At 61.0% G+C, this 42,312-nt stretch carries 37 protein-coding genes and 1 pseudogene; 17 read left to right on the plus strand and 21 right to left on the minus strand.

What is annotated here, in order from left to right:
* From YU9_RS0131520 to gmd, 4 genes are all read right to left on the minus strand, one after another.
* Nucleotides 1-221, minus strand: a 221-nt coding sequence (locus YU9_RS0131520) for a transposase (RefSeq protein ID WP_027576369.1), incomplete at its 3' end; no start/stop codon positions are given.
* A 588-nt stretch (nt 222-809) separates the two neighbouring features.
* Nucleotides 810-1,367, minus strand: coding sequence for an HAD family hydrolase (locus YU9_RS0131530; protein WP_036018598.1), 558 nt, complete (start codon nt 1,365-1,367; stop codon nt 810-812).
* Between the two features lie 1,081 nt (nt 1,368-2,448).
* A complete protein-coding gene (locus YU9_RS0131540; RefSeq protein WP_027576372.1) occupies nt 2,449-3,405 on the minus strand; it encodes a GDP-L-fucose synthase in 957 nt (318 codons plus the stop codon).
* Nucleotides 3,386-4,456, minus strand: coding sequence for a GDP-mannose 4,6-dehydratase (gene gmd / locus YU9_RS0131545; protein WP_027576373.1), 1,071 nt, complete (start codon nt 4,454-4,456; stop codon nt 3,386-3,388). The genes YU9_RS0131540 and gmd overlap by 20 nt, the downstream gene beginning before the upstream one ends.
* A gap of 211 nt (nt 4,457-4,667) precedes the next feature.
* Between gmd and YU9_RS50330 the strand changes: the two genes are divergently transcribed.
* The 3 genes from YU9_RS50330 to YU9_RS43035 all read left to right on the plus strand — a co-directional run bounded on the left by YU9_RS50330 (nt 4,668) and on the right by YU9_RS43035 (nt 6,394).
* Nucleotides 4,668-4,811: a hypothetical protein gene (locus YU9_RS50330; RefSeq protein ID WP_245266598.1), complete on the plus strand. Its 144-nt coding sequence runs from the start codon at nt 4,668-4,670 to the stop codon at nt 4,809-4,811.
* Between the two features lie 66 nt (nt 4,812-4,877).
* Nucleotides 4,878-5,195: an HAD hydrolase-like protein gene (locus tag YU9_RS50335; RefSeq protein WP_245266599.1), complete on the plus strand. Its 318-nt coding sequence runs from the start codon at nt 4,878-4,880 to the stop codon at nt 5,193-5,195.
* Nucleotides 5,192-6,394, plus strand: a complete 1,203-nt coding sequence (locus tag YU9_RS43035) for a glycosyltransferase family 4 protein (protein ID WP_036018603.1) — start codon at nt 5,192-5,194, stop codon at nt 6,392-6,394. Before YU9_RS50335 ends, YU9_RS43035 begins: the two co-directional genes overlap by 4 nt.
* On the opposite strand, the gene YU9_RS0131560 is transcribed toward YU9_RS43035, so the two are convergent.
* Genes YU9_RS0131560 through YU9_RS0131570 form a run of 3 tightly spaced genes read right to left on the minus strand, consistent with a single transcriptional unit; the run spans nt 6,391 to nt 9,029 of the window.
* Nucleotides 6,391-7,488, minus strand: coding sequence for a DegT/DnrJ/EryC1/StrS aminotransferase family protein (locus tag YU9_RS0131560; protein ID WP_027576374.1), 1,098 nt, complete (start codon nt 7,486-7,488; stop codon nt 6,391-6,393). The genes YU9_RS43035 and YU9_RS0131560 overlap by 4 nt on opposite strands.
* Nucleotides 7,489-7,500: 12 nt before the next feature.
* Nucleotides 7,501-7,971, minus strand: coding sequence for an acyltransferase (locus tag YU9_RS0131565; protein ID WP_027576375.1), 471 nt, complete (start codon nt 7,969-7,971; stop codon nt 7,501-7,503).
* Complete coding sequence (locus YU9_RS0131570; RefSeq protein WP_027576376.1) at nt 7,968-9,029, minus strand: Gfo/Idh/MocA family protein; 1,062 nt, start codon at nt 9,027-9,029, stop codon at nt 7,968-7,970. The genes YU9_RS0131565 and YU9_RS0131570 overlap by 4 nt, the downstream gene beginning before the upstream one ends.
* A gap of 306 nt (nt 9,030-9,335) precedes the next feature.
* Here YU9_RS0131570 and YU9_RS43040 point away from each other — a divergent pair, with 306 nt between their 5' ends.
* The 7 genes from YU9_RS43040 (at nt 9,336) to YU9_RS0131605 (ending at nt 16,848) form a co-directional block, all read left to right on the plus strand.
* Entirely contained in the window at nt 9,336-10,706 is a 1,371-nt protein-coding gene (locus YU9_RS43040; RefSeq protein ID WP_051380580.1) for a hypothetical protein, read from the plus strand.
* The gene (locus YU9_RS43045) at nt 10,681-12,012 is read left to right on the plus strand and encodes a hypothetical protein (protein WP_051380581.1); all 1,332 of its coding nucleotides are present in this window, start codon (nt 10,681-10,683) and stop codon (nt 12,010-12,012) included. The genes YU9_RS43040 and YU9_RS43045 overlap by 26 nt, the downstream gene beginning before the upstream one ends.
* 13 nt (nt 12,013-12,025) lie before the next feature.
* Nucleotides 12,026-13,201 (plus strand): glycosyltransferase, encoded by a 1,176-nt coding sequence (locus YU9_RS0131585; protein ID WP_027576377.1) that lies wholly within the window; start codon nt 12,026-12,028, stop codon nt 13,199-13,201.
* Nucleotides 13,202-13,317: 116 nt separating this feature from the next.
* Nucleotides 13,318-13,764, plus strand: coding sequence for a hypothetical protein (locus tag YU9_RS0131590; protein WP_027576378.1), 447 nt, complete (start codon nt 13,318-13,320; stop codon nt 13,762-13,764).
* On the plus strand, nt 13,761-14,879 hold the full coding sequence (locus YU9_RS0131595) for a DegT/DnrJ/EryC1/StrS aminotransferase family protein (RefSeq protein WP_027576379.1): 1,119 nt from the start codon (nt 13,761-13,763) through the stop codon (nt 14,877-14,879). Before YU9_RS0131590 ends, YU9_RS0131595 begins: the two co-directional genes overlap by 4 nt.
* On the plus strand, nt 14,876-15,643 hold the full coding sequence (locus tag YU9_RS0131600; protein ID WP_027576380.1) for a class I SAM-dependent methyltransferase: 768 nt from the start codon (nt 14,876-14,878) through the stop codon (nt 15,641-15,643). Before YU9_RS0131595 ends, YU9_RS0131600 begins: the two co-directional genes overlap by 4 nt.
* On the plus strand, nt 15,640-16,848 hold the full coding sequence (locus YU9_RS0131605; protein WP_027576381.1) for a glycosyltransferase family 1 protein: 1,209 nt from the start codon (nt 15,640-15,642) through the stop codon (nt 16,846-16,848). Before YU9_RS0131600 ends, YU9_RS0131605 begins: the two co-directional genes overlap by 4 nt.
* A gap of 6 nt (nt 16,849-16,854) precedes the next feature.
* Here YU9_RS0131605 and YU9_RS0131610 read toward each other — a convergent pair whose 3' ends face one another.
* The gene (locus tag YU9_RS0131610) at nt 16,855-18,318 is read right to left on the minus strand and encodes a hypothetical protein (protein WP_156952245.1); all 1,464 of its coding nucleotides are present in this window, start codon (nt 18,316-18,318) and stop codon (nt 16,855-16,857) included.
* A gap of 403 nt (nt 18,319-18,721) precedes the next feature.
* Here YU9_RS0131610 and YU9_RS0131615 point away from each other — a divergent pair, with 403 nt between their 5' ends.
* Nucleotides 18,722-19,921, plus strand: a complete 1,200-nt coding sequence (locus tag YU9_RS0131615) for a hypothetical protein (protein ID WP_156952246.1) — start codon at nt 18,722-18,724, stop codon at nt 19,919-19,921.
* A 57-nt stretch (nt 19,922-19,978) separates the two neighbouring features.
* Here the strand turns inward: YU9_RS0131615 and YU9_RS0131620 are convergent, their stop codons facing one another.
* The 5 genes from YU9_RS0131620 to YU9_RS0131640 all read right to left on the minus strand — a co-directional run bounded on the left by YU9_RS0131620 (nt 19,979) and on the right by YU9_RS0131640 (nt 24,362).
* On the minus strand, nt 19,979-20,428 hold the full coding sequence (locus YU9_RS0131620; protein WP_051380582.1) for a VOC family protein: 450 nt from the start codon (nt 20,426-20,428) through the stop codon (nt 19,979-19,981).
* Nucleotides 20,428-21,369 carry a bifunctional 2-polyprenyl-6-hydroxyphenol methylase/3-demethylubiquinol 3-O-methyltransferase UbiG gene (locus YU9_RS0131625; protein ID WP_027576385.1) on the minus strand — a complete coding sequence of 314 codons (942 nt, stop codon included), beginning with the start codon at nt 21,367-21,369 and terminating at the stop codon, nt 20,428-20,430. Before YU9_RS0131625 ends, YU9_RS0131620 begins: the two co-directional genes overlap by 1 nt.
* Nucleotides 21,366-23,240, minus strand: a complete 1,875-nt coding sequence (locus tag YU9_RS43050; protein WP_198028330.1) for an HAD family hydrolase — start codon at nt 23,238-23,240, stop codon at nt 21,366-21,368. Before YU9_RS43050 ends, YU9_RS0131625 begins: the two co-directional genes overlap by 4 nt.
* Before the next feature lie 59 nt (nt 23,241-23,299).
* Complete coding sequence (locus YU9_RS0131635) at nt 23,300-23,536, minus strand: acyl carrier protein (RefSeq protein WP_027576386.1); 237 nt, start codon at nt 23,534-23,536, stop codon at nt 23,300-23,302.
* A 94-nt stretch (nt 23,537-23,630) separates the two neighbouring features.
* A complete protein-coding gene (locus YU9_RS0131640) occupies nt 23,631-24,362 on the minus strand; it encodes an AAC(3) family N-acetyltransferase (protein ID WP_198028331.1) in 732 nt (243 codons plus the stop codon).
* A 425-nt stretch (nt 24,363-24,787) separates the two neighbouring features.
* On the opposite strand from YU9_RS0131640, the gene YU9_RS0131650 reads away from it, so the two are divergent.
* Nucleotides 24,788-25,747 carry a glycosyltransferase family 2 protein gene (locus YU9_RS0131650; RefSeq protein WP_051380584.1) on the plus strand — a complete coding sequence of 320 codons (960 nt, stop codon included), beginning with the start codon at nt 24,788-24,790 and terminating at the stop codon, nt 25,745-25,747.
* Between the two features lie 4 nt (nt 25,748-25,751).
* Here YU9_RS0131650 and YU9_RS0131655 read toward each other — a convergent pair whose 3' ends face one another.
* Genes YU9_RS0131655 through YU9_RS0131665 form a run of 3 tightly spaced genes read right to left on the minus strand, consistent with a single transcriptional unit; the run spans nt 25,752 to nt 28,397 of the window.
* On the minus strand, nt 25,752-26,675 hold the full coding sequence (locus YU9_RS0131655) for a transketolase family protein (protein WP_027576389.1): 924 nt from the start codon (nt 26,673-26,675) through the stop codon (nt 25,752-25,754).
* Nucleotides 26,672-27,502 carry a transketolase gene (locus YU9_RS0131660; protein WP_027576390.1) on the minus strand — a complete coding sequence of 277 codons (831 nt, stop codon included), beginning with the start codon at nt 27,500-27,502 and terminating at the stop codon, nt 26,672-26,674. Before YU9_RS0131660 ends, YU9_RS0131655 begins: the two co-directional genes overlap by 4 nt.
* On the minus strand, nt 27,468-28,397 hold the full coding sequence (locus YU9_RS0131665) for an NAD(P)-dependent oxidoreductase (protein ID WP_027576391.1): 930 nt from the start codon (nt 28,395-28,397) through the stop codon (nt 27,468-27,470). The genes YU9_RS0131660 and YU9_RS0131665 overlap by 35 nt, the downstream gene beginning before the upstream one ends.
* 175 nt (nt 28,398-28,572) lie before the next feature.
* On the opposite strand from YU9_RS0131665, the gene YU9_RS0131670 reads away from it, so the two are divergent.
* Both YU9_RS0131670 and YU9_RS0131675 read left to right on the plus strand, forming a co-directional pair.
* On the plus strand, nt 28,573-29,526 hold the full coding sequence (locus YU9_RS0131670) for a sulfotransferase (RefSeq protein WP_027576392.1): 954 nt from the start codon (nt 28,573-28,575) through the stop codon (nt 29,524-29,526).
* Nucleotides 29,516-30,406, plus strand: a complete 891-nt coding sequence (locus tag YU9_RS0131675; protein ID WP_027576393.1) for a phosphotransferase family protein — start codon at nt 29,516-29,518, stop codon at nt 30,404-30,406. The genes YU9_RS0131670 and YU9_RS0131675 overlap by 11 nt, the downstream gene beginning before the upstream one ends.
* On the opposite strand, the gene rfbG is transcribed toward YU9_RS0131675, so the two are convergent.
* Nucleotides 30,407-31,474, minus strand: a complete 1,068-nt coding sequence (gene rfbG / locus YU9_RS0131680) for a CDP-glucose 4,6-dehydratase (RefSeq protein ID WP_027576394.1) — start codon at nt 31,472-31,474, stop codon at nt 30,407-30,409. It lies immediately after the preceding gene.
* The gene (rfbF, locus tag YU9_RS0131685) at nt 31,471-32,241 is read right to left on the minus strand and encodes a glucose-1-phosphate cytidylyltransferase (RefSeq protein WP_027576395.1); all 771 of its coding nucleotides are present in this window, start codon (nt 32,239-32,241) and stop codon (nt 31,471-31,473) included. Before rfbF ends, rfbG begins: the two co-directional genes overlap by 4 nt.
* A gap of 222 nt (nt 32,242-32,463) precedes the next feature.
* Between rfbF and YU9_RS0131690 the strand changes: the two genes are divergently transcribed.
* Nucleotides 32,464-34,029: a hypothetical protein gene (locus tag YU9_RS0131690; RefSeq protein ID WP_027576396.1), complete on the plus strand. Its 1,566-nt coding sequence runs from the start codon at nt 32,464-32,466 to the stop codon at nt 34,027-34,029.
* 117 nt (nt 34,030-34,146) lie between these two features.
* Here YU9_RS0131690 and YU9_RS0131695 read toward each other — a convergent pair whose 3' ends face one another.
* Nucleotides 34,147-35,856, minus strand: coding sequence for a hypothetical protein (locus YU9_RS0131695; RefSeq protein WP_156952249.1), 1,710 nt, complete (start codon nt 35,854-35,856; stop codon nt 34,147-34,149).
* Nucleotides 35,857-35,968: 112 nt separating this feature from the next.
* Between YU9_RS0131695 and YU9_RS0131700 the strand changes: the two genes are divergently transcribed.
* Complete coding sequence (locus YU9_RS0131700; protein WP_027576398.1) at nt 35,969-37,009, plus strand: acyltransferase; 1,041 nt, start codon at nt 35,969-35,971, stop codon at nt 37,007-37,009.
* 122 nt (nt 37,010-37,131) lie between these two features.
* On the opposite strand, the gene YU9_RS0131705 is transcribed toward YU9_RS0131700, so the two are convergent.
* Nucleotides 37,132-39,690 carry a M10 family metallopeptidase C-terminal domain-containing protein gene (locus YU9_RS0131705; RefSeq protein WP_084299137.1) on the minus strand — a complete coding sequence of 853 codons (2,559 nt, stop codon included), beginning with the start codon at nt 39,688-39,690 and terminating at the stop codon, nt 37,132-37,134.
* A 414-nt stretch (nt 39,691-40,104) separates the two neighbouring features.
* Here YU9_RS0131705 and YU9_RS43055 point away from each other — a divergent pair, with 414 nt between their 5' ends.
* A complete protein-coding gene (locus YU9_RS43055; protein ID WP_051380585.1) occupies nt 40,105-41,577 on the plus strand; it encodes a DUF6056 family protein in 1,473 nt (490 codons plus the stop codon).
* A 344-nt stretch (nt 41,578-41,921) separates the two neighbouring features.
* On the opposite strand, the pseudogene YU9_RS0131715 reads toward YU9_RS43055, so the two are convergent.
* Nucleotides 41,922-42,146, minus strand: a pseudogene (locus YU9_RS0131715) (transposase); the annotation flags it as partial.
* Nucleotides 42,147-42,312 lie beyond the last annotated feature (166 nt).

A 42,312-nucleotide genomic window follows, 5' to 3' on the forward strand; every position in this document is an offset into this window, starting at 1 on the left:
ACCTCACGGCGCAACCGCTCGATCTCCTGCTGCTCCGGCTTCATCTGCCCGTGGCCGGGAAAGGCCTGCACCGGATCGGAGCCGAACTCTTTCACCCATTTGCGCAGAACGTTCTCATGAACATCCAGGTCGCGCCCGGCCTGCGCCACCGACACCCCACGCTCCCTAACCAGCTTGACCGCCTCGATCTTGAACTCGCGACTGAACTTCCGTCTCTTCATCGCCCACCTCCGGCTTCATGAAACACCTAATCTCGGTGTCCATCAAACCGGCAGCAGCTCAGATATACCGTCCGATGATGTTCTCCGGCTTGTGCCCGCACTGTTGACTTCCTGCTTCGATGCCACCCCGCTTGAGATCCTCATCCGTTGTTCCGCTTAATCGTTTTAAGCCCTCACGCTGCCGCGACAGGGCGACCTTCTCATAAGGGTCGACAGAAGTCTCATTTGCTTTGGTTCAGCGCTCTCGATCACGGCCAAAATCAGACCTAGCCTCAGAGCTCGAAGACGATCCTGTCGATTCCTGGCTTGAGCCAGATTCTGAACCGCGATCTCCACACCCGCGCCTTTGAACTCCTCGCAAAAACTGCATCCAACCCGGCAAAACTGAGCCATCGGAATCGTCCCAACGAGATGGACCATGCCGATAAGCGTTGTGCCTCGATATTGCTTTCCCAGCGCTTGCTTACGGGCCGGTACTTTTCTCTGCGTTTGCACGATTGGCTTCGATTTGTCGCTTTGACGCCAACTTCCCTCCTTGATCTCGCTAGCTAGCAATCGACCGAACTTCTGATCGCGAAATCGACAGCATCAACCCTCCGTTCCCGCCCCTCCGTGATGAGACAGTGGTTGCGGAGGATCATGGGACCAAGCCGTTAATAGCGGAGCGATAAAGGTATGGAGGTTAGACCCATCAAACAGATAGGCTGCGATGCCCGCCGCCTGCGCCGCAGCAAGGTCGCTCTGCTTGTCCCCGATCATGAAGCTAGCATCGATATCTACCGAGTAGCGCTCAAGCAGAGCTCTAATCATCCCCGGCTGCGGCTTACGACAGTTGCAGAGGACGCGGTATCGCTCAATCAGTCCATCGGGATGATGTGGGCAAAACTCGAAAGCATCGATATGAGCACCAATAATAGCAAGCGCACGCGACATCCATTCGTGCAAATTGCGAACATGCCGCTCCTCGTAAAAGCCCCGCGCAATTCCTGATTGGTTCGTTACGACAAACGCAAAATACCCGGCGTCATTGACTGCTTTTACGGCCTGTTGGGCTCCTTCCACCCACCGGATCTTGTCCGGATCAAAAGCATAGCCATCGTCCTCGTTGAGGACGCCATCGCGATCAAAAAAAACTGCCGGACGCATCAAGCTCACTGGCCCACGCTAGAAGGGATGCCGCCGATCTTCCGACAATCACTGCTTCTTTTCAACATGTCGCGCGGTTGGACAGGATCGTTCTCTGCCCCGCGCGTTTTGCAACCAGTTCTTGCTGTTCATGCGCAAATTTTCTTCGTTTTGTCGCTTTGATGCTGGCCGACCTCCTCTCGTCCTCGCCCTAAGCGCGAGAGAACAAGAGCCATTCCTGCCGCTAAAGACGAGCAACAATGTTGCTGCAGAAAGGACTGGCTCAGCTAAGGCCGAGAAACTCATGCCGGAGGATGCCAAGGAAGCCACAGGGCACGGGATCAAGGCCAACGCTCCAAATCCGGCGCGGTCAGCTTCGAAGCTCAGGTGACGGAGGAGCCCCATGCATCAATCCAGTGAGCGCATCGGGGCCATCGCTACCGCCCTCGCCCGGGCCGAACTGACGAACCCCGAGAAGAGACCTTGATGAAGAGACCTTGATCGCCGTGATCCGGTCGCCCATTCCCGCGGGAGGTTACCTTCGCGACTCGGCCTCGCTCCTGGAGAAAGACCGCGCTGGCAGCTCACCAAGGAACGTAGAGGGCGACGAATAATGCCGTTGCAACTAGAACGATTAACCAGAGCAAGCTCTTGACGGACACGAAGATACCATCTGCCCTGGTCTGAAACTCCTTCGGAAACCATTGGGATTGCACTCGAAGATCCCCTTTCAACCACCCCACCGCGTTGGCCACTCGCCTTGGCCGCCTAGCCATTCCGACGATCGCGCTGGCCTCAAGAGCAAGCCTATATTGTTCCGCGACCTCCAAAAGAGCATCCCTTTCAACCTCTGTCGAGGCGGCCTGCGCTTGTTCCAAGCAGATCATCCGCAATCGTCGGAACTCCTTAAGTTGCCTCTTCATGTGCGCCTACTTCTCTGCGGATAGACCGCATGCGCGTTAGTACGACCTCTGCGCGAGCTGATGAATTCAACTCAACTGAGAGCCTGCTAGAGGTACGAAGTTAAGTCAGTTAGGTAGCGATCTTTGTTCGAACGCTCCATTTGTCGCTGAGTTCCATCTGCACCTCACCTCGATGAAAATCATAAGCCGGCGGAGTACCCCAACGACTGATAGTCCTGATAGACTTGCCTTAAGCCTTGTTCTAGCGAGATCTGGGCACGCCAGCCGAGCTCGGCCAGCCGGGTGACGTCGAGCAGCTTTCGGGGCGTGCCATCCGGCCGCGAGGTGTCAAAACTAATCTCGCCATGATAGCCCACAACCGCCCCGACGATGCGCGCGAATTCGGCGATCGTGACGTCCTCCCCGGTGCCGATGTTCACCAGCTCCGCATCGGAATAGAACTTCATCAGGTGCACGCAGGCATCGGCCATGTCGTCGACATGGAGGAACTCGCGCCGCGGCGTGCCGGTACCCCAGACCACCACCCTCTTCGCGCCTGCGAGCTTCGCCTCGTGGAAGCGACGGATCAAGGCGGCGACCACGTGGCTGTACTCGGGATGATAATTGTCGCCGGGGCCGTAGAGGTTGGTCGGCATCACGCTAATGAAGTCGCTGCCATACTGGCTGCGATAGGCCTCCGTCATCTTGATGCCGGCGATCTTGGCGATCGCATAGGGTTCGTTGGTCGGCTCCAGCGGGCCTGTCAGCACCGAATCCTCGCGCAGGGGCTGCGGCGCCAGCTTCGGATAGATGCAGGAGGAGCCGAGGAACATAAGCTTCTCTGCGTGGTTCACATGCGCCGCATGGATCACGTTCGCCGCGATCGCAATATTGTCGTAGATGAACTCGGCGCGCAGCACGTTATTGGCAACGATGCCGCCGACCTTGGCGGCGGCGAGGAATACGACCTGCGGCCGCACCCGCGCGAACCAGTCGAACACGGCGGCCTGGTTGCGGAGGTCGACTTCGCGCCGATCCACCGTGACGATCTTGACGTCCTCGCGCGCCAGCCGGCGCACCAGCGCGCTGCCGACCATGCCGCGATGGCCGGCGACGTAAACGCTCTTGCCGGTCAGGTTAAACGCTGCGCTTGCCATGGGCCGCGTCCCGTTTCGCCTCGGCGAGATCGCTCGCCAGCATCTCCTCGACGAGTTGGGCAAAGGTCCGCTTCGGCTTCCAGCCGAGCTTCTCGCGCGCCTTGCTGGCATCGCCGACGAGGAGATCGACCTCGGTTGGCCGGAAATAGGTCGGATCGATCTTCACCACGGTCTTGCCGCTCTTCGCGTCGACGCCGGTCTCATCAACGCCCTTGCCGCGCCATTCGATGCGGCGGCCGACCTGCGCGAAGGCAAGCTCGACCATCTCGCGCACTGATCGGGTCTCGCCGGTAGCGAGCACGAAATCGTCCGGCTTGTCGGCCTGGAGGATCATGTGCATGCCCTCGACATAGTCTTTCGCGTGGCCCCAGTCGCGCTTGGCCTCGAGATTGCCGAGATAGAGCGTGTCTTCCAGACCCGCCTCGATCCGGGCGACGCCGCGGGTAATTTTGCGGGTCACGAAAGTCTCGCCCCGAATCGGGCTTTCATGATTGAATAGGATGCCGTTGGATGCGAACATGCCATAGGCTTCGCGGTAGTTCACCGTGATCCAGTAGCCGTAGAGCTTGGCGACGCCGTAAGGAGAACGCGGATAGAACGGCGTCGTCTCCTTCTGCGGGATCTCCTGCACGAGGCCGTAGAGCTCGGAGGTCGAGGCCTGGTAGAACCGCGTCTCCTTCTCCATGCCGAGGATGCGGACCGCTTCCAGAAGACGGAGCACGCCAACAGCGTCGGCGTTGGCGGTGTATTCCGGGCTCTCGAAGCTGACTGCAACGTGGCTCTGGGCGGCGAGATTGTAGATCTCGGTCGGCCGGATCTGCTGCACCAGGCGGATCAAATTGGTCGAATCCGTCATGTCGCCATAGTGCATCAGGAACGGAACTTCGCCGACATGCGGGTCCTGGTAGAGATGGTCGACACGCGCGGTGTTGAACGAGGACGAGCGCCGTTTGATCCCGTGCACGACGTAGCCGAGCGACAGCAGATATTCGGCGAGATAGGCGCCGTCCTGGCCGGTCACGCCGGTGATGAGAGCGATGCGTTTGGTCATGGCTAGCCTAAAAATGGATGGGCGCACATTCAGCGCTCAGCAAGCGCATACCCGCGCGCATTCTTGGACATATCGCCACTCTCGGGTCAACCCCAGGCGTGCCCCCGTGGCGATAGATTGGACTTGGAACACAATCGTGATACTGAGCACACTTAAGCGATGGGATTGCATTGGCGGTTTACCCCCCAGGAAACGTGATTGTCGAGCCGGAATGTCCCGAGCCCCAGACAGCACAGCGATCGACCGGGTGCTGCGCCCCGCCGTTTTCTTCGATCGCGACGGCGTTGTGAACGTCGATAGCGAAAATCTGTTCGAGATCGACAAGTTCGGATCGACGGCGCGATTGAAGCAATGATGACCGCCCTTCGTGATCACCAACCTCGGGAGTGGCCAGGGGGTGTGTACTAGGAGACCAATATCCATGCCCTGCACGATTGGACTGGTGGGGCAGCTCGCGACGCATGGTGCGCGGATCGATGCGTTCGAATATGGTACGTTTCATCCGGATGGACGGGTCGAACGTTACCGACGCGCCAGCGAGCGGCGCAAGCCGCAGCCCGGCATGATCATCGACTTCCTCGGGAAGTTTCCCGTGGACGCAAGTAGGAGCTTCCTGGTGGATGACCAGCCGTCCGACATCCAGGCGGCCCGTGCGGCCGGCCTGCCGGGCCATGTCTTTCCGGGCCGGCAATCTGCGGGATTTTATCCTGCCGCTCCTGGCGAACGGATAGCCTCGTGACGACGACTCCGAGCTTCATTCTCGCGACGGAATTCTATCCACCGGACCCGAGCACGACGGCGACCTATCTCGGCGCGATCGCCGGCGCGATCGCCCTCGACATGACGACAATCGTCCTGTCGGGAACGCCCGGCTCGGCTAAGTCGGAAGCGGCTGAAGGTACACCGGCCGTCATCGAGATCGCAAACTGGAAGCCGCCCAAGCACGCGCTCAGCCGGCGCCTCATCGCCAGCACGGCGCTGGCAATGCGGATGTTCTGGGCGATCTACCGGCGGGCCCGCCGGCATGACGTCGTGATGTCGGTGACAAGCCCGTTCACCCTGCCCTATGCCATCACGCTTGCGGCAAGGCTGCGCGGCGCCAGGACCGCGCTCCTCATCTACGACCTCTATCCGGAGGCGCTCGAGGTGGCCGGGATCGCCAAGCCGACTTCGCTCATTGCGCGGGCCCTGCGCCGTGCCAATGCGTGGCTGTTCAGAGCGCTGAGCGCAATCTTCGTCATCGGCCGCGATGTGGCTCCTCTGCTGTTGCGCTACCCTGGGGTCGGCGCCGAGAAGATTCATTTCGTGCCCAACTGGACGCTGCTCCCGATCGGCTTCCGCGAGCCGGACCTCGGCAATCCCTTGCGGAATTCCGACCCGGCGCAATTCGTGGTCGGCCTGTGCGGCAATCTCGGCTTCACCCACGCGCCCCGGACCGTGTTCGAGGCCGCGCGATTGTTGCGCCAGGACGACCACATCCACTTCGTACTGTCCGGATGGGGGGTCGGCTGGGCTGAGCTGAAGTCCCTTCAGGCCTCGGAAAATCTAGAGAACGTAACCCTGCTGGATCCCGTGCCAGAGGACCAGCTCGCAGAATTCCTCGCGGCAGCCGATGCATGGATCATTCCCTATCGGCGCAATGTCGCCGGCGTCTCGATTCCGAGCCGTCTCTACAATTTTCTTGCGGTCGGACGGGCCGTCATCGTTGGAACGGACGCGAATTCCGAGGCGGGACTTGCAGTCACCGAGGAGGACATCGGCTGGGTCGTGCCCCCCGAGGATGCCGTAACGCTCGCGCAGGCGGTCTCCGAGGCTGCGGCGGATCGCGATGCGACGCTTCGGCGGGGCCGGCAGGCAGCAACCGCCGCACTGAAATACAGCGAGCAGGCCTCGACGCTGCGTTACCGGGAAATCGTGCGACAGTTGAGTGCCGATTAGAAGTTCCGAATCAGCCGAATGACTTCGTCCTGCTGCTCGCGGGTCATTTCCGCAAACATCGGCAGCGACAAGATCTTGTTCTGGTCGTCGAACGCCCTCGGGAATTGTTCGGGACTATGCGCCAGCCGCGCATAGGCGGGCAGCAGCGGCAGCGCCGTCGGGTAGTTGATCGCGGTCTGAACCCCGTTCGCCCCCAGATACGCTGCGAGCGCGTCGCGCTTCTTATGCTTGATCGTGTAGAGATGATAGACGTGGGTGCGACCGGGCGCGACGCGGGGCACCTCCACACCATCGAGCTGGTTAAGACCGGCATCATAGACAGCAGCCGCATCCTGGCGCGCCTTCGTCCAAGCCTTCAAATGCTTGAGCTTGGCGGACAGGATCGCGGCCTGCATGCCGTCCAGACGACTGTTGATGCCCTCGATCATGTGCTTGTGCTTCACCAACCCGCCGTGACGGGCCAGCATGGTCATGTGCTCGGCCAGCGCAGCGCCGTCGGTCACGACCGCGCCGGCATCGCCGAAGGCCCCCAGATTTTTGCCCGGATAGAACGAATAGGTCGCGGCCTCGCCGAAGGTCCCGACGGGCCGACCTTTATATTGCGAAAGATGCGCTTGGGCGCAGTCCTCGATGACCCAGAGGCCGTGCTTGCGCGCGATCGCCATGATCGCGTCCATGTCTGCCGGCTGGCCGTACAGATGCACCGGAATGATGCCGACAGTGCGCGGAGTGATCGCGGCTTCCACCGCCGCCGGATCGATCGTGAAAGTTTCGCCGTCGGTGTCGCAGAACACGACCTGGGCGCCCGCATGTGTGATCATCGCGGACGTCGATATCCAGGAATGCGCGGTGGTGATGACCTCGTCACCCGGCTTGACCTTGAGCGCCGCCATCGCAAGGTAGAGCGCATCGGTGCCATTCGCACAGGACACGCAGTGCTTGACGCCCGCCGCGGCCGCAAACTCCCGTTCAAAGGCATCGACATAAGGTCCACGGATGAAGGCGCTGTCGCGAATGACCGCGGCGATCGCGCCGTCGATCTCGTCCTTGATCGACTGATACTGGAGCCCGAGATTCGCATAAGGCACCGGCATGATGGTTTTTCCTTAGTTCTTTCTCTTGAAGAGGCGGGCGGGATTCCCGGCATAGACGCCGGGCCAAGCGATGTCTTTCGTGACCACCGAGCCCGCTCCGATTACGACGTCGTCGACGATGGACACCGGCATGATGGTTGCGTTCGAGCCGATCGACACTCGGTCGCCAATCGTCGTTGCCCGCCACAATTCGCGGCGCCCGCGCGCCGGCCCGCCGGTCGAAAACGTGTCGTTGATGAACATAACGCCGTGCCCTATAAAGCAATCTTCCCCGATCGAGACCAACTCGCAGATGAACGCATGTGACTGCACGCGGGTTCGCGCACCGATGACAACACCGGCCTGTATCTCGGTGAACGGTCCGATAAAGCAGTCATCCGCGATCTCGCATTCATAGAGATTGCAAGGCTCGACCATCTTTACGCGTTGACCGAACTTGACGTCGCGCACGCCGACCCGGTGAACTTGCGGCTTGCCGCTCACGAGGGCACTCCGAGCTTGCTCCGCCGCGGCTCGAAGCGAAGTGCAACTTCCTGCCCAGTCTCGATCGACTCGTACAGAGCCGAAATCAGTTCGAGGCTCTTGCGGCCTTGCAGACCGTCGACCAGCGCGGCGCGCTGATTCAACAAGCAATCGACGACGTGCTGGTAATAGGCCTGGTGGCCGAATCCATAGACGTTGGGCGGATTGACCGAGAATTTCTCGACAACGACCTGATCGCTCGGCAGCGCGTCGACAAAATTCCAGTGCCTAATCTGATTGACCGCGAAGCCCGCGATCTCGACCGTGCCCTTCTCACCCAGGATTGAGAGCGAGCCTTCGAGATCCTTTGGCCGAACCGCCGTGGTCGCTTCGATGATGCCGAGCGCGCCGTTGCGGAATTTCAGCGTCGCGACCGCGGTGTCTTCGGTCTCGATTTTCACGAGCGCGGTAGTGGCCCGGGCATGTACGCTCACCACGTCGCCGAAGAACCACTCCAGCATGTCGATGTGATGACTGGCCTGATTCGTCAGCACGCCGCCATCATAGGCCCACGTGCCACGCCATGCGTCCTGATCGTAATAGGCCTGGTCGCGGCACCAACGCACCCGCACGGTGCCGAGGATCAGCCGCCCAAATCGGCCAGCGTCCAACGCCTCACGCGTCTTCACCACTGGAACATTGAAGCGGTTCTGTTTCACGACAAACAGTTTTACGCCAGCCTCGTCGCAGGCACGGATCATGTCGTCGGCATCCTGGAGCCGAAGCGCCATCGGCTTCTCGACCACGACGTGCTTGCCCGCGCGCGCGCAGGCGATGGTGTGCTCCGGGTGCATGCCGCTCGGCGTCAGGACCGCGACGGCGTCGACGTCGGAACGCGCGAGAAATTCGTTCACATCGTCAAAAGCTGGAACTGAAAACTTCGCTGCGACGGCTTCCGCACGTGCCTTGATCTTGTCGCAGACCGCAACGAGGCGCGCGCCCTCGATTTGACCATTGCCCAACAGCTCCGAGTGACGTTTTGAGATACGTCCGCAACCGAGCAGGCCAAATCTGATCATTCAGGTCATCCTCACGATCGGCACTGCCGCACGAAAAATTCGTCCTGACCGCGCTCCGAAGTCAAAGCCTATATTCGAAAATTCCGTTATTAATCAAGCCAATAATGCTCCTCTTCTGAATTTGTCCGCCGCTGTGCAAACGAGTTCCGGAAGCCTTGGGCCGCCATCGCCGGCTAGGGGGCGCAGGTGCCAAGTGCCTAACCGCGCTTCGATAATCAGAGTGGGAACACCGGGTTGGCGCCCGACCACATATTGGCCTTGCCCTCTGTGGATACGCCGCACCTTCCATGATACGGAGCGCGCGACATGGACCAAGCCTCACCAATGAAAAGCGCCGATGTTTCAGTGCCGCCGCTGTCGGATTTCCGATCCCGGCTGACCATCCTCATCGTGTGCCATATAGCGGCTTGCTGGGTCTCCCTGATTTTCGTGGGTGAGTACTATCGGCGCCTGTTGCCCCTGGCCGAGAACAGCCTTCCTCACGCGCTGACTGCAGCAGCCATTGCAACGCCGTTTGCCCTGCTGTCCGTTCTGTTCATAAGACAGCGCTTCAGTTTTGGGTATGCACTCGGCTTTTATCTCTTTACACTCCTCCTGAGCTATCTCTGGCTAATTGAATTCTCGACGTTTCACTACGATCATCGCATAGCGGCAATATCGGCCTTTGTTTCCGGGGGCGCGTTTCTCATTCCAGCGCTGTTCCTCAATCCCCCGGCTTTTACCTCCCGATTGAGATTGACGGCCAGGCGATTTGACAAGCTGCTATGGGGCATTCTGGCGATATCGATCATTGTTCTAGCGATCGGGGCGACGTTCAACCGGCAGATCGTCAGTCCTCTCGATATCTACCAGTATCGCGAGCAGATCGCTCTTCCCAGGCCTCTGCTCTATGCCATCGGCATGGTCTGCGGAGCCCTGTTGCCGTTTGCGTATGCCAGCTTCCTTCAGATGAAGAGATACGCCTTTGCGGCGTTCTGCCTGGTGCTCCTTGGGCTATTTTATCCGATCACGCTAACGAAAGTTGCGCTGCTGGCGCCAGGATGGCTGCTGTTCCTCACGCTCCTATCGATCTGTTTCGAGTCCCGAACAGCGATCATTCTTTCGCTCCTGCTGCCGTTGTCGGCCGGCTTGCTGTTGGTGCTGGCGTATAAATTTGGCCTGCTGGCGGAGTACCCGTTCCTGGTCTATTTCGGCACGGTCAATTTTCGTATGATCGGAATGCCCGCGAGTGCCCTCGACTTTTACAACGACTTTTTCTCGACCCACGAGCTGACTCGCTTTTGCCAGATCGGCGCGATCAGGATGCTCGTATCATGCCCGTATACGGAACAGCTTTCCGTCTACATGCGGGACAGCTATCACCTGGGATACTTCAATGCGTCGCTTTTTGCGACGGAGGGTATCGCTTCGGTCGGTCCCCTGTTCGCGCCTGTCGCGGCCCTCGTATGTGGGCTTGTGATCAGCCTGGCGAACCGCGCTTCTGCCGGACTCCCCGAACGCTTCGTGCTGGTGTCGGGCGGATTGCAGCTCCATATTTTCCTGAATGTGCCTTTCACAATCGCGCTAGTAACCAATGGCGCTGCCGTCCTTTTCCTACTGTGGTACATCGCGCCGCGCGCCGTCCTGCTAAACGCCGAGCCGACATCTCCGCATGGTCACGACGATGCAACTCTCTGAGCATTTCAAGCCTTTGCAGGGGCCGGCATTCAGGCTTGTACTTCTTGCAGTTCATACGGTCGGCTGCGGCGTCTCGCTCGCCATGGTCCTGCAACTGTATGGATATCTCCGCCTCTTCACCTGGAACGCCTCTCACATTGGCCAGGCAGCGCTTCTCGCACTTCCGGTTGCCGCAGTGGCATCAACGCTGGCCTTCGCAAGGTTCAGTTTCGGCTATCTGCTCTCGTTCTACGTCTACACTACGGTTCTCGGATATGTTTGCCTCGTACCTTTTTCGCAATTGGCATACGACCACAGGCTGCCTGCCGTTTCGGCGATCATCTCCGCCGCGGCATTTATGGCCCCAACCCTCTTTCTCAGATGGCCGATCAAGCCGAGACACACGATCTCGGTGAAAACCTTTCGTCGGCTCATCGCGGCGATCGCCGCCGTAACCCTCGCCATCCTCGCGACTGGGTTTTTCTACAATTTCAAGCTGGTCGGACTTGCGGACATATATCAATTCCGCGATGAATTGAGATTTCCGGTCCTCCTTCAATATGCCATGGGAATTGCGTTGGGGGCGCTGCTCCCGTTCGCCTTTGCCTGCTGCATCGAGATGCGGGCCCGCTTCGCCGCAGTGGCAATACTGCTTGTCCTCGTCGCCCTCTATCCGGTGACGCTCACCAAGACAGCTCTGTTTGCACCAGCCTGGCTCGGCTTCCTCTGGTTCATCTCAACCCGCCTCGAACCAAGGGTTGCAGTCATCGCGTCACTACTCGGGCCGATCGCGTTCGGCATCGTCCTGGCGATACTGTCCAAGCAGGGATTGGTTCCTCAGTCGATGTACCTGAACTATTTCGGAACGATCAATTTCCGAATGATCGCGTATCCGTCGATCGCACTCGACGTCTACAACGACTTCTTCTCGCAACATGAGCTCACGCACTTCTGCCAGATCTCGGTTATCAAGCGCCTGGGCACCTGTCCTTACAGCGAGCAACTCTCTCTGGTCATTGCCAAGAGTTACCCGGTGGGCAATCTTAACGCATCTTTTCTCGCAACCGAAGGGATCGCTTCAGTCGGCAGCATTCTGGCACCGGGAAGCGCGCTTCTCGTCGGACTCTTTCTTTCGATTGGAAATCACCTCTCCGAGGGCCTTACGCCGCGCTTCATCATCCTGTCGAGCGGGATGGTGACGCAGGGCTTCCTCAATGTGCCGCTTTCCGTCCTGATGGTAACGAACGGCGCCGCCATTCTGTTTCTGCTTTGGTATATCGTGCCGCGACACGCGTTCGCGGATCCGCAGCACCAATCACCGCCGTGAGGGTTTGAGTTCGATGCGCACGCTCGTGCTGAACGCCGATTACCCGAGATTCCTGGCGTGGTTATATCGTCGGCATCCCGGTCTTGATACGGCCGGCTACGCCGAACAAATGGCCGCGCGAAACGCAAGCCTGTTCGGCGTCGCGGATTTCTATTCGCGCAATTTCACGGCATTGGGCCACCAGGCCGCCGACATCCACGTCAATAATCTGTCGCTGCAATCGGCCTGGGCGCGCGAGCACGGCATGACGCTCGACACGGACGCCAGTCTCGGCGCGAGCAGGAAACAGCAGCTGCCCGGCTGGCTCCAACGCACCATCGCGCCGCTGAAACCGGCGCTACGGCCATTAGCTCGCCGGCTGGGATTGAGCCCGCGTTTAAGCGAGCAGGCCGAGCGCGTCCTGCTCGCCCAGATCGAGGATTTCAAGCCGGATCTCGTCCTCAACCAGGACGTCTTCTATGTCAGCACCGGACTGGTGCGACGGATGAGGGATCTGGGCGTGCGCGTCGTGATCGGCCAGGTTGGCATCGAGCCGACAAAGGGAGAGGACTGGAGTGCCTACGACCTGATGCTCTCGCAACTGCCCCGGGTCGTCGGGGCATTTCGTGCCGCCCGCGTTCGTGCCGAGGTCTGTCATCTTGCATTCGAGCCAGCCGTCCTGGATGCGCTGTCTGCGCCGCCCACTCCCGACATCGACGTCTCGTTCGTGGGTTCGGTATCGGAAGATCACCGGGACCGGATCGCGCTTCTGGAATTCGTCGCTGAGCGCCACGACCTCAAGCTATGGGGCAACATTCCGAGTTCGCTCCCCTCGACGTCTCCGCTTCGCCGATGCTTCCAGGGCGAGGTATGGGGCTCCGAAATGTACGATGTCCTGCGGCGATCGCGGATCAGCCTGAATTCCCACATCGACGTTGCCGGCGATGAAGCCGGTAACATGCGCCTGTTCGAAGCCACCGGCGTCGGCTCTTTTCTGCTGACGGACTTCAAGCGCAATCTGCACACCCTGTTCGAGGCGGATCGGGATATTGCGATCTGGCGGTCGCGCGAGGATTGCTCCGCGGCAATCGAGCGCTATCTCGACGACAATGACCGGCGTGTGGAGATCGCCGCAAACGGGCAGAAGCAGACGCTGGCGAAGCACACCTTTCGCGCACGCGTCGAGGAGATTCTCCGCTGCATTCAGTAGACGCGGTAAAATCCGAAAAGCCTGGCGTTACCCTTGACGATTTCGGGGAAAATAGCCAAAGTCGGCCGCAAGAACGCTAACGCGTTATACCATAATCGTATTCTGGAAAACGGCAGATGGAACACGTCGAACACGTCCGATTCGGCGACCAGCTCTATGCAATCATCGTGCGCGCTTCGTTTCGCGAGGCGGGCATTCACTTCTTTTCGACGCCGGAACTGTCGCAACAGCTCGCTTTCATGAGCCACCCTGAGGGTAAGAGCATCGCGCCGCATCGCCACAATAAGGTGACGCGCGAAGTGCACTACACCCAGGAGGTCCTGCTGATCCAGAAAGGAAAGCTCCAGGTCGACTTCTACACCGAGAGCGAGGACTATCTTGAGAGCCGCTTGCTGGGTGCCGGCGACATCATTCTGCTTTGCAGCGGCGCACATGGTTTTCACGTGCTCGAGCCGGTCGAGATGTTCGAGGTCAAGCAGGGCCCCTATTCCGGTGAGAACGACAAGACCAGGTTCGACGAAGTCGAGGCGTCGCAAATTCGCATCAAGGGCCCGGGCGTGTGACCGATTTCATCCCCGTCAATACGCCGCTGCTGGACGGCAACGAAGCCGAGTATCTGGCTGAATGCGTTCGTACCGGCTGGATCTCGTCGGAAGGCCCGTTCATCAAGCGCTTCGAGCAGGAGATGGCTCGCATCGCAGGTCGCCGCCACGGCGTTGCCGTGACCAACGGCTCTGTCGCGCTCGACATCGCAGTCCATGCCCTCGGGCTCGAACCCGGCGATGAAGTCATCATCCCGACCTTCACGATCATCAGTTGCGCCGCTGCGGTGGTCCGCGCCGGCCTCGTCCCTGTCGGGGTGGACTGCGATCCGTCGACCTGGAACATGACCGTCGAAGGGGTGGAAGCTGCACTCACGCCGCGCACCCGCGCGATCATGCTGGTCCACATCTACGGCCTGCCGGTCGATCTCGAACCGATCCTGACGCTCGCCCGCAAGCACAACCTGAAGGTCATCGAGGATGCCGCCGAGATGCACGGCCAGACCTATCGCGGCGCGCCTTGCGGCAGCTTCGGCGATGTCTCGACCTTCAGCTTTTATCCGAACAAGCACGTCACGACCGGTGAGGGCGGCATGATCCTCACCGACGACGACGCGCTGGCTGACAGGCTGCAAAGCCTGCGCAACCTCTGCTTCCAGCCGCAGCAGCGCTTCATTCACGAAGAGCTCGGCTGGAACGCGCGCATGACCAACCTGCAAGCCGCGCTCGGCGTCGCGCAGATCGAACAGCTGCCGCGCACGGTCGAACTCAAGCGCAGGCTCGGCAGGCTGTATGACGGGCATCTCGAGGGCGTGTCCGGTATCCGCCGTCCCGTGGCCCGCACCAACTATGCCGACAACATCTACTGGGTCTACGCCATCGTCCTTGACGACGACGTTCCGTTCGACGCCAAGGAAGCGATGCGGCGTCTGGGCGAGAAGGGCATCGGCACGCGACCATTCTTCTGGTGCATGCACGAGCAGCCGGTGCTGCGCCGGATGGGCTTCATGCTCGACGAGTCGCACCCGGTCGCCGAACGCATCGCCCGCCGCGGGTTCTATCTGCCGAGCGGGCTGGCGTTGACTGAAGAGGAGATCGCCCGGTCAGCGGACGCGCTGAAGGAGATTTTGGCGTGACCGTGTTTGCGGACTATGCCCCCTGGTACGATCTTCTGTACCAAGACAAGGATTACGCATCCGAAGTGGATTTCGTCGAACGGCGCCTGCGCGATCACGCTGCGACATCAGGCAAGCTTCTCGATCTTGGCTGCGGCACGGGCCTGCATGCGATCGAATTTGCCCGGCGCGGCTGGAACGTTGCCGGTGTCGATCTCAGCGAGGAAATGGTCGCCAGGGCAAAGACCCGTGCGGCCGAGGCCGGGTTGCCCGTTCACTTCCGTCAGGGCGACGCCTGCGAGATTGGCCCGGAGCGCGACTGCGATGCGGTCGTGTCGCTGTTTCACGTGGCGAGCTACCAGCGCGATCTCGCAAGACTCGAGGCGCTGTTCAGAACCGCCCACGCGGCGCTCAAGCCGGGTGGGATCTTTCTCTTCGACTACTGGTATGGCGGCGCCGTCCTGGCGCAAGGTGTCGAGACCCGTGTCAAGGTGATCGAGCGCAAGCCGCTGCGGCTGACCCGCATTGCGCAATCGGACCACGATGAGGCTGACGCGACAGTCTTCGTGAACTACACCTTGTTCTGCGAGGACACCGACCGCTCGATCATCCGCCGCGTCGACGAGACGCACCGCATGCGCTACTGGTTTCCGTTCGAGATCGAAGCGTCCCTCAGGGCCAGCGGATTTGAGCCCGATGGCAACTACGCCTGGCTCACCGAAGGCACGCCGAACTCCAAGACCTGGGCCGCCTATTCGGTCGCCAGAAAGAGACTGTCGCCGTGAGGCCGTTGCGACTGGCGGTGATGCTGGAGCAGGCCCTCGAGGTCGGCGGCGGGTTTCAGCAGCCCCTGAACGACGTCCTCTGGCTTCGCGACTGGGCTGCCAAGTCCAACAATGAGATTGTCGTCTACTCGCCCTATCCGAAAACCCAGCAAATCCTGAAGGAGTTCGGTATCGAGGCGCGCCTGCTGAAATTCGGCATGCTCGATTACGCCTTCCTCTTCCTCAAATATTGCAAGCCGTTTGACCTCGTGCAGATCGGGCTGGAGCTGAAGTCGCCGTTCGAGCGCGCTCTGATCCGTGACGGCATCGACGTCGTGCACTTCACCTCGACATCGAAACGGCATTTACTGCTTTATCAACTTCCCTTCATCATCACGATCTTCGACGGCTGCCACCGCGACGCGCCGGAATTCCCGGAAGTGCGCGCTTTCGGAGAGTTCGAGCGGCGCGAAATCCTGTTCGGCCTCGGCAGCATGAAGGCGGTGCTGGTGCTGGTCAACGCACCGGAACTGGTCGAGGATCTCTCGCGGCGCTATGCCGTCGAGAGATCGCGCATGGTCTCGATCCCGTTCTCCCCGTCGGTCTATGTCTCATCGGCCGACGGCACCGACAGCGGTGACGACGCCGTGCTGAAGAAGTATCGGCTCGAACGCGACTATCTGTTCTACCCGGCTCAGTTCTGGCCCCACAAGAACCACCCCACGCTGCTGGCGGCTCTTGCGAGGCTCCGCGAGCAAGGCCGGACTGAGCGGCTGGTGCTGTGCGGATCGGATCGCGGCGGCCGCGAGAAGATCGACGCGGCGATCGCCGCCTACGGGCTTGCCGGCCAGGTCACGATCCTGGGCTTTGTGGAGTCCTCGGAGCTTGCCGCCCTTTATCGGGGCGCGGCGGCCCTCGTCATGCCGAGCTATTTCGGCCCGACCAACCTGCCCCCGCTCGAGGCCTGGGCCGTCGGAACGCCCGTGATCTATCCCGAGGCGTTCAAGGCACAGGCCGGCGATGCCGCGATCCTGTTCGACTATGACGATCCGGCTTCGCTGGCGAACGCGATCACCAGCTTGCGGACCGAAGGAACTTCCTTGCGGCTGCGCGAGGCGGGTGAGCGGCGGCTGCAGCAGCTCGTCAGCGAAACCGAGCTCGGTCGACAGCATTTCGCGCAGCAGATGGAGCGGCTGAAGCACCGCCTTGCGCTGATGCCCCGCTGAGGGGCGTCAATGCGGAATGCTCGCGATGAGCTTGTTCCGGATGCCGCTTCTTGCCAACGGAGAGCAGATCAACGCCATGCCGGCGAGCCATACGGTGCATTGCAGGACCAGACCGATAAATCCGGTTGCGGGCACCACATAGCGCGCAAGCATCCCCATCCCCAATCCCGCAGCGACGACCGCCAACATCATTCCGAACAGAAGCACTGCATGTCGAAGCGGATGCTGCAGCGTCTGGACCAGCAAAAGCGAGAACAGGACCCCGAGCTGACCCACCGTATCGCCAGACGTAAGGCTGATCGCGGCCCCGAGCGGACCAAGCGCCGGAATCAGGAATACCGCGAGGGCAAAGAAGATCGCAATCTGCAGCGACTTGGTCCAAAGCAGCAGCGTGCCTCTGTCGCTGTAGCTCGCGTAGCTCATGGCGAACGTTGCCGGCGTGACGAGACACGTGCCGCCGATCAGCACGATGGCCAGCGTCGTGTCATATGGAATGGCGCCTGCGGTCCAGAGCTCGAAGAATTCGTGCCAGAACGACAGCAGGCCACCCGTGATCAAGCTGACCGTGAAGGACACGATGAACAGCCCTCTCGCATAAAGGGCCCGCAGGCTGTCCCGCGCTCCCACTGCATGGTCGTGACCGAGCTCCGCCGCGATCGGCAGCGAGAACTGGTAGCAAAGTCCACGCAGGAAATTCGCAACGGTTCTGGTGAGGACCCATTGGGCGATCGCGGCCCGATCGCTCACGAGGGCTCCAACGAGCAGCACGGAAAGATACGACATTCCGACTTCGGCGAAATTCATGACGCCGAACGGAAATGCTCCGGCGAATTGAGCCCTCGCCCACCTCCAGGAGACACGCCGCGGCAGGCCGCTGAGAAACGGAAATTGCCGTCTCAGATCGGAGAAGAGGATGAACGCGGAGACGCCGACCTGTCCGGCAACGAACGCCAATGCCAGGACCAACAGGTTGCCCGTCAGCAACACCGCAATCACCTGCGCGAGCTGGCCTAGCCCCGTGCCCCACGCTTGCACGGCAACGACGCGACCGTACAGACCACGGGCGCGAAACAGCGAACTGGCAAGGTTCACCGGCAACGTCGTCGCAAGGCCGAGCGTCACGATGGCGAAGGTCAGGTCGAATCCGGGCTCGTTGCGAAACCCGAGGACAGCGGCGGGATTCACCAGCATCAGCAGGATGCCGATGATGGCGATCAGGCCCGCGACGACACCGATGAAAAGCAGCAGGACGCCGGCGAAGTAGCGGCGGGTGCGACGATCGGCATCTGCTCGCGACTTGAACGACAGAAAGCGGTTCAGGCTCCACGCGTGGAGGCCGGGATCGGCAGCCTGAACCAGGCTACCGGCGGCAAAAATGGTGAGCCACGCCGAGAGCGTTTCATGCCCCAAATATCGCAGAAAGAACGGAATGAGAACGATCTGCTGCGTGAGCGCAAGCAGAACGATCATCGAATTCGCCGACCATCCGCCCAGGATGCGGCGAACGCGGCTCGGACTTGATTCCGTCACGGTGTGCACGAGCAAGGCAGTTCGATCTGCTGGATCTGGCACATCTGGCCAATCACCGTCCCGCTCCGAATATGCCGCTGTCCCATTGCCGGGTAAGCCTTAGTATTCCGCTGGTCCGCACACAAGCGATGAGATGCCGGTTCCTGCTTGGACGAACGTTGCGGAATTGAGTAGTGACATCCGGACCATTCGGATGCCAGAGGGCTGAACGTTGTCGAAGATCGTTGCGCGAGCGGGCCACCGGGACATCACGCCGCGCGACCGCGCGGTCCGGCTTGCGGGCTATCCGTCCAGGACCGCCCCCAACGCCGACATTCTCGACCCCATCGAAGTCGAAGCCGTTTTGTTCGAGGGCCGCGGCCGCCGAATCCTTCTCCTGTCCTTCGATCTTCTGCAGGTCGGCTCGGAGCTACAGGATCTTGTCGTCGGCAACCTGGAGAAGCGGGGCTTCGGTCGCAACGAAATCGTCCTGCAGGCCACCCACACGCACGGGGCTCCGGCGACCGACAAGGCCTGCGCAGCGCTCGGCGTTCCGGACGAGCGATATGTGGCCGAGCTTGGCGATGCCGTCGACGATCTTGTCAGAGAAGTCCAGGAGCAGGATCCAACGGAAGTTGTCTTCGAGATATTCGAAGGCCAGCTCCGGCACTCGATCAATCGTCGGCGCTACTGGCCGTTTCCGACGATCGGCAGGATGCACGGTTTCAACCTGACCAGTATCGCCTTCTCGCCAAACCCGAAGGGTCCGAAGAACGAACTGGCGACGGTTCTGCTCCTGCGCGACGTCCGCAGCGATCAGCCCATTGCGCTGCTCTGGCACTACACCTGCCACCCGACCGCCGCCATTCCGACCAATGCAATTAGCGCCGATTTTCCAGGCAAGGTCCGCGAACGGCTTCGCCGGCGGTACGGTCCGATTCCGTGTGTGTTCCTGACCGGCTTCTGCGGCAACATCAGGCCGCATATCGTGCCGGCACCGCGGCCCGTCCCTCTTCGCGAACGCTTGCAGCGGCTGGTACGAATTGTGTTCTTCGGCAATCTCTTTCCGTCCCTGTCTGCGGGGGACTGGCAGCGCTGGAGCGACAGCCTCGCGAGCGAACTGGACGCGATCACACAGCAGCCTGCAGCGAAAAACTTCAGCCCGCAGGAGCTGCGCATCGGTTCGACGAGCGTCCCGTTGAGCAGCTTCTTTCACGGCACAGCGCCGCAAAAGCCCCTGTGCGTGCAGGTTCTCGGCTTCGATGATGCGCTCGAGATCGTCGCCATCTCGGCAGAACCGTCGGTCGAATGGGAAAGCGAGATCGGGCAAGCCGTGCCCAAGCCGCCAGGATGCATCCGCCTTCACGCCGGATATCTGGGATCGCTCTGCGGATATCTCCCGACGAAAGCACAGGTTCCCGAAGGCGGATATGAGGTCGAGGGCTTTCAATCCCTGTTTGGATTTGCCGGCCATTTCGATGCCGGCCAGGTCGGCCCCGCGGTATTGTCCTGCGTGAAGCGCGCATTCGAGGCGGCCCGCAACGGACTTCGCCGCGCCGAATAGCCGAGGGTCATAGTTGTTGGCGTAGCGCCGGCACGCGCGCGGGTGGACGACGCGCCCTTAGACAGGGACAAATTCGCGCGAGGCGCCTTCGCTCTCGATCAGCTCGACGACGACGAATTCCCTGGTGAGAAAGAACTGCACCGGCGCGCCGTCGAAGGCGACCGCCGGCTTCGCCGCTCCCGTCGGCGTGGCGCCGCGCGCGCGGAAATATTCCGCGGCCTCTGCCAAATTCCCGACCCGATAGGCGACCTGATTGATCACGCCCCTGCCGGACGCCGCGATCTTTGCAACCGGAGAATTGTCCCCGAGCGGCGCGATGAGTTCAAACATCACCCCGCCTGCATCGCGCAGAAACTGGACCGAGACGCCAAGCACCTGATCGTCATAGACCCGCGTGGCCGAAGCGATCGGCAGCAGAGCGCAGACATTGGCGAGGCCGGACTTCAGGTCCCGCACGACCAGGCCGACATGGTCGAAGATCAGCTCGGGGCGCGCGGGAGACGACATCAATTCGGTCTTGCGATGATGCAGGCGGAAATCGTGAGCTTGTGCTTCCGCGCCTGCTCCATCGTGTGGTTCGTCATCGGGAAGAATTCCGCCCGTTCGATCTCGAAGCCGGCCGCACGGACCGCCTCAACCGCCTCTTCCGGCGAGCGCAGCAGATAGAGATGATCCGGCGCAGGGCTGTTGATCGGGACGTTCACGAACAGCCGGCCGGTCGGCTTGAGCAGCGACCGCAACTTGACCAGGGCCCCCTTCGGATCCTCCAGATGCTCGAGAACCTCCGAGAAGGTGAGGCAATCGAACTTCGCGCTGTCGTCCGGGACGGCATACAAATCCTGCAGAACAAGCTCGGGCTTCTTGCCCGACATGCCCATGACCGTTAGCGCATCCCAGGTTTGGCCGATGCTTGCCTTGCTGACGTCCCAGCCTTTCACGCTGCCCGATCTCTCGTCCTTGAGAGCCTGATAGATCAGCAATCCGTGCCCCGGACCGATTTCCAGATAGTCGTAACCGGCGGGCGCCTGCTTCAGGAACACGTTGCGATAGAACTGATAGCAGGCCGTGTGGTTCGACCAGTAGATCTGAGTCAGCAGCAGGCCATCCATGTAGTGGCCCATATATTCGGTATTGCTGTAGACGAGACGATTGGCCTCCTCGAAAGTCTGGAGCCTGTATCGCCCTTTCCGCCGGAAGAAGATCTCTTCCTCGCGCACGATCTTGCAGATGAAATCGTAGCCGTCGCAAATTTCGCCCAGGCGCGGACCGGCGATCTGGCGAATCTGGCTGGCGAGCTCCTCGAGCGTCGCGAAGTCCTCGGCGGAAGCGTGCGAGAACCGCGTCTCGAGATAGCTACGATGTGCCGGCGTCCGTTCATACTGGGTGCGCATCAGCGCAGCGAGCTGCGGAAAACGCTGTTCATCGATCAGGCTTGCTGCCGTACTCAAAGTCTGTCTCCCCCATGCGCGCCAACGGCATCGCGAATGCGGATGGGCGGCTTCTTGTCCTGATAGGCGTACACGGCGAGCTCCCAGGTGGTCTCGCCGCCGGGACGCTCACCGGTCAATTCGAATCCCAGATTGCGATAGTGATCCGCGACCATCATGTTCTTCTTGGTCGGGATGTAGATGCCGCGCACGAACCCCTTGCCCAGATCCCGGGCACGAGCAACGAGCAAATCCAACGTCGCCTCGGGAACGCCGCGTCCAAGGACGCGGCACGACATCAGCCATGTGTCGATTTCGATCGCATCCGCGCCGATGTCGGCGATGACGACGCCAATCATGCCGTTATCGCCAAAGGTGTCGCTGAGGCGCATCTGCATGGTGATGCGGCGCGGGTCAGCCTCGGCCGACGCCACGTCAGCTTCGGAATAGCGTCTGGTCGTCAAATTGAACTGGTTGGACTTCGAGATCAATTGCGCGATCCGCTTGCGCCCGATCGCATCGAACGGATTGACCTGCAATTCCATATCGAGCGATTGGAGATAATCCTCCTGCCGCGCGAACGACTTCAGTTGCGCCGAGCGCCGCGCATCGGCCCGATAATAGGCGGCCCGGTCACGATCCTCTGCCGTGAATCCCGTTGCCTCGAAGTAGCAGGCCGATTGGAAGACCGGGATCCACTCCGTCACATCCTTGGGGAGTTCAGGCACGGCGACCTGGGGCAGCGCAAAGCGGATCTGCGCGCGCTCCGCCGGATTGTCGTCCAGAAAGACGAAACTATCCAGACCAAGGCTGAGGATCTCCGACAGCGCCTGTAGATTAGCCGCCTTGTCGGTCCAGTTGATCTGGAAGACGGCGATGTCCTCTTCGACCAGAATCATTTCGGGGTGCGTGCGAAACGCATCCAGGGCAACGCTCTCCTCGTTCTTGGAGGAGACGCAGAGCACGATGCCGCGGTCGCGCAATTCCTTCGCCATGGCCTGGAGCGCGCAGTGAGCCTCTCCGACCGGGCTTCCGGAGCCGAGCAGTAAGTTCTCCTTGCCGTCGTCGCCGACGATCCCGCCCCACATGGTGTTGTCGAGATCGAGCACGAGAACCCGGCGCGACTTGCCAAACTTCAGCGCGACCAGCCTGACAACATGCTCCGCATAGAGCGGTGCATTCTCCGGTGCAAACGGATACTTGGCCAAAGCCCAGTGCCGCGCGGAGAACCAATTGTCCTGGCCAATTCTCTCGGACAGCATCGCAACGTCCAGCAGCAGGTCACCGCTGGATTTCACGAATTCGGACAGTCCCGCATTGACCCGGCCGACAAGGTCGGCGTGCGAGCCCGGTGTCAACCGGTCGACATGCAGCCTGACGTGCGCGGAATCCGGCGTCAAAGTTTGAAAGATGACGGGCTTCTTGAGCGATGAACCGATGCTCTCGCGGATGGCGCGCAGACGCTCCAGCGCCCGGTCGGCGATTGCCGCCGCAGCTTCGAGATTCCCAGGCGCGGGCCGCAGACCGAAGGCATGTACATCCATCGCAAGAACGACGATATCGGGGCCGAAAGCGGCGATGCCATCGCGATCGCGCTCGAGCAAGACCTCGGGATCTTCGTACTCCGAGATCATGACATCGACACGCAAGCCATGCCGGAGTCCGGTGCCGATCAGCGTCTCCTTGAGGTGCCGCGCGGTCGAATTCGAGAGCAGCAGCACGCGAACCGCCTGCAGGCCGGTGTGCGCGTCTTGAATTCTGGAGAGGCCGGTCGCGAGGCGCCTGAGGCCGCCCGCGTCCCAGTCAAATTGCGCCAGGCGAACCAAATCGGCGACATTGCTGCCGCCAAGAGTGCGGCTGAGTTCGATGTCACTTGCCGTGGGTTGGGGCAACCACCTCATCATCGGCTTGATCACGACAGCTCACTCGTATTGGGAAGAACCGGGCAGTTTCACGTGGCGATCATCGAGATCAAATCGCTCACCGAACGAATGCTCTCGATCTGCGCAGCTTCGAACTCGCGATCGAATTCCCTTTCGACCGCAGCAACGATGCGAATGGTCGCCAGGCTATCCCACCCATCCACGTCGTCAGGGGTGGACTGCGGCGAAATCTGCAAATTCGGGAGATCGAGTTCCTCCCGGAAAATTGCCTGCAATCGGCCAATGACGTCTGCCTGCTTATCCACTGATCGGGCCCTTCGAGGTTGAGAAATGCCTTCATATACTCCGGCCTGCATCGCTTCAACCGAAGTTTTCCCCTTTGATTTCAACGCAATAGCATCAGGCCAGAAAGCGTCTGTGCCACGGCATCCGGTACATGCTGATACCACGCCGACCGAGGGAAACACCCGTCATGATCGCGTCGCGCGCCGAAATTGACCACATCCATAAGTTCGACAGGCGAAACTCGATGTAGCTGTCACGGGGATAGTGCCGACCGAGCCACGCCGCGTCGAAGGCACCGTTCCGGTTCAGATAGGTGTGCGTCCCCTCGTCCCCGTCGCGGTTCCGCCATTGATAAGTGGTCGAGCCGTCAAAAATCGCCGCGAAATCCGGATTCTCGTGGCGAAGGATGCTTTCGACGGCGTGCAGTGGCGTCAACGTTGCCAGAAACCTTCCGACTCCCAGTCCGACGCAGATCGCATCGAGCTCCATCAGCCGTTGATAGGGGGAATCGGGATCCCACGACGTTTCCGTGGTCTGGTGGTCCTTCACGAGAAATTCCGCCTTCGGCCCCAATGCGATCACCGAGGACGAATTGTGAATGCTGCGTTTGACGCCGCGATAGCGCCTGAACGTCTCGGCGATCAGGCCTGTGGACACCGGCTCTCGGTGGATTTCCAGAACCTTCCGATCGTCGACCACAAGGGGAATCGCGGACATGACCAGCGTGCCCTCGGAGCCGATCAGGTCGAGAAGCAAATCGATCACCGACGACGGCTTGCCCGGGAAATTGTAGAATTCATTCCAGGACGACTGAACCCAGACCGTGGCCCCGGCCTTGATGCCCAACCTCTCGAAGGCCGAGCGCAGCTCGGGAACCGAGATCGGCTTCTTGAAGAATCTCTTTTCGAGGGCAAGCCGGCGCAGCCGGACATAAGACCGCAGGTCCTCGCGGCCCAGGGCTCGCCGGAGCGTAGAAATTACGAATTGTCGAACTGGGGCTGACATCTCTGGCGGTAGCAATTTGGGGCTTTGGTGGAGATCCTGAGCTATCAGCCGGCCCCGGCGATGTCGACAAAATCCTGATATTTCGGATCGCCACCATCAACAGCGGCTTCCGAACTCATCGGCAACATCAGGGTAGGGCCGTGCCGGTTTGATTCGCACTTCGCATTGCGGTAGCAAACTGGCACGCGGCATCCACATCCGTTAAAGACTCCCGTCTGCCATCCGGGACACCTGCTATAGCCCGTCATTCATTGAGGAAGACGATTGTGAAGACAATCAGCGTTATTACGCCCTGCTACAATGAAGAGCTGAACGTGCGGGATTGCTACGAGGCAATCCGGCAGATCTTCGACAACGACCTCAAAGGCTATCAGCGCGAACACATCTTCTGCGACAACGCCTCCGACGATCGCACCGTCGAAATCCTGCGCGAGATCGCCGCACGGGATTCCTCGGTGAAGGTCATCGTCAATGCACGCAACTTCGGACCGCTGCGCAATACCTTTAACGGGGTGATGGCGAGCACGGGCGATGCCGTTCTCCTGTTCATGCCGGCGGATCTTCAGGACCCGCCCGAGCTGCTCCCGCAATTCGTCAAGCTGTGGGAAGCCGGCAACGAGATCGTCTACGGCATCCGCGCCGTCCGGGAAGAAGGCCGCCTGATGCGCGGGCTCCGAGACGCCTACTACCGCGTGCTGACCCGATTCTCCGAACTCAAGGTGCCGCCCGGCGTCGGCGATTTTCAGCTCGTCGACAGGCGCGTCGTCGAGGCGATGCGGCACGTTCGCGACGCCTATCCGTTCATGCGCATGATGACATTCGAGTGCGGCGGCCGCATGGTCGGCGTGCCCTACACCTGGCGGGAGCGCAAGAAGGGCTTTTCGAAGAACCGCGCCAGCGCGCTGATCGATCAGGGGCTCAACGGGCTGGTGTCCTTCACCACGGCACCGGTACGCTTCGGCCTGTTCGCGGGCTTCCTGATCTCGGCCGTGAGCATCGCCTACGCGATCGTCAACTTCATCATCGGTCTTGTGCTCTATCAGAAGCTGGCCGAGCCGGGCATCCTCACCCTGATCGTCGCCATGTTCTTCTTCGGCGGTGTGCAGCTGTTCTTCATGGGCATGATCGGCGAATACGTGCTCGCGATCTATGGTCAAGTGCGCGAAAAGCCCGTGGTGTTCGAGCGCGAGCGCGTCAATTTCGGCCCGCCGCCGCCAGGAACGTGACGCGTCAGCGCGTCGGCAGCGACTGTTCGATCCGCGCGACGATCGCCTGAACCGAAAGGCCTGCGGCATCGAGCAGTGCCTCACGCGAACCGGCACTGGATGTCTTGCCGCCCTGCTCGGGAATGCCGATGCCGGTAACCTGTGGCCGCTTGGCATCACCGGCGAAGGCGCCCGCCACCAGACTGAACAGGCCGCCGCGCAGAATATGCTCTTCGAGCGTCACGACGAGCGATGCGCCGCGCACCGCGTCACGGATCGCGGCCTCGTCGAGAGGCTTCAGGCAGGAGACGCTGACCACGCCGACATCCCGGCCGCGCCTGCCAAGCTCGCCGGCCGCCTCCACCGCACGCGAAGCGATCGGCCCCGACGCAAGGATGACGACATCCCGTCCCTCGCGCAGGATCCGCGGCTTGCGCAGGTCAGTCACGGCGGCGCCGAGATTCGGCTCCCCTTGCCGGCTGAGCCGCAAGTAAGACGGCTTGCTGCTGCCTGCGATCAGGCGCGTCGCCGCGCGGACCTCCATGGGGTCGCAGGGCACGAACACCTCGATGCCGGGCAGCATCGACATGATGCCCGCGTCTTCCAGCGCGTGGTGCGTGTAGCCCTGGCTGCCATAGGCATAGCCCGCGCCCACCGCCACGATCTTGACGTCGGCACCGTGATAGCAGACGTCGTTGCGGAGCTGCTCGAGGCAGCGCAAGGTCGGGAAATTGCCGATCGAATAGATGAACACGGTCTTGCCCGACAGCGCGATGCCGGCGGCAATGCCGGCCATGTTCTGCTCGGCGACGCCGACGTTGAGATAGCGATCGGGGAATTTCGCGGCAAAAGGCTCCAGCACCGAATAGCCGAGATCGCCGCAGAGCAGCCAGATATCGGGGTTTTCGCTCGCCGCCTGCGACAGGCTTTCGATGAACGTCGTCCTCATGCGCCGACCTCCGCTAGCGCCTGCGCGAGCAGTTCATCCGAAGGCGAACGGTAGTGCCATTCGAGCTTGTTCTCCATGAAGCTCACGCCCTTGCCCTTCACGGTGTGGGCGATCACGACGGTCGGCCGGCCCGATGGCGACGGCACGCCGCCCAGCACGCGCTCGAGCGCGGTGACATCATGACCGTCGATCTCCTCGACATGCCAGCCGAACGCCTTCCACTTCTCCGCGAACGGATCGAGGTTCAGCACCTCGGCGACCGAGCCAAAGCTCTGGATCTTGTTGAAGTCGACGATGACGCAGAGATTGTCGAGCTTGTGATGGGGCGCAAACAGGATGCCTTCCCAATTGGAGCCCTCGTCGCATTCGCCGTCGCTGAGCAGGCAGAACACGCGGCTGCCGGCCCCTGCCGAGCGCGCCGCGAGCGCCATGCCGATCGCGATCGGCAAGCCGTGGCCGAGCGAACCGGTCGAGACCTCGACGCCGGGCACGGCATGGCTGACATGGCCGGTGAAGATCGATCCGTCGCGGCAATAGGTATCGAGCTCGGCCAGCGGGAAGAAGCCGCATTCGGCGAGCGTGGCGTACATGATCGCGGTGGCGTGGCCCTTGCTGAGCACGAAGCGGTCGCGGCTTGCGGCCTGCGGATCGGCGGCGTCCAGCCGCAGGATGCGCGTGTAGAGCACGGCCAGGATATCCGCCATCGAGAGGCAGCCGCCGATATGCGAGGCCTTGGCGGCATGCACCATACGCAGCGCGTGCGCGCGAATGCGCCGCGCAAACTCCTTCGGTTCATGACGATTTGCGGGAGGAGTTGATCGTGTCATGCCAGTTTACCGTTTCGCGCAGTCCTTCGTCCAACGGCACTTCGGGCTTCCAGCCCAACGCGAGCATGCGCGAAACGTCCGCGGCGAGGATCATAACCTGATCGGGGCGGTACGCCAACTCGCCGAAACCGAGTACCGCACCGGGATCGACGAGATCGCGCAGCCGCGTCACCGTCTCGCGCAGCGGCGGCGCCTCCGGGCTGCCGACATTGAAGACGCCGCGCGCATCGACCTGCGTGCTTGCAAGCCGGAACGCAGCGGCGGCATCGCGCGCGTGCAAAAATCCCCAGCGCTGCTCGCAGGCCGTCAGCGCCATGTGCTGTTCGGAACGCAGATTCCGGATAAAGCTCGGGATCAGCCAGTAGTCCGCATCCTTCGGGCCATAGGTCGAGAAGATCCGCAGCCACGCGCCACGCAGCCCTCGCTCCTCGCACAGGCGCAGCGCCATCGAACCCGCCGCCAGCTTGGCCATGCCGTAGAGCGTCGTTGGCCGTGCCGGATCGTCCTCGCGAATTGCGCGATCATAGGGGCCGTATTCGGCCTGCGATCCGGCACCGACGAAGGTCCTCGCACCGGCCTCGGCGGCGAGCTCGACAAGCTTGACAGTCTCGGCGACATTGGCCGCCTGAACCGGGCTGTTGCGGTCACTGCCGGCGACCCCGCGCCAGGCCATGTGCACTACCGCCTCCGGAGCAAAGGCTCCCAGGGCCGCGCGCAGACCGTCCAGGTGTTCCATAGCGCCCGGAATCACGCGGAACCGGTCGCCGGCCTCTCCCAGTCGCCAGGAATCGCTGTTCGGCCGCAGCAGGACGGCCACCTCGTGCCCCCGCTCCAGGAGGTCCAGAACAAGGTAGGAGCCCAGAAAGCCGCTAGCGCCGGTCACGAAAATACGCATGGCGCCCCGGGTAGATCAGCCGCCCGGGCCCGTCAATGTCCCGCGATCGGAATTGCCCGGGGCGCGGGTCGGAGCTGGGGACTGGCCTCCGGGAGCTCCTTCTGAGCTTGATTATCCGGCCCATGCAGCTAAACGGGGGACCAGAATCGACGTTCGACGACACAGGGGTAGGTGCATGAGCGACTTCAAGCTGGCCATGGTTTCCGCGGGCTTCGAGCACGGCGGCAACGTCACCCACCGTCACTTCGACGGCCATCCTGATCTGCTCGTCTATCCCTTCGAGTCGCAGCTCGGCAACCGCAACTTCAACGACTTCCTCGCCTCCGTCGAGCGCGTCCAGTACCGCTATCCCGAATTCCCGGAAGGGCTGACGGCGATCGAGCTCTACGAGCAGATGATCGACGAAGAGCTGAAGACGTTCCTGCGCAAGCGCAACGGCTCCAAGTTCCGCGATGCCGACTGCGTGCTGGACGAGAAGAAGCGCGTCGCCGAATTCGTCCGGCTGTGCGGCGAGGCACCGATCCCCCGCCGCAAGGTCATCGAGGCCTTTTTCCGTTCGACCTTCACCGCCTGGGAGAACTACTACATCAAGCCGCGCCCCGGCATGGTGCATGTCGGCTACTCGCCCGCGATCGGCATCGACGCCGACCGCATGGTGCGCGACTTCCCGAACATCCGCATCCTGCATATCGTGCGCAATCCGTTCTCGGCCTATCGCGACACCAAGCGCCGTCCTTTCCCGCAGCCGCTGACGAAGTACCTGATCACCTGGAACATCTATCACTCGACGGTCGAGATGTTCGCCAAGATGTATCCGCAGAACGTGCGCATCTTCCGCTACGAGGATCTCGTCGAGGACAAGCGCAAGTTCATGACGGAAGCGGCCAGCTTCATCGGCGTGCCGTTTGCCGACAGCATGCTCTATCCGAGCTGGAACGCGGTCGAGATCAAGGACTCGATCGCGCCCTGGGGCACCGTGCTCAGGAGCACCAAGGACTACAACAAGGTCGTCATCGAGGAACTCTCGGACGACGAGCGCAAGCAGATCGTACAGGGCACCGCGGCGCTGGCCCGCCATTTCGGTTACGACCAGATCGACTATCTGGGCCCGCTCTATCGTGCTGGGTAAGATCGCGTTCTTCGAGACCGACGACCGCCCCGACATCGCCGCCGACCGCGCGCGCATCCTGCCAGCGCTCCGGCAGCAGCTGCAGTCATCCGATCGCGATGCGGCCGTGACGCCGGTCCTCGGCGGCACGCTCGGCATCTGTTTTGATGTGACGATTGCGGGCGAGAAACGGTTTCTGAAGACGCATCTTCCGGGCACAGAAGCCCGCGCCAGCCTTGCCAAGGAAATCGACATCCTCGCTCGGCTCTACGGCGGAACGATCGTGATCGACCGTTTCGAGGTTCCGCTTGCGGATGGAAGCAGCCGGCTCTGTCTCCTGATGCCCGCACTCGCCCCGCTGGCCGGCCCCATGCGGCCGGCCGAGGCAATTACGATGGCAGATGCGTATGGCGAACGGCTTGGCGATTGGCGGCCGGAGAATCTTTCCTCCTTCGCGCAATATCTGTCGTCCGCCGCCCATGCGTTGGAGACGCTGTCGGATCGTGACCTGCTCCTGCCCGCGACCACAGCCGAGACGCGCCGGCTCATCGCGCGGCTTGAGGGTCGTCTCGGTGCCCTACCCCAGGCGCTCTGTCACGGCGATTTCGGACCGAAGAACATCATGCTTGCGGGCACTGAGCCGCGCGTCATCGACTGGGAAGACGCTTTTGTCGGTATCGCCGGTTACGACTATCTCTACTGGCTGACCTTCATGGAGAATCGGCCGATGCTGGAAACGGCGGCGTTCGGCGGAACCGATCTGTCGCCCGAGATCGAGCGCGCGATCCTCGTGCTCGTCGTGCTGCTCAAATCGTACCTCGCGGTCCGCTCGGGCGCGTATTTGAAGCACGCGGTCTCGCCGCAGGCCCGCATCGCCGAGATTCTTGAACTGCCGCGCTGATCACGCGGTGTGGGCGATGCCGACGACCTGGTCGAGCTGATCCAGCGAGAATTTGCGCAGGTCCCGGCCCTCCCGCAGCGCCTTGTACCAGTCGACGGTGAGCCGCAGGCCTTGCGCCAGGTCGAGCCGCGGCGTCCAGCCGAGCTTGGTGTGTGCCTTCGCGCAGTCGAGCCTGAGATAGGCGGCTTCGTGCGGATGCGGACCGGCATCCGCCGTCCAGTGCGCACCACTGCCCCATAGTGCGATCAGACGTTCGACCACGGTTCCGACCGGCACCTCGCTTGCCTTGTCGGGTCCGAAATTCCAGCCGCCGATGAAGCGCTCGTCGCCCGCCAGCCGCTCGACCAGCGTGAGATAGCCGAGCACCGGATCGAGCGCGTGCTGCCAGGGCCGCACCGAATTGGGATTGCGGATGCGCAGTGCGCGACCGTCGAGGAAGGCCTGCATCGCATCGGGCACCAGGCGGTCGCGCGCCCAGTCGCCACCGCCGAAGACGTTGCCGGCGCGCGCCGTCGCGACACGCGCCGCGCCCTTCGTATTGAAAAGGCTGTGGCGATAGGAATGTGTGACGAGCTCCGCACAGGCCTTGCTGTTGCTGTAGGGATCGTCGCCGCCGAGGCGATCGTCCTCGCGGAAGGCGACGCCCGCGCCGTTGTTCTCGTAACATTTGTCGCTGGTGACGTTCAGGATCACCTGCACCTTGCGAAGCTGCCGCGCCGCCTCCAGCACGTGCACAGTGCCCATCACATTAGTCGCAAAGGTCTCGACCGGCTCCTCATAAGAGGGTCGCACCAGCGCTTGCGCTGCCATGTGGATGACGATGTCGGGCTCGGCCTCCGCCATCGCAGCGCGCAAGGTCGGGAGATCGCGAATATCGGCGAGGCGGTGCTTGATGTCTTCGGCGATGCGCGCCGTGACGAACAATGCGGATTGGTGTGTCGGCGGCAGCGCATAGCCATAGACGTCCGCTCCGAGACGGCGCAGCAGCAGCGAGGCCCACGCGCCCTTGAAGCCGGTATGCCCGGTGAGAAAGACTTTCTTGCCGCGCCAGAATGCCGGATCCGTCACCAGATCCTCCACTTGGCGCGGTTACCCACCCACTCACCCTCGAGGAAATTGCGATCGCGCAGCGAATCCATCGGATGCCAGAAGCCGGGATGCACATAGGCACGCAGATCGTCGCCGCGCGCGAGCTGCTCCATCGGCTCGCGCTCCCAGATCGTCTTGTCGCCGGCAATCAGGTCGCCGACCGACGGCGACAGCAGGAAGAAGCCGCCATTGATCCAGCCGCCATCGTCATTTGGCTTCTCCTCGAAATTGACGACCCGGTCGCCCTCGATCGCGACCGCGCCGAAGCGTTTCGCGGGCCGCACGACCGAGACCGTGGCCCTCCGGCCATGCGCCTTGTGGAAGGCGATCTCGGCGGCCAGATCGATGTCGGCGACGCCGTCGCCATAGGTCAGCGCAAAGAACGGTTCGTTCGCGACATAAGGAAGCACCCGCTTCAGCCGCCCGCCGGTCTGTGTCTCTTCGCCGGTGTCGACCAGCGTGACCCGCCAGGGCTCGGCGGTTTCGCGATGCACCTCCATCCGGTTCTCGGCGAGATGGAAGGTCACGTCGGACATGTGCAGGAAGTAGTTCGCGAAGTACTCCTTGATCATGTAGCCCTTGTAGCCAAGGCAAATCACGAAATCATTGAAGCCGTAGTGGCTGTAGATCTTCATGATGTGCCAGAGGATGGGCCGGCCGCCGATCTCGACCATCGGCTTCGGACGCGTGCTGGTCTCCTCGGCGATGCGGGTGCCGAGACCTCCCGCAAGAATGACGACTTTCATGGAAACCCTGCCGAGATCCTGGAAAATACTTCCGATTGAGCACTGGTTACTGCAGGTATTTTAGGCCGTCAATTGGGAGCGCGAGCCACCAGAAAGGCCCACGGCCTGCCTCGCCGGCGATATCCGACGCGCGCACTTCCGCGACGGTGTCGACATATGGCGGCCAACATCGCTATGGTCCGACTCGCAAGCCGCCCCTGATCGCCAGCCACAGACCGAGTCATGCAAGAACAGCCCCGTTGGACGATAATACTCATTTTTGCGACTATCCTTGCCGGTCTTTTCATTCTGCAATTCGGAGCCTTTATCGACCGCGCGACGCCGGCGCTCATCGACGATCACGACATCCTCTATCCGCTGGGCGACAAGCCGACCGCCACGCTGCACGAGATCTGGACTGATCTGAAGAACACCGACGAATACCAGGAACTGGCGAACACCGGATCGGCCACGCGATTTCGTCCCGCTTTCTATCCCCTGAAGTCGATCAAGACCTACCTGTTGGGAAACAACATTCGCCTGTGGTACATCGCCAATTTCCTGCTGTACCTGGGCACCACGACGGTGCTGTTTTCTCTCATCCTTCACACTTTTGGCATCCCAAGCGCGCTGGTCTTTGCCGCGCTCTATCTCGGCCACAAATCGTGGGCCGATATCTTCCCCCGGCTCGGCCCGGTGGAAATCGAATGTATCCTAGTCGGAACATTTCTGATCTGGCTGCTCTGGCGATGGATCGAAACCGGAAAGGCATCCGCACTTTGGCTCGCGATACCGACGGCCCTGCTGTTCGGAGCGACGAAAGAAGCCGATTCACCTCTGTTGATCGCGGTCGGTGGGCTGCTGCTCGTTTGCGGCTTCCTGAGCGGTACCAGGCGAATGGTCTCGGCCGGCGCTGTCCTGATCGTCACAGGCGCGATCGTGTTCGCAATCATGCTGCGTATCACTGCGACGGCAGGCACCGGCCTTGTCGCCCCGTGGGGTCCATTGTGGTCCTACCGGCATCATCACAACAGGGATGCGCTCGCCTGGCTCGTCCTTGTCCCGATTCTCGTTCTGGCGGCCGCTGCGATCGCGCGTCGCTTTGGCTGGCTGAAGATGAGCCGGGCCGAACTTGCAGCACTCGTGCTCGCGGCGCTTTCGGTCGAGGTCCTCAGATTGACGCTCTACTACATCAGCTTCTCGATGACATACGGCGGAGAGAACGACGCCATCGGCATGCGATACGGCTATCCGCTGGCTTTGATGCAAGGCATTGTCGCAGCCTTTGTGTTCGGCAGGCTTGCAAAGGACGGCGATCGCAGGGTCGCGTTACTCTCGGGAGCCGCCGCGATCGCCTGTGTTTTCACCGCGCTCGTTGTCAATCGAGGCCTCTTCTCGCCTTACACGTTGAAGGCCCGGGACTGGTGGCTGCAGTTCAACACGGATGCGAACACGACCGTCAGCGAAGCGGCGCGCCTGATTTATGAAGCCCGCAAGGAGAACAAGGATCCGGTGCTGATCGCGACGGGTCCTGCACTGGAATGGGAGCCGAAGCTTTCTCTCATCCTCTTCCTGAAGCGAAAAATGCCTGACATGGTCGTGTACTTCGATCCGAATGAGCAATCCTCGAATGCGCTATATTACAGCAAATTGTCGATTAAGCTGGGCGGAACCCCACTGGCGCCGGAGATGCAGGCATCGCTGGCCGCTCGAGGCTGTATCCTCGTTCACGTCGACGAGCGAGAATCTGCAAACAAGGATTGCAGGGTGTTGAACATCACGAGCATCAACGGGCGGCCTGCACCCTAGACATAGCAGGGCACGACGCGGATGACGTGCGCCCGCCTGTTTGAGCCGTTCACGGGAAAGCGCTCTTTGCCACGATAGTTCGAACCAGCGATCAGGCATCTAGACTGTACCGCGGGATCAACACGGCTCCCTCTCAACGACCGGTGCGTATAGTTTCACAACGCTGCCATCGACAGGATGGGTAAGATTATCGATGAGCGCTCGGGATGCGAAGTCGAGCCCCAAGCCTTCCCACTCCTCCTTCTTTAGGGAGTGGCCGCCCGTCCCCAGAATCAACCACGCGCGCCGAAGACGTTCGGGGCCAACCCTCTTTAGATATTCGCTTGCAAGACGATGCGACGACGGATAGCCGGCAAAGATCCAGGGGAAGACGGGCATACGGCCGCCAATCGCAAAGACGGCACCCGGGACTTCGCCACTGAGGTCGATGGCAAGGTCGTCACGGCAAAAGCCGCGGCTTGCGACATCGCTCCGCAGCGTTTGAATGAATTGTCGGGTACGCTCATCAAGCTTCAGCGTGGAGTCCGGGCCAACCTCAGTTGGAAGAGTTTGCAGTATGATTGGGGTTGCCAATCGATAAGGCGATGTCAAACCCGCAGCCGTTGCACTGTACACAAGGTAAGCGCCGACGAAACAAGCCAGCGTCAAGCCGAACGAACGCGGAAGCACCAGACCCGTGGCGACCACCAGCACCATCAATGACAAGCCCGGAAAGAGCGCGACCTGAAAGCACACCCTTCCGGCGCTTCCCAACGTCGCAGCCCAAGGAATGAGCCCGATCAGGGCAAGGAGTGCAATCCATTTGAGGCTGATGTCCCGTCGACACGCGATTGAAAGCATCGCGAAGCCGCCTCCGCCAAGCAAAGAAAAAACATGGCAGTTACCGGGGTCAAACGATCGCCGTAGGAGTGACAATCCGAGCAGGACAATTGCAAAAAAAGCAATCAGCTCTCCCCATCTTCCGATGAAGGTTCGCCCGGAGTAGCGGGCGAACATGCACACCAGCAGCAATCCTCCGCTCGCCCACCAGACCCACCCTTCGCGAAGGAATTCGATCTGCTGATCGCGCATCGAAAAGGGGTTCGGATGGGATCCGCCGAAAACGGCGAAATAGCCATTAATCTGGTTCAATATCGTTCCGAGAGGGAGGCTCGCTGCCAGCACAACAAGAAAGCATGCGACGAACAGGATCGTGCGACCGAGCTGCGTCAGTCGCCCCCGATTGTCGGGGAGCGCGCATAGCACTCCCAGGAGATAGATCGCGGCGTACGCCATGACGTTGAGAGGCCTGGTAAAAAGCGCGACGGCGATTGCAAGAGCCGCGGCGAATGCGGAAACGACAGGGAGTGACTGCAAAAGCACCAATCCCAAGGCCAATATCCAACCAGCGACCAGGACAAGCCAATTGTAAGACGGCGTGGGAAGCCAATAGGTGTAGTAGAAGAACGGAGCCAGCAAGGCCGTGCCGACGATCAAGATCGCATCCGGATCTCGCCAGGAAGGCTTCAATCTCGTCAAGACAGCCCAGCCCAATGAAACTCCCAAGCCGGCAAGAATGACAGCACCGAGGCGGTTGAACGCTGACACGGATTCGCCCGCGAGCAGGTACAAGGGACGAATGGCGTAACTGAAAAGTCCCAAGACCAGATCATATTCCGTTGGCCTCTGGGCCAGCATCAAATAGAACGCCTCGTCGGTAAAGTCGAAGCCCCTGTCCATCTTCAGGATCAGGCTCGACGCCAGAACGGCCGCAAAAGCCAGCAACGCCACCGCTGCAACAAAACGAGGCCGCGAGATTGATAGAGCAAGATTTCCACGAATAGGCATCTGTTTTTTGGGTCCTGACCATCGATATTCCCGGAGTCCCCGGCCAGCTCGGTCCGCAGCAATCGAGCCCCTCCAATTTGACGATCTGGTTGGAATATGACATGGCGGCGGGATGGGATGGTTACGCTTCTTACTGGCAGCTGTCGTCGTCGCTTATCACTGCCAATTCCATCGAGTATATCAGACGGTCGGCGGCCTCGCCGCGGTCGAGGCCTTCTTTTTCGTGAGCGGCTTTTACATGGCCGCCGCATATCCAAGATATCAGGGTCGATTTTCGGCGCTGCTCTTCTGGTTGAGCCGATACCTGAGGCTGCTCCCCTTCTATCTGACCGTTCTTGTCCTGACCTGGCTGTTTTGGCTCAGCGGCCTCGCAACAAACAAGACTGCGATCTTCAATGCGTTTGGCACAGCCGATGCTCCCTGGCTCGCCAACATTACCTTGCTGGGCCAGGATCTGATCGCGATCAATGAGCGCGCCAATCTCCTGCTTCCGGTTCGCCAATCATGGTCGATCAGCGCAGAATTGGCCTTCTACCTACTCACCCCGTTATTTCTGAAATACCGCAATTGGCAGCTGATTGCCGTCGCCTTCCTGTCATTCGCTGTCAAAACATACTTTGTGATCGCTGGGGAGTGGAGGAGCGCCTATTTTCCGTTCTATTCGCAGGTCAGCTATTTTATCCTGGGGATAGTACTATTCAGGCTCCGCGATGGATTTACGTGGTCGAGATCAGCCGCACTTCCCCTGCTTTTGCTGACCTCGGTCTATCTCTGCGTCAGCCATTTTGCAGCCTTTGAACTCAACGGCATTTTACCGAACTTCGGAATGATCCTCGCTATCGCCATCACCATGCCAACGGCCTTCGCGCACTCCAACCAGCCAACCTCGAATTTTCTCGGTGATATTTCGTACGGCGTATATCTGGTCCACGTTCTGATGATCGAGGTGCTCATCTCGTTGGGATGGTTCACCTATGACGCGCCTTCGCGACCGGCAATCGTTGGGATGTTCATTCTGGTGCTGTCACTTTCGGCGCTCGTCGCCGCGATCTTCGAGATCGTAGTTCAAGAGCGGATAGATCGCTGGCGCCGAAAGACATTCTATGCTGGCGTAATGCCTCAAGTCGAAATCAAGGTGCGGGAATCAACATAGCGCCGCCGCAATCGATCCGGCTAAACGACAGCCCGATCGTTTGCCCGTTCGACAATGCCTTCGGCAACACGATTCGGCACTGCGCGACCTGACGCGCACAGCAAATCGCCCGACGCCTGTCGTCAGGCGAGCAGCGGATGATCGAGATGCAGACCGGCCAGATACTTCGCCAACGTCGACGTTACGATTGTATCGTGCGGCTGCTCGGCGGGCGGCAGTGCATTCGCCACCACTGGACTTGGACCAGGCATCGCGTCCGGAGCGTCGAAGTGGAAGCTTGCAGGGCTGGCAGCATCCGTCGCGAAAGCGAAGTTGCCCGCGGCCGAAACCGCAGCCAACGGCGCCGAGGCAGGAACGCCGATCGTCCCATCCCCGTTGAGGTCCTGATGAAGGCTGCTCTCGGCTTGCTCCAGCGTCGTGCTGGCGCCAGAGAGCACACCAGTGTTGCTGAGATAATTGCCGTTGCTATCGGTGTGCCAGATGATGAATTGACTCGAGCCAGGCGCCTTCCACGCAAAGTCAAATCCGCTCGCGGTCTGTTCTGCGCCGATCGGCGTCCATACGCCGAACTGGCCGGCCACGACCGGGGAACCGCCGTAGGTCAGCTCTGGTCCAGAACCGCCGCCAACGGGGTTCATGTAAAAATTCGCGCCGCTCTGGACCAAACTCGTGCTGCCGAAGCTTTCGATGGCCGTCGCAGTCGCTGCGGCGGGACCGATTGTCCCATCCCCGTTGAGATCCTGGTGAAAGCTGCTCTCCGCCTGCTCCAGCGTGCCACTGGTACCTGACACCACTCCCGTGTCGTTCTGGTAGTTGCCGCTGCTGTCGGTGTACCAGATAATGAACTGACTCGTACCCGGCGCTTTCCACGCAATCTGATATCCATTGGCGGTCTGCTCAGCGCCGATCGGCGTCCACACCCCGAACTGTCCCGCCGCCACCGGTGATCCACCGTATTTCAGCTCGGGTCCTGTCCCACCCGCAACCGGGTTCATGTAGAAGTTACCACCGCCATTCTCGACGAGGCTGGTCGCACCGGATGTTTCAATGGTCGTGACCGGTACACCAATCGTTCCGTCTCCGTTCAGATCCTGATGCAAGCTGGTCTCTGCCTGCTCGAGCCTGGTGCTGCTGCCTGACAGCACGCCGGAGTCGGTCAGATAATTTCCGTTGGCGTCTGTGTGCCAGATGATGAACTGACTAGAGCCAGGCGCCTTCCACGCAATGTCAAATCCGCTCGCGGTCTGTTCGGCGCCCACCGGAGTCCAGACTCCGAACTCACCTGCCGTGACCAGCGAGCCACCATATTTCAAATCTACGCGCGCTCCGCCACCGACCGGCGACATGTAGAAGTTGCTGCCACTCTGAAACAGGCTCGTGGTGCCGATCGCCTCGACCGATAAAGGGGGATTGGCGAGGGCATTACTCGAGACAATGCCGTCGGCAAACTGGAAATTCTCAACGTTCGTCACGGTATCGGTGCCATCAGGTGAACCGGATCGCAGATCGGCAATGGTGAAGGTCTGCGTCGCCGAGTTGTACGTAACAGCGTAGTTGGCCTTGTTGCCCGAATAGACCGCGGTGTCGATGTCAGCACCGCCGTCAATGGTGTCATTGCTGCCGCTGCCTGTGATCGTGTCTTTGCCGCCTCCGCCCTTCAGTACGTTGGCGATGGCGTTGCCGATGATGGTGTCGTTGCCCGCGCCGCCCGTCGCATTGTCGATGTAGGAGCGTACGTCGCCATTGTAGAGATAGGCGTTGTAGACGTTGCCAGACGCGTAATGGCCGTTGCCGAGATTGGCGAGCTGCACGGTCGAGAACACCGACGGGGCGCCGGGATTGAGATTGATGCTGAGGTTCGTCGTGTAGTTCGAGAGGTCGTACGTATCGATGCCGCCGCCGTCCCAGACCGTCTCATAGACACGGTTAGCCGAGCCACCGACGCGGCCGCCGGGTGCCAGCTGGCCGACGCCGTTGATGAACTCCTGACCCGTGGTCGGACTCCAAGTGTAGACGGTATTGCTGCTCTGGGTTGTGAAGTTCGCGCCATACAGCGTCTGCAGCGCGAGGATGTCGTTGGCCATGTAGGTCTGCGAATATCCGTACGCTTCGTTGGTGTAGCCGCTCGTGGTCGACGCACCTATATAGCTGCGATAGCTCATGACGGTATATTCGCTGTCGTCATGGGCCGTGGGCACCGCGACATTGGCGGGGCCGCCGGCCTCCTGGCTATGCTTGAGGCCGAAGGCGTGGCCGAGCTCGTGCAGCGCCGTCGTGAAATAGTAGTTGCCGAGCTTGGCGTCCGAGTAATTGTATTGAGTTCCAAACCAGATGTCGCCGCCGGATGCATAATTGCCCGGGTAGTAGGCGTAGGAGGTCGGATTGGCCGCCGGCGACTGCGCGATCATAATGTCGGCGCTGGCTGCGCCGTTGTACGTGATGCTGGCGTTGGTGTAGCTCTTTATCAGCGCAATAGCGTAGTTGATCGCCGCCTGCATCTGGGTCGGCGCCGCCGAAAAGCCCGACGTGGTCGGCTCGCTATCACCGCCGTAGTAGGGATTGGCGTAGGTGAGAGATAGCGCGGGAAAGCTATAGCTGATCGTGCCCGACCATTTGATGCCGGCGAGCAGGCCGTCGATGTCGGCGTTTTTGGTGGCACTGACGGAGACTGCGGTGGCCAATGGACTCTCCAAAACAACGCTTCCCGCGCGATTCGTCGCGCGTGCGCGTGCGCGGATTCTAGCTAGAGAGGTGTAGGTTTGGTTTAAATTTGGCAATCGTGCCGTGCTTTTCGCAAAACGGCTAAAATTCCGTATTCATACGGCCCAGCAGGGAGTTCCGCACTGATCTGAATCTACCAACAAAAATCAATTGGCTGTCTGATCTGCCCTTTGCCATCCCGGCGCGGACCATTTCGTCGTCGGAACTGGCAAGCCCAATCCACGTCTCGGCCCCGCCAAAGGCCGCTCGTCCCCCGATCTCGAACGCTTCGGCGCCGAGAGGAGTTGTCTATTCCGCGTGTCCTGATCTGGACGGCGTCTGGAAAACACTGAGGCACGGTAGCGCGCGTGGGCGCGGTGAGGGTTGTAGGGAGCATGTCGTCAGAATTTGCCGAAAAGGTCGAACGTTCCAGGGGGCAAGCGTTTGCCAGGTCGGCATGGATTCTGGCATGTCTGGGCCCCCTCATCTTTCTGACCGTCCTGATCTTCTTGGCGCTTTACGGTGCGCCGGAACACGACGATTTCTGCTTGGCCTACCAGAATGTCCGCGAAGGCTTCCTGCAGACGGTGCTCTCGTTCTACACGGGCTTGTCGGGACGCATCCTCGCCCTTCTGATCATTCAGGTTCCGGCCGCAATCGCCAAAACTGCCGGCAGCAGCATCTTGTCGGCATACGCCGCCACGCTCATGGCCTTCGCGGTCCTGTTCGTTGCCGGATCGGCTTTCGCCATGATTCGGATGTGGCCGAACGTTCGCGGCCTGCCATTCCTCGTGCTGATGTTCGGGTTTCCCGCCGCAATTGCGGGGTCAACGGCGAGCGTGCATGATCTTCTCTACTGGCTGCCCGGCCTCGCCTGCTACGTACCCCCGGGACTGGTCACTATCCTGATATTGGGAGAATGCGTTTACGCGATCGACCGCGAGCGGCAGTTTTCGATTCAAGTAACCGCGTGGGCGGCTGTCGGCGGCTTTCTGGCAGCGACCTGTAACGAGTTCACCGCCGTCTGGCTCGTGGCAATCGTTGCGGCTTCCCTGCTCGCCCGCCATGTCTTCGATCAGAGGTTGCAGGTGGGCCACCATGTGGTGATCGCAGCGGCCGCTGCGGTTGGATGGCTGATCGTTGCTGCAGCTCCAGGTAACGGTCAGCGGATCGCCACCGTCGGCGACAGCTGGGATGTTGGATTCGCGATCACGGAAAGCTTTATGTTCTCTCTGACGGACTTCAGTATACTCTTGCTGTCTCCGTCACTGATTGGTTGGCTCGTGGTTGTGGTGACCATTTCCACTGCGATACCCGCGCGGCAAAATCAGAACCCCAGCCGTGAGAAATGGCTGGCTGCGGGCATCGTCGCGCTCCTTCTTGGCGCCTGCTATTTTGAGTATTTCTTGCATCAGCTGATCACCGGCGCGCGCCTTGTCGAGCGCGCCCAGAACCAGGCGTTGATCTTGATCGTCTTTAGCTTCACGCTTTGCGCTTCGCTTCTTGGCAGGGTCTATCGGACGCAGCTGCGCCGCAAACTCGCTCTCGGCGGCGCGTCCATTTCACTCGACAAACCGGTTTGGCCGCTGCTGCTGACGGCAATCATCGCCGTCTCGCTCTATTTCAGCACGACAGGGTCGCGCATCCGCCGTGAAATGGCGACGTTCAGGCCTTTCTGGCAGGAAGCCGTTGCGCGCGATCGACTGCTCGCGTCTCGCCCCGATCAAGTGGTCGACGTGCCGCAGCATCGCTGGAAACCAGCAACCCTGATCAGTGCGGATATTACCAGCAATATCGGGTGCGTGGCGCGGTACTATCACAACAAGGAATTGATCCCTGTCGACCCACCCAACGACGGTTCGCGGTAACTTCGACCTGGGGAGAGTTCGAGTACAAGCTGCGCCAGGCCTTGGCCACCCGCGCGACGTAGGCATCAGAGCCCGTCCGCCTCGTCATTCTTCGGCGTCGATCGCGGCGCGAACGGCGCAAAGGACCTGCTTGCCCTCGCAGGCATTGTCAATTTGGCATCTGTAGGCGGAGCTACGGCTGCAACCGGATCAGCAGGCGCCGTCGTGCGTGCGCTGCAGCGCCAGCACCTCGCTGCGGTCCACCCTGCTTGAACGTCACCTCGCGCGGCACAGTCGGGATCGTGTCCCGTCGCGTGGTGTAGCTGGCGGCGGGTCACCGCGTTCACCGGCATGGGCCGGGCTGATCAGCTGGCGATTGCCGGAAGGCTGACGGTTGGATCATCGCTCAACGGCGCGATGGTTTCCAGCGTCATGTAGCGGGCACGCTGGACGGCCCATTCATCGTTCTGTTCGAGCAGGATCGCGCCGATGAGACGGACAATGGCGTCCTCATTGGGGAAGATGCCGATGACCTCGGTCCGCCGCTTGATCTCGCAGTTAAGGCGCTCGATTGGGTTGGTAACCGGTATGAGATGTCTCGGTGCCAACGTTCCCGCTGCGGTGTTCTACATCGTGGCGTATGGTGCGACCATCGGGACAGAGGCACCGGGAGCACGAAGTGCGGGCAGGCCGATGTTATTCGATGAGCCGAGAGCTCGAGTTAGTAGCTGGCCGCCTCTGCGACTCGCCCGGTTG

The sequence above is a fragment of the Bradyrhizobium sp. WSM1743 genome, assembly GCF_000473065.1.
GTDB lineage: Bacteria > Pseudomonadota > Alphaproteobacteria > Rhizobiales > Xanthobacteraceae > Bradyrhizobium.

Coding starts and splice junctions, on each gene's coding strand:
- YU9_RS0131530 (WP_036018598.1), bottom strand. CDS start 1,367: ATGCGTCCGGCAGTTTTTTTTGATCGCGATGGCGTCCTCAACGAGGAC.
- YU9_RS0131540 (WP_027576372.1), bottom strand. CDS start 3,405: ATGGCAAGCGCAGCGTTTAACCTGACCGGCAAGAGCGTTTACGTCGCC.
- gmd (WP_027576373.1), bottom strand. CDS start 4,456: ATGACCAAACGCATCGCTCTCATCACCGGCGTGACCGGCCAGGACGGC.
- YU9_RS50330 (WP_245266598.1), top strand. CDS start 4,668: ATGTCCCGAGCCCCAGACAGCACAGCGATCGACCGGGTGCTGCGCCCC.
- YU9_RS50335 (WP_245266599.1), top strand. CDS start 4,878: ATGCCCTGCACGATTGGACTGGTGGGGCAGCTCGCGACGCATGGTGCG.
- YU9_RS0131560 (WP_027576374.1), bottom strand. CDS start 7,488: ATGCCGGTGCCTTATGCGAATCTCGGGCTCCAGTATCAGTCGATCAAG.
- YU9_RS0131570 (WP_027576376.1), bottom strand. CDS start 9,029: ATGATCAGATTTGGCCTGCTCGGTTGCGGACGTATCTCAAAACGTCAC.
- YU9_RS43040 (WP_051380580.1), top strand. CDS start 9,336: ATGGACCAAGCCTCACCAATGAAAAGCGCCGATGTTTCAGTGCCGCCG.
- YU9_RS43045 (WP_051380581.1), top strand. CDS start 10,681: ATGGTCACGACGATGCAACTCTCTGAGCATTTCAAGCCTTTGCAGGGG.
- YU9_RS0131585 (WP_027576377.1), top strand. CDS start 12,026: ATGCGCACGCTCGTGCTGAACGCCGATTACCCGAGATTCCTGGCGTGG.
- YU9_RS0131590 (WP_027576378.1), top strand. CDS start 13,318: ATGGAACACGTCGAACACGTCCGATTCGGCGACCAGCTCTATGCAATC.
- YU9_RS0131610 (WP_156952245.1), bottom strand. CDS start 18,318: ATGATCGTTCTGCTTGCGCTCACGCAGCAGATCGTTCTCATTCCGTTC.
- YU9_RS0131620 (WP_051380582.1), bottom strand. CDS start 20,428: ATGTCGTCTCCCGCGCGCCCCGAGCTGATCTTCGACCATGTCGGCCTG.
- YU9_RS0131655 (WP_027576389.1), bottom strand. CDS start 26,675: ATGAGGACGACGTTCATCGAAAGCCTGTCGCAGGCGGCGAGCGAAAAC.
- YU9_RS0131660 (WP_027576390.1), bottom strand. CDS start 27,502: ATGACACGATCAACTCCTCCCGCAAATCGTCATGAACCGAAGGAGTTT.
- YU9_RS0131665 (WP_027576391.1), bottom strand. CDS start 28,397: ATGCGTATTTTCGTGACCGGCGCTAGCGGCTTTCTGGGCTCCTACCTT.
- YU9_RS0131670 (WP_027576392.1), top strand. CDS start 28,573: ATGAGCGACTTCAAGCTGGCCATGGTTTCCGCGGGCTTCGAGCACGGC.
- rfbF (WP_027576395.1), bottom strand. CDS start 32,241: ATGAAAGTCGTCATTCTTGCGGGAGGTCTCGGCACCCGCATCGCCGAG.
- YU9_RS0131690 (WP_027576396.1), top strand. CDS start 32,464: ATGCAAGAACAGCCCCGTTGGACGATAATACTCATTTTTGCGACTATC.
- YU9_RS0131695 (WP_156952249.1), bottom strand. CDS start 35,856: ATGCCTATTCGTGGAAATCTTGCTCTATCAATCTCGCGGCCTCGTTTT.
- YU9_RS0131700 (WP_027576398.1), top strand. CDS start 35,969: ATGGGATGGTTACGCTTCTTACTGGCAGCTGTCGTCGTCGCTTATCAC.
- YU9_RS43055 (WP_051380585.1), top strand. CDS start 40,105: ATGTCGTCAGAATTTGCCGAAAAGGTCGAACGTTCCAGGGGGCAAGCG.